This window comes from Streptomyces sp. SAS_281 (assembly GCF_052542855.1).
On record NZ_JBMNDO010000033.1, the window covers coordinates 1 to 54908 of the forward strand.

Annotated in this window: 56 protein-coding genes (1 of these 56 running past the window's edge); 25 read left to right on the top strand and 31 right to left on the bottom strand. The window is 72.3% G+C overall.

Annotation, left to right across the window (positions count from 1 at the left end; all coding sequences use genetic code 11):
- Window positions 1-46: 46 nt before the first annotated feature.
- The 5 genes from ACN6LM_RS15140 to ACN6LM_RS15160 all read right to left on the bottom strand — a co-directional run bounded on the left by ACN6LM_RS15140 (window position 47) and on the right by ACN6LM_RS15160 (window position 3891).
- Window positions 47-310 carry a hypothetical protein gene (locus ACN6LM_RS15140; protein WP_445065875.1) on the bottom strand — a complete coding sequence of 88 codons (264 nt, stop codon included), beginning with the start codon at window positions 308-310 and terminating at the stop codon, window positions 47-49.
- A 105-nt stretch (window positions 311-415) separates the two neighbouring features.
- Window positions 416-1279, bottom strand: coding sequence for a 1,4-dihydroxy-6-naphthoate synthase (locus ACN6LM_RS15145; RefSeq protein ID WP_445065876.1), 864 nt, complete (start codon window positions 1277-1279; stop codon window positions 416-418).
- Window positions 1254-1958: a futalosine hydrolase gene (locus tag ACN6LM_RS15150; protein ID WP_445065877.1), complete on the bottom strand. Its 705-nt coding sequence runs from the start codon at window positions 1956-1958 to the stop codon at window positions 1254-1256. Before ACN6LM_RS15150 ends, ACN6LM_RS15145 begins: the two co-directional genes overlap by 26 nt.
- Window position 1959: 1 nt before the next feature.
- Window positions 1960-2448, bottom strand: a complete 489-nt coding sequence (locus tag ACN6LM_RS15155) for a DUF2771 domain-containing protein (protein ID WP_445065878.1) — start codon at window positions 2446-2448, stop codon at window positions 1960-1962.
- A gap of 27 nt (window positions 2449-2475) precedes the next feature.
- Window positions 2476-3891, bottom strand: a complete 1416-nt coding sequence (locus tag ACN6LM_RS15160) for an MFS transporter (RefSeq protein ID WP_445065879.1) — start codon at window positions 3889-3891, stop codon at window positions 2476-2478.
- Between the two features lie 412 nt (window positions 3892-4303).
- Here ACN6LM_RS15160 and ACN6LM_RS15165 point away from each other — a divergent pair, with 412 nt between their 5' ends.
- The 3 genes from ACN6LM_RS15165 (at window position 4304) to ACN6LM_RS15175 (ending at window position 9663) form a co-directional block, all read left to right on the top strand.
- Window positions 4304-5227, top strand: a complete 924-nt coding sequence (locus tag ACN6LM_RS15165; RefSeq protein WP_445065880.1) for a DUF3027 domain-containing protein — start codon at window positions 4304-4306, stop codon at window positions 5225-5227.
- A 302-nt stretch (window positions 5228-5529) separates the two neighbouring features.
- On the top strand, window positions 5530-8715 hold the full coding sequence (locus tag ACN6LM_RS15170; protein ID WP_445065881.1) for a sacsin N-terminal ATP-binding-like domain-containing protein: 3186 nt from the start codon (window positions 5530-5532) through the stop codon (window positions 8713-8715).
- A 207-nt stretch (window positions 8716-8922) separates the two neighbouring features.
- Window positions 8923-9663 (top strand): calcium-binding protein, encoded by a 741-nt coding sequence (locus tag ACN6LM_RS15175; protein WP_445065882.1) that lies wholly within the window; start codon window positions 8923-8925, stop codon window positions 9661-9663.
- 19 nt (window positions 9664-9682) lie between these two features.
- Here the strand turns inward: ACN6LM_RS15175 and ACN6LM_RS15180 are convergent, their stop codons facing one another.
- Both ACN6LM_RS15180 and ACN6LM_RS15185 read right to left on the bottom strand, forming a co-directional pair.
- On the bottom strand, window positions 9683-12076 hold the full coding sequence (locus tag ACN6LM_RS15180) for a cation-translocating P-type ATPase (protein WP_445065883.1): 2394 nt from the start codon (window positions 12074-12076) through the stop codon (window positions 9683-9685).
- Between the two features lie 98 nt (window positions 12077-12174).
- On the bottom strand, window positions 12175-12441 hold the full coding sequence (locus ACN6LM_RS15185; RefSeq protein WP_445065884.1) for a DUF2530 domain-containing protein: 267 nt from the start codon (window positions 12439-12441) through the stop codon (window positions 12175-12177).
- 187 nt (window positions 12442-12628) lie between these two features.
- Here ACN6LM_RS15185 and ACN6LM_RS15190 point away from each other — a divergent pair, with 187 nt between their 5' ends.
- A complete protein-coding gene (locus ACN6LM_RS15190) occupies window positions 12629-14083 on the top strand; it encodes an NCS2 family permease (protein WP_445065885.1) in 1455 nt (484 codons plus the stop codon).
- Between the two features lie 27 nt (window positions 14084-14110).
- Here the strand turns inward: ACN6LM_RS15190 and ACN6LM_RS15195 are convergent, their stop codons facing one another.
- Window positions 14111-14335 carry a hypothetical protein gene (locus ACN6LM_RS15195; RefSeq protein ID WP_203600613.1) on the bottom strand — a complete coding sequence of 75 codons (225 nt, stop codon included), beginning with the start codon at window positions 14333-14335 and terminating at the stop codon, window positions 14111-14113.
- A gap of 188 nt (window positions 14336-14523) precedes the next feature.
- On the opposite strand from ACN6LM_RS15195, the gene ACN6LM_RS15200 reads away from it, so the two are divergent.
- On the top strand, window positions 14524-14964 hold the full coding sequence (locus tag ACN6LM_RS15200; protein ID WP_018101514.1) for a MarR family winged helix-turn-helix transcriptional regulator: 441 nt from the start codon (window positions 14524-14526) through the stop codon (window positions 14962-14964).
- 59 nt (window positions 14965-15023) lie between these two features.
- Complete coding sequence (locus ACN6LM_RS15205) at window positions 15024-16358, top strand: MFS transporter (protein WP_445065886.1); 1335 nt, start codon at window positions 15024-15026, stop codon at window positions 16356-16358.
- A 194-nt stretch (window positions 16359-16552) separates the two neighbouring features.
- On the opposite strand, the gene ACN6LM_RS15210 is transcribed toward ACN6LM_RS15205, so the two are convergent.
- Window positions 16553-17548 (bottom strand): aldo/keto reductase, encoded by a 996-nt coding sequence (locus tag ACN6LM_RS15210; RefSeq protein ID WP_445065887.1) that lies wholly within the window; start codon window positions 17546-17548, stop codon window positions 16553-16555.
- 60 nt (window positions 17549-17608) lie between these two features.
- Window positions 17609-18577, bottom strand: a complete 969-nt coding sequence (gene pip / locus ACN6LM_RS15215) for a prolyl aminopeptidase (protein WP_445065888.1) — start codon at window positions 18575-18577, stop codon at window positions 17609-17611.
- 64 nt (window positions 18578-18641) lie between these two features.
- Between pip and ACN6LM_RS15220 the strand changes: the two genes are divergently transcribed.
- Complete coding sequence (locus ACN6LM_RS15220) at window positions 18642-19133, top strand: hypothetical protein (RefSeq protein ID WP_445065889.1); 492 nt, start codon at window positions 18642-18644, stop codon at window positions 19131-19133.
- A 7-nt stretch (window positions 19134-19140) separates the two neighbouring features.
- Here ACN6LM_RS15220 and ACN6LM_RS15225 read toward each other — a convergent pair whose 3' ends face one another.
- Window positions 19141-20610: a collagen-binding domain-containing protein gene (locus ACN6LM_RS15225; protein WP_445065890.1), complete on the bottom strand. Its 1470-nt coding sequence runs from the start codon at window positions 20608-20610 to the stop codon at window positions 19141-19143.
- A 185-nt stretch (window positions 20611-20795) separates the two neighbouring features.
- On the opposite strand from ACN6LM_RS15225, the gene ACN6LM_RS15230 reads away from it, so the two are divergent.
- The 6 genes from ACN6LM_RS15230 (at window position 20796) to ACN6LM_RS15255 (ending at window position 25071) form a co-directional block, all read left to right on the top strand.
- Window positions 20796-21506 carry a hypothetical protein gene (locus ACN6LM_RS15230; protein WP_445065891.1) on the top strand — a complete coding sequence of 237 codons (711 nt, stop codon included), beginning with the start codon at window positions 20796-20798 and terminating at the stop codon, window positions 21504-21506.
- On the top strand, window positions 21503-22177 hold the full coding sequence (locus ACN6LM_RS15235) for a DUF4166 domain-containing protein (protein WP_445065892.1): 675 nt from the start codon (window positions 21503-21505) through the stop codon (window positions 22175-22177). Before ACN6LM_RS15230 ends, ACN6LM_RS15235 begins: the two co-directional genes overlap by 4 nt.
- A complete protein-coding gene (locus tag ACN6LM_RS15240) occupies window positions 22174-22890 on the top strand; it encodes a TetR/AcrR family transcriptional regulator (RefSeq protein WP_445065893.1) in 717 nt (238 codons plus the stop codon). Before ACN6LM_RS15235 ends, ACN6LM_RS15240 begins: the two co-directional genes overlap by 4 nt.
- The gene (locus ACN6LM_RS15245) at window positions 22887-23876 is read left to right on the top strand and encodes an endonuclease/exonuclease/phosphatase family protein (RefSeq protein ID WP_445065894.1); all 990 of its coding nucleotides are present in this window, start codon (window positions 22887-22889) and stop codon (window positions 23874-23876) included. The genes ACN6LM_RS15240 and ACN6LM_RS15245 overlap by 4 nt, the downstream gene beginning before the upstream one ends.
- Window positions 23877-24191: 315 nt before the next feature.
- The gene (locus ACN6LM_RS15250) at window positions 24192-24353 is read left to right on the top strand and encodes a hypothetical protein (protein ID WP_445065895.1); all 162 of its coding nucleotides are present in this window, start codon (window positions 24192-24194) and stop codon (window positions 24351-24353) included.
- Between the two features lie 346 nt (window positions 24354-24699).
- Window positions 24700-25071, top strand: coding sequence for a hypothetical protein (locus tag ACN6LM_RS15255; protein ID WP_445065896.1), 372 nt, complete (start codon window positions 24700-24702; stop codon window positions 25069-25071).
- Between the two features lie 446 nt (window positions 25072-25517).
- Here ACN6LM_RS15255 and ACN6LM_RS15260 read toward each other — a convergent pair whose 3' ends face one another.
- Window positions 25518-26171: a DNA-binding response regulator gene (locus tag ACN6LM_RS15260; protein WP_445065897.1), complete on the bottom strand. Its 654-nt coding sequence runs from the start codon at window positions 26169-26171 to the stop codon at window positions 25518-25520.
- 66 nt (window positions 26172-26237) lie between these two features.
- Between ACN6LM_RS15260 and ACN6LM_RS15265 the strand changes: the two genes are divergently transcribed.
- Window positions 26238-27080: an oxidoreductase gene (locus ACN6LM_RS15265; protein WP_445065898.1), complete on the top strand. Its 843-nt coding sequence runs from the start codon at window positions 26238-26240 to the stop codon at window positions 27078-27080.
- A gap of 124 nt (window positions 27081-27204) precedes the next feature.
- Window positions 27205-27999, top strand: a complete 795-nt coding sequence (locus ACN6LM_RS15270) for a hypothetical protein (protein WP_445065899.1) — start codon at window positions 27205-27207, stop codon at window positions 27997-27999.
- A gap of 3 nt (window positions 28000-28002) precedes the next feature.
- Here the strand turns inward: ACN6LM_RS15270 and ACN6LM_RS15275 are convergent, their stop codons facing one another.
- The 3 genes from ACN6LM_RS15275 to catA form a co-directional block, all read right to left on the bottom strand.
- Window positions 28003-28674 (bottom strand): hypothetical protein, encoded by a 672-nt coding sequence (locus ACN6LM_RS15275; protein WP_445065900.1) that lies wholly within the window; start codon window positions 28672-28674, stop codon window positions 28003-28005.
- Entirely contained in the window at window positions 28671-29909 is a 1239-nt protein-coding gene (locus ACN6LM_RS15280) for an AAA family ATPase (RefSeq protein ID WP_445065901.1), read from the bottom strand. The genes ACN6LM_RS15275 and ACN6LM_RS15280 overlap by 4 nt, the downstream gene beginning before the upstream one ends.
- Before the next feature lie 185 nt (window positions 29910-30094).
- The gene (catA, locus tag ACN6LM_RS15285; protein ID WP_445065902.1) at window positions 30095-30751 is read right to left on the bottom strand and encodes a type A chloramphenicol O-acetyltransferase; all 657 of its coding nucleotides are present in this window, start codon (window positions 30749-30751) and stop codon (window positions 30095-30097) included.
- A gap of 94 nt (window positions 30752-30845) precedes the next feature.
- Between catA and ACN6LM_RS15290 the strand changes: the two genes are divergently transcribed.
- A complete protein-coding gene (locus tag ACN6LM_RS15290; RefSeq protein ID WP_445065903.1) occupies window positions 30846-31649 on the top strand; it encodes a carboxymuconolactone decarboxylase family protein in 804 nt (267 codons plus the stop codon).
- A 25-nt stretch (window positions 31650-31674) separates the two neighbouring features.
- Here ACN6LM_RS15290 and ACN6LM_RS15295 read toward each other — a convergent pair whose 3' ends face one another.
- From ACN6LM_RS15295 to ACN6LM_RS15310, 4 genes are all read right to left on the bottom strand, one after another.
- The gene (locus ACN6LM_RS15295) at window positions 31675-32532 is read right to left on the bottom strand and encodes an RNA polymerase sigma-70 factor (RefSeq protein WP_445065904.1); all 858 of its coding nucleotides are present in this window, start codon (window positions 32530-32532) and stop codon (window positions 31675-31677) included.
- Window positions 32529-33104, bottom strand: a complete 576-nt coding sequence (locus ACN6LM_RS15300; RefSeq protein ID WP_445065905.1) for a carboxymuconolactone decarboxylase family protein — start codon at window positions 33102-33104, stop codon at window positions 32529-32531. The genes ACN6LM_RS15295 and ACN6LM_RS15300 overlap by 4 nt, the downstream gene beginning before the upstream one ends.
- A 79-nt stretch (window positions 33105-33183) precedes the next feature.
- Entirely contained in the window at window positions 33184-33363 is a 180-nt protein-coding gene (locus ACN6LM_RS15305) for a DUF397 domain-containing protein (RefSeq protein WP_445065906.1), read from the bottom strand.
- Window positions 33360-34172, bottom strand: a complete 813-nt coding sequence (locus ACN6LM_RS15310; RefSeq protein WP_445065907.1) for a helix-turn-helix domain-containing protein — start codon at window positions 34170-34172, stop codon at window positions 33360-33362. The genes ACN6LM_RS15305 and ACN6LM_RS15310 overlap by 4 nt, the downstream gene beginning before the upstream one ends.
- Before the next feature lie 108 nt (window positions 34173-34280).
- On the opposite strand from ACN6LM_RS15310, the gene ACN6LM_RS15315 reads away from it, so the two are divergent.
- The 4 genes from ACN6LM_RS15315 (at window position 34281) to ACN6LM_RS15330 (ending at window position 37161) form a co-directional block, all read left to right on the top strand.
- Window positions 34281-34679, top strand: coding sequence for a hypothetical protein (locus ACN6LM_RS15315; protein WP_445065942.1), 399 nt, complete (start codon window positions 34281-34283; stop codon window positions 34677-34679).
- 111 nt (window positions 34680-34790) lie between these two features.
- Complete coding sequence (locus ACN6LM_RS15320; RefSeq protein WP_445065908.1) at window positions 34791-35753, top strand: hypothetical protein; 963 nt, start codon at window positions 34791-34793, stop codon at window positions 35751-35753.
- A 95-nt stretch (window positions 35754-35848) separates the two neighbouring features.
- Window positions 35849-36523, top strand: coding sequence for a TetR/AcrR family transcriptional regulator (locus tag ACN6LM_RS15325; RefSeq protein WP_445065909.1), 675 nt, complete (start codon window positions 35849-35851; stop codon window positions 36521-36523).
- Window positions 36524-36567: 44 nt separating this feature from the next.
- Window positions 36568-37161, top strand: coding sequence for a helix-turn-helix domain-containing protein (locus tag ACN6LM_RS15330; RefSeq protein ID WP_164402793.1), 594 nt, complete (start codon window positions 36568-36570; stop codon window positions 37159-37161).
- A gap of 55 nt (window positions 37162-37216) precedes the next feature.
- Here ACN6LM_RS15330 and ACN6LM_RS15335 read toward each other — a convergent pair whose 3' ends face one another.
- Entirely contained in the window at window positions 37217-37555 is a 339-nt protein-coding gene (locus ACN6LM_RS15335) for a hypothetical protein (protein ID WP_445065910.1), read from the bottom strand.
- A 149-nt stretch (window positions 37556-37704) separates the two neighbouring features.
- Entirely contained in the window at window positions 37705-38415 is a 711-nt protein-coding gene (locus tag ACN6LM_RS15340) for a GDSL-type esterase/lipase family protein (protein ID WP_445065911.1), read from the bottom strand.
- A gap of 58 nt (window positions 38416-38473) precedes the next feature.
- On the opposite strand from ACN6LM_RS15340, the gene ACN6LM_RS15345 reads away from it, so the two are divergent.
- From ACN6LM_RS15345 to ACN6LM_RS15355, 3 genes are all read left to right on the top strand, one after another.
- Window positions 38474-39460, top strand: a complete 987-nt coding sequence (locus tag ACN6LM_RS15345; RefSeq protein WP_445065912.1) for a WD40 repeat domain-containing protein — start codon at window positions 38474-38476, stop codon at window positions 39458-39460.
- 108 nt (window positions 39461-39568) lie between these two features.
- On the top strand, window positions 39569-40240 hold the full coding sequence (locus ACN6LM_RS15350) for a DUF6338 family protein (RefSeq protein ID WP_445065913.1): 672 nt from the start codon (window positions 39569-39571) through the stop codon (window positions 40238-40240).
- Window positions 40209-40403, top strand: coding sequence for a hypothetical protein (locus tag ACN6LM_RS15355; protein WP_445065914.1), 195 nt, complete (start codon window positions 40209-40211; stop codon window positions 40401-40403). The genes ACN6LM_RS15350 and ACN6LM_RS15355 overlap by 32 nt, the downstream gene beginning before the upstream one ends.
- Before the next feature lie 54 nt (window positions 40404-40457).
- Here ACN6LM_RS15355 and ACN6LM_RS15360 read toward each other — a convergent pair whose 3' ends face one another.
- Both ACN6LM_RS15360 and ACN6LM_RS15365 read right to left on the bottom strand, forming a co-directional pair.
- On the bottom strand, window positions 40458-45239 hold the full coding sequence (locus ACN6LM_RS15360; RefSeq protein ID WP_445065915.1) for a CHAT domain-containing protein: 4782 nt from the start codon (window positions 45237-45239) through the stop codon (window positions 40458-40460).
- Window positions 45240-45295: 56 nt separating this feature from the next.
- The gene (locus tag ACN6LM_RS15365) at window positions 45296-45691 is read right to left on the bottom strand and encodes a PPOX class F420-dependent oxidoreductase (protein ID WP_445065916.1); all 396 of its coding nucleotides are present in this window, start codon (window positions 45689-45691) and stop codon (window positions 45296-45298) included.
- Between the two features lie 82 nt (window positions 45692-45773).
- On the opposite strand from ACN6LM_RS15365, the gene ACN6LM_RS15370 reads away from it, so the two are divergent.
- On the top strand, window positions 45774-46268 hold the full coding sequence (locus tag ACN6LM_RS15370; protein ID WP_445065917.1) for a GNAT family N-acetyltransferase: 495 nt from the start codon (window positions 45774-45776) through the stop codon (window positions 46266-46268).
- A 181-nt stretch (window positions 46269-46449) separates the two neighbouring features.
- Here the strand turns inward: ACN6LM_RS15370 and ACN6LM_RS15375 are convergent, their stop codons facing one another.
- The 8 genes from ACN6LM_RS15375 to ACN6LM_RS15410 all read right to left on the bottom strand — a co-directional run bounded on the left by ACN6LM_RS15375 (window position 46450) and on the right by ACN6LM_RS15410 (window position 53801).
- On the bottom strand, window positions 46450-47076 hold the full coding sequence (locus ACN6LM_RS15375; protein ID WP_445065918.1) for a Uma2 family endonuclease: 627 nt from the start codon (window positions 47074-47076) through the stop codon (window positions 46450-46452).
- 150 nt (window positions 47077-47226) lie between these two features.
- Window positions 47227-48345, bottom strand: a complete 1119-nt coding sequence (gene serC / locus ACN6LM_RS15380; protein ID WP_445065919.1) for a phosphoserine transaminase — start codon at window positions 48343-48345, stop codon at window positions 47227-47229.
- A gap of 104 nt (window positions 48346-48449) precedes the next feature.
- Entirely contained in the window at window positions 48450-49700 is a 1251-nt protein-coding gene (locus ACN6LM_RS15385) for a cytochrome P450 family protein (RefSeq protein ID WP_445065920.1), read from the bottom strand.
- A complete protein-coding gene (locus tag ACN6LM_RS15390) occupies window positions 49697-50932 on the bottom strand; it encodes a cytochrome P450 (RefSeq protein ID WP_445065921.1) in 1236 nt (411 codons plus the stop codon). Before ACN6LM_RS15390 ends, ACN6LM_RS15385 begins: the two co-directional genes overlap by 4 nt.
- The gene (locus ACN6LM_RS15395; RefSeq protein ID WP_445065922.1) at window positions 50929-51576 is read right to left on the bottom strand and encodes a GTP-binding protein; all 648 of its coding nucleotides are present in this window, start codon (window positions 51574-51576) and stop codon (window positions 50929-50931) included. The genes ACN6LM_RS15390 and ACN6LM_RS15395 overlap by 4 nt, the downstream gene beginning before the upstream one ends.
- Complete coding sequence (locus ACN6LM_RS15400; RefSeq protein WP_161211670.1) at window positions 51557-51922, bottom strand: DUF742 domain-containing protein; 366 nt, start codon at window positions 51920-51922, stop codon at window positions 51557-51559. Before ACN6LM_RS15400 ends, ACN6LM_RS15395 begins: the two co-directional genes overlap by 20 nt.
- Window positions 51919-52356: a roadblock/LC7 domain-containing protein gene (locus ACN6LM_RS15405; protein ID WP_445065923.1), complete on the bottom strand. Its 438-nt coding sequence runs from the start codon at window positions 52354-52356 to the stop codon at window positions 51919-51921. Before ACN6LM_RS15405 ends, ACN6LM_RS15400 begins: the two co-directional genes overlap by 4 nt.
- On the bottom strand, window positions 52353-53801 hold the full coding sequence (locus tag ACN6LM_RS15410; protein ID WP_445065924.1) for a sensor histidine kinase: 1449 nt from the start codon (window positions 53799-53801) through the stop codon (window positions 52353-52355). Before ACN6LM_RS15410 ends, ACN6LM_RS15405 begins: the two co-directional genes overlap by 4 nt.
- A 339-nt stretch (window positions 53802-54140) precedes the next feature.
- On the opposite strand from ACN6LM_RS15410, the gene ACN6LM_RS15415 reads away from it, so the two are divergent.
- Window positions 54141-54908, top strand: partial view of an EamA family transporter gene (locus ACN6LM_RS15415; RefSeq protein ID WP_445065925.1) — the 5' portion only. It continues 225 nt past the right edge of the window; the window shows 768 of its 993 coding nt (coding positions 1-768); the start codon lies at window positions 54141-54143; its stop codon lies off the right edge, out of view.

Below are 54908 nucleotides of genomic sequence, written 5' to 3' on the forward strand. Positions count from 1 at the left end.
GGGGGGGGTACCCCCGGCCGGGGGCACCCACCTCCTTCTCTGCTGCCTAGTCGCTGGGCGCCATTGTCGGCATCCCCTCGGCCGGGACCCCCTCCTCGATCACCGCGAAGGACTCGTGGATCTCGCATTCCTCCGGCGTCCTGTCGGCGGGACCCGCGCACTCCGACGGGTCGATCGCGGGCTTGCTCCGGGCCGGCTGCCCGGTCTCCGAGGACGGCGACGCGTCGTCCGAAGCGGCCGAGCAGGCGGTCGAGCCCAGCAGAGTGAGCAGGACGACGGCCGCGGAGGCCGCGGCGGTGCGGGTACGCATGTGGAAACCCCCCAGGGTTGATTGCCGGCGTCGGACGCGCCGGCCGGTCAACCATGTCACCCCGCAGCGCGTCCGTGGCGTGCGGTACGTGAAGGAAGCGTGCGCTCAGACGAAAGACAGCGCGTCCGGCGCCAGCGGCGGGACCAGGCCCTCGGCCGCCGCGCGGGTCAGCAGGCCGCGGACCGCCGCGTAACCGTCCTCGCCCAGGTCCGCGGTGAACTCGTTCACGTACAGGCCGATGTGCTGGTCCGCGACGGACGGGTCCATCTCCTGGGCGTGGGCGAGGACGTACGGACGGGAGGTCTCCGGGTCGTCCCACGCCATCCGGACCGAGGCGCGGGCCGATTCGGCGAGCAGCTTCAGCCGGTCCGCGCCCAGCGAGCGCTTCGCGATGATGGCGCCGAGCGGGATCGGCAGGCCGGTGGTGTCCTCCCAGTGCCGGCCCATGTCGGCCAGGTTGTGCAGGCCGAAGTTCTGGTACGTGAAGCGCGCCTCGTGGATGACCAGACCGGCGTCGACCTTGCCGTCCCGGACCGCGGGCATGATCTCGTCGAACGGCATGACGACGATCTCGCCGACCCCGCCCGGCACCACGTCGGCGGCCCAGAGGCGGAAGAGGAGGTAAGCGGTCGAGCGCTCGCTCGGTACGGCGACGGTCTTCCCGGTCAGGTCGGTGCCCGCCTCGCGGGTGAGGACGAGCGGGCCGCAGCCCCGGCCCAGCGCGCCGCCGCACGGCAGCAGCGCGTACTCCTCCAGGACCCAGGGCAGCACCGCGTACGACACCTTGAGCACGTCCAGCTCGCCGCGCTCGGCCATGCCGTTGGTGATGTCGATGTCCGCGAACGTGACGTCCAGCGCCGGCGCGCCGGGGACCCTGCCGTGCGCCCAGGCGTCGAAGACGAACGTGTCGTTCGGGCAGGGCGAGAAGGCGATGCGCAGCGCGTCAGCCTGCGGTGTCGTCTCGGTCATGGCGGGTCCAGCCTTCCAGTACGGGTATGAGCTTGCCGAACGCCTCGGTCAGCGCGGTCAGCGCGTCGCCGATGCGCCAGGCGTCGCGGTCGCGCGGGCCGACGGTGTTCGACACGGCCCTGATCTCCAGGACCGGTGTGCCGGCCAGGTCCGCCGCCTCGGCGACCCCGAAGCCCTCCATGGCCTCGGCGACGGCGTGCGGGTGGGCGGCCAGCAGGGCGGCGGTGCGGTCCGCCGTGCCGGTGACGGTGGAGACGGTGAGGATGTCACCGGTCGCCGCCCCGGTCGCCCCGGCGGCGGCGCGGACGAGGGAGCGGGGCGGGAAGTGCGCGGCGCGGCCGAAGCCGAGCTCGGTCACGGGCACGAAGCCCGCGGAGGTCTCGGCGCCCAGGTCCGCCGCCACGATGCGGCGGGAGACGGCCAGCGAGCCGACCGGCGCGGCCGGCGCGAATCCGCCCCCGATGCCCGCTGAGATCACCAGGTCGTAGCGGTCCGCCGCCAGCGCGAACGCCGTGGACGCCGCCGCGGCGGCCGGGCCCGCGCCGCCCGCGAGCACGTCCAGGGGGCCGGCGCGGTGGATCTCCGCGCCGCGGATCCAGTGGGCCGCCGGCTCGGCCCCGTACGCACGCGTGACCGCGTCCCGTTCCACCGGGACCGCGGTCACGACGAGTACACGCACGTCAGTCGGTCTTCTCCAGCTTGAAGTGCCAGATGCCGATCACCTTCGCGCCCTTGGTCTCCACGATGCTGATCTGCGTGTTCTTCGGGGCCGGCGCGCCCGTCTGGCTCTGGCTGGAGAAGAAGGCGCTGCCCGAGATGGACCGGTAGGTCTTCTTGAACGGCTCCGGCTCGCCGCGCTGGCCCTCGATGAAGAGCGTCCAGCCGTTGTCCGCGACCTCCGGGTCGACCCCGAAGTGGACCGTGTCCGACATCGAGACCTTGACGGTCTTCTCCGCCTTCTTGTTGAGGCACTTCTCGGCCTCGGAGTTCTTGAGGGCGTCGCCGTCGTTGTAGCAGGCGGCCTCGGAGCTCACCGAGTTGTCGCCGACCGTCACGGTGGCGAGCGGCGTCGGCTTGTCGCAGGCGGAGAGGACGAGGAGTCCCGCGGACACGGCACCAAGAGCGACGCCGATTCGACGGCCCTTACCGGAGAAGAACGCAACGGTCATGGGCCGAAGGCTATCGGTCGCTCCCGCTCACGCCACGCGGGGGTGCGGCGAGCCGCGCCGCGCGGCGCCCAGCAGCCCCCGTACGGAGGCGGAGGCGCCCAGTGCCAGCAGCCCGGCGGCGACGGACATGCCCAGTACGCCGTTGAGGGGGAGGGCGATGCCGATCGCGCCGCCCGCCACCCAGGCCATCTGGAGCAGCGTCTCGGAGCGGGCGAACGCGGAGGTCCGCACCTCCTCCGGCACATCGCGCTGGATCATCGCGTCGAGCGACAGCTTCGACAGTGCCTGCGTCAGGCCCGCCGTCGCGGCGAGCGCGGCCACCATGACCGTCGAGAAGAAGACCGCCGCCAGGATCGCCACGCCCAGGGCCAGGCCCAGCACCGAGGCGATGATGATCTCCGGTCCGCGCGCCCGCAGCCAGGAGCCCACCGCCGTGCCCAGCGCGTTGCCCACGCCCGCCGCCACGCCGACGATGCCCAGGGAGATCGCGGCGCTCTGCCCGGCGAGCGGGTGCTCGCGCAGCAGGAACGCCAGGAAGAAGATCAGGAACCCGGAGAGCGCGCGGTGCGCCGCGTTGGCCTGGAGGCCGTGCAGCACGGACGGGCCGACCGACCGCAGCCCCGGCCGCCGCTCGCGGCCCTTGGCCTTGGCCCCGCCCTTGGTCCCCGCCTTGGTGGAGGGCGGCCGCGGCGCGTCCTCGCCGTGCGGCGGTACGAGCTGCGCCCGGCGCTCCCCCTTCGCCGAGTCGACCTTGGGCGGCAGCGTGAACGCCAGCATTCCACCGCCGACGAAGATCGCGCACGCGCCGTACAGCGGCCACTGCGGGCCGATCGTCTGGAGCCCCGCACCGACGGGCGCGGCGGCCCCGGTGGCCAGCAGCCCGGCGAGGGTCACCCGCGAGTTGGCCTTCACCAGCGAGAACTTCGGCGGCAGCAGCCGTGGCACGACGGCGCTGCGCACCACCCCGTACGCCTTCGAGCAGACCAGCACGCCGAGTGCCGCCGGGTACAGCTCCAGGCCGCCGGTGGCGACGGCGCCCGACATGGTCAGCGCCAGCACCGCCCGCGCCAGCATGGAACCCGCCATCGCGGCGCGGCGGCCGTGCGGCAGGTGGTCCAGCAGCGGGCCGATGACGGGGGCCAGCAGGATGAACGGCGCCATCGTCACCGCGAGGTACAGCGCGACCCGGCCGCGCGCCTGGTCCGTCGGTACGGAGAAGAACACGGTGGACGCGAGCGCGACGGTGATCATCACATCGCCCGCGCCGTTCACCGCGTGCAGCTCGATCAGCTTGCCGAGGCCGCTCTCACCGGCGCCGTGCGCGTGCGTCGCCCTGCGGATGCCCCGGGCGGTGCCGGTGAAGGGGACGCGCAGGGCATGACCGATCGACCGGCCCGCACTGCGGAGCGGGCCGGGACCGTCGTGCGACCTGGCAGAAGCCACTTGGTCATAGTGCCCCAGGACCGGGCCGGGCGAACCGGTCTCCCGGCGGGGCGCGGTCGGGACCGCCCCGTCGGGTCAGTGCCCGGCCGGGTCGCGGGGCGCGGCGCGAGGCGGGGAACGGCTGTGCGCGGAGGCCGGTCCGGGGTGCGGATACGGCGGCGTTTCGGACGGCAGGTGGGCGGGGAGCGGCGGAGAGGGTAGCGTGCGTAGCGCGCCACCGGCGGTTGTTCTCGGCCGCGCGCCTCTCGGCGATCCCGCAGAATGGATCGTGGAAGGCGTGCCCGAGCTCGGCTCAACGGGTGTGGACGTCGACGCGGCCCCCAGGTCCGCTCCGTCCGCGACCGTATGGCCGAAATCGATGGTCGATGTGTTGGCGCGCTCGTGAGACTGGCGTAGGAGAGAAGCGAGACCTGTGAGTGCTGCGACGACGCGAGGCCGTACGGCCCGTACCGCCCGTACCCCCGCTCCCGACCGTCTGTGCGCCGAGGCGGTAGACCTCGCCCGCGCGGCGGCTGAGGAGGCGGCCGCGCCGGGGGTCGTGGGTGAGCATGTGGCGGTGGTCTCCGAGGGGGACCGGGTCGTCACGCATTACTTCGAGTGCAAGGACCCCGGCTACCGGGGCTGGCGCTGGGCCGTGACGGTCGCCCGCGCCTCCCGCGCGAAGAACGTCACGCTGGACGAGACCGTGCTGCTGCCGGGCAGCGACGCGCTGCTCGCGCCGGAGTGGGTGCCGTGGAGCGAGCGGCTGCGGCCGGGCGACATGGGGCCGGGCGACCTGCTGCCGACCGAGGCGGACGACCTCCGGCTGGAGCCGGGGTACACCGGCGCGGACGAGGTCCCGCCGAACTCGGTGGTCGCCGCGGTCACCGGTGAGCTGGCCGACGTCGTCGACGTGGAGGACGCGGAGCTGACGACGCGCCCGAAGGCGCCGCTGCGCGGGTCGATCGCGGCGGTCGCGGAAGAGCTGGGCCTGCGGCGGGCGCGGGTGCTGTCCCGTTACGGGCTGCACGCGGCGGCGGACCGCTGGGACGAGGAGTTCGGCCCGAAGACGCCGATGGCGCAGGCCGCGCCGGCGTCGTGCGCGTCGTGCGCCTTCCTGATGCCGCTGGCGGGCTCGCTGCGGCAGGCGTTCGGGGTGTGCGCGAACGAGTTCGGCCCGGCGGACGGGCACGTGGTGTCGCTGTCGTACGGGTGCGGGGGGCACTCGGAGGCGGCGGTCATGCCGAAGCCGCCTGCGGCGGTGCCGCACCGGCTGGACACGGTGCGGGTGGACGAGTACCCGCTGCACGGTGAGGCTCCCGCCTCCGGGGGCTCGGAGGAGCCGGGGCCCGCGTAGCCGGGCGGGCGCCCGGGCCCACGCGGGCTCGGGTTGCTCCGGCGGACCGGTTCCGCCCTCGAACGCCGGACGGGCTTGAAGGGCCGGCCGGCCCCGATGGGGCCGGTGTCGGCCTTCGGATGCGGTGGGGCCCCTTGCGGACCCGTGCGCGGCCCGCGTGGATCCAGCCCGTCCGGCGATTGAGGACGGAACCCTTGGGGTGGGATCGCGCACCCCCGGGGGACGGCGAGTCGGAGGGCCCGGGCGGTACCCGGTAGCTTCGCGGGGTACGCGTTACCGGCACCGGCAGAGGGAGTACCCCCATGGGCATCAACGCGACGGAGGGCGACCCGTTCGGCACCGCCCGGCTGCGGCGTGGCGTGCTCGCCGCCTGGGGCGCGGGACCGGCCCGGTTCCGGGAGGACGCCAACGCCGAGGAGGACCTCGCGCTCGGCGGCTACCGCGACCGCCTCGTGGTCGAGCTGGCCCAGAACGCCGCCGACGCCGCCGCCCGCGCCGGAGTCCCCGGCCGCCTGAGGCTCACCCTCCGCCCCGCCACCGACGGCACCCCCGCCGTCCTCGCCGCGGCGAACACCGGCGCGCCCCTGGACGCCACCGGCGTCGAGTCGCTGTCCACGCTGCGCGCGTCCGCGAAGCGCGAGGGACACGAGGGCGCCGTGGGCCGGTTCGGCGTCGGGTTCGCCGCCGTGCTCGCGGTGAGCGACGAGCCGGCGGTCACCGGCCGGCACGGCGGCGTCCGCTGGTCCCTGGCGGAGGCCCGCGAACTCGCCCGGGAGGCCGCCGTCGGAAGCCCCGGCCTGGGCGACGAACTGCGCCGCCGCGACGGCCACGTACCGCTGCTGCGCCTCCCGCTGCCCGCCGAGGGCACCGCGCCCGACGGCTACGACACGGTCGTCGTGCTCCCCCTGCGGGACGGCGTCGCCGAGGACCTGGTCGAACGGCTGCTGGCCGCCGTGGACGACGCCCTGCTCCTCACACTCACCGGCCTGGAAGAGGTGGTCGTGGAGACCCCGGAGGGCGTACGCACCCTCCGCCGCTCCCAGCACGGCCCGTACACGCACATCGAGGACTCCGCGCACGGCACGCACCGCTGGCGCACCGCCGTCCACCAGGGCCCGGTCGAGCCCGCCCTGCTCGCCGACCGTCCGCTGGAGGAACGCCTCCGCCCGCACTGGTCGGTGACCTGGGCCGTCCCGGTGGACGCGGAAGGCGCCCCGGTCCACCCCCGTACCGCACCCGTCGTCCACGCGCCGACGCCCACCGACGAACCGCTCGGCCTGCCCGCGCTGCTCATCGCCTCGCTGCCGCTGGACACCACCCGCAGGCACCCCGCCCCCGGACCGCTCACCGATTTCCTGGTGCAGCGCGCCGCCGACGCGTACGCGGAGCTGCTCGGCGACTGGGAGCCGGTGTCCGTCGCGACGATCTCCCTGGTCCCGGGCCCGCTCGGACAGGGCGGACTGGACGGCGCCCTGCGCGGCGCGATCCTGGAGCGGCTGCCGCGCGTGGCGTTCCTGGAGCCCGCCGCCCCGCGCGACCCGGCCGCCGAGCCGGAGCGCTGGGAGGGCTGGGACGGGGACGAGGACGTCCGCAAGGAGACCGTCGGGCTGCGTCCCGTCGAGGCCGAGGTGGTGGAGGGGGCCGGAGCGCTGACGGTCGCCGTGCTGGCCGAGGTGCTGCCGTGCCTGCTCCCGGCGGGGCTGGAACGGCGCGTCGAGCTGCGCACGCTCGGCGTCGCCCGCGTCCCGCTGACCGAGGCGATCGACCGCCTGGCCGGCCTGGAACGCGAACCGGCCTGGTGGCGCCGGCTCTACGACAGCCTGGCCGGGGTGGACCCGGACCGGCTCTCGGGGCTTCCCGTGCCCCTGGCCGGCGCCACCCCGGACGCGCCCGCCCGCACCACCATCGGCCCCCGCCAGGTCCTGCTCCCCCTGCCGGACGCCCTGTCCGGCCCCGTTCTCGACCGCCTCGGCCGGCTCGGGCTCAAGGTCGCGCACCCGGACGCCGCGCACCCGCTCCTGGAGAAGCTGGGGGCCCTGCCCGCCACGCCGCGCGCCGTGCTGACGACCCCGCAGGTGCGGGCGGCCGTCGCCGGGTCGCTGGACGCGGGGGAGGTCTGGGACGAGGACGCGCTCGACGGCGACGAGCTGGTGGAGACCGTGCTCACGCTGGTCCGGGACGCCGCTCTGGAGCCCGGCGAGGAGCCCTGGCTCGGTGCGCTCGCACTGCCCGACGAGGACGGCGAGCTCGCCCCCGCCGGGGAACTCGTGCTGCCGGACAGCCCGTTCGCCGGAGTCATGCGCGAGGGCGAACTCGCGCTGTGCGACGCGGAGCTGGCCGAGCGCTGGGGCGAACAACCGCTCACCGCCTGCGGGGTGCTCGCCACCTTCGCGCTCGTTCGGGCCACCGATGTCGTCCTCGACCCGGACGAACTGGAGCCCAGGGACGGCGATTTCGCGGAGCCGGACGACGCCGGGCTGCTGGACGCCGTGGACGTGTGGTGCGAGGACATCCTCGACCAGCTCCCCGACAGCCCGGTGCCGCCGGTCGCCACCGAGCTCGTCGCCGTACGCGATCTGGACCTGGTGGACGACGACGCCTGGCCGCAGGTCCTCGCGATGCTCGCGCAGCCGCCGCTGCGGGACGCGCTCACCCAGCCGGTCCGGGTGCTGCTCCCGGACGGCACCACGGAGTCCGTCCGCCCGTACACCGCCTGGTGGCTGCGCGACCACCCGGTGCTCGACGGCCGCCGCCCGGCGGGCCTGCGCACCCACGGCGGCGACCCCCGGCTCGCGGGGCTGTACGACTCCGCCGACGCGACCGGCTTCGAGGACGCCGAGGTGCTGCGCGCCCTGGGCGTACGGACCTCGGTCGACGCCCTCCTGGACGAGCCGGGCGGGGCCGCCGAGCTCCTGGGCCGGCTCGCCGACGAGGACCGCCCGGTCACCGCCGTCCACCTGCACGCGCTGTACACGGCGCTGTCCGCGCTCGACCCGGAACAGGTCACGCTGCCGGACGAGTTGCGGGCGGTCGTGGACGGCGAGGTGCGGGTGGTCGAGGCGGCGGACGCGGTGATCGCGGACGCGCCGGACCTGCTGCCGCTCACCGGCGGGCTGCCGCTGCTGCCGGTCGCCCCGGCCCACGCGGCGGAGCTGGCCGAGCTGTTCCAGGTGCGGCGGCTCGGCGAGAGCGTGGAGGCCGGGGTCACGAGCGACGGCGAGGAGCACGAGGTGCCCGAGTCCGTGCGCGTCCTGCTGGGGCCCGCCACCCCGGACACGTACGTCGAACACGACGAACTCCGCGCGGGCGGCGTGGAGCTGGACTGGCGGCGCACCCCGGACGGCGTGGTGCACGCCGCGACGCTGGAGGGCGTCGCGGCGGGCCTGGCCTGGGCCTCCGGCCAGTGGCCCCGCCGCTTCGAGGTCGCGGCGCTCCTGGAGGACCCGTCCCGCACGCGGGAACTGGCCCGGGACCGCTGGTTCGACTGAGCGGTGGCTCCTGCCGCGGGCCGTACACCCGAGGCCCCCATACCCGTGGCCTATACAGCGATTTGGGCGATCTCCGCAGAATCTTCAAATCCTGCACAACCGTTCACATCGTTCACCCGTCTGGTCTGTTGAGTCGTCCCGACTCGACCGACCATCGGCCCGTACGGTCCGCGTGCGGACCGGGCCCTTTCCCGCGGGGAAACACACATGCGCATGCGCACAACCGCCGCCGTCGCCGTCGGCACCCTGGCCCTGACCGCCCTCGCCGTGCCGGCCGCCCAGGCCGACGGCGGTTACGGCGACACCGCCATCACCAAGGTCACGGTCAACGGCGGCAAGAACGTGGTCGTCGGCACCAGCCTGGTCAAGAAGTTCACCGTCTCCGTGACGGCGAAGGACGACTCCGGGATCGCGGGCGCCGACATCAGCGTGCACGGGCCGGGCTTCGGCTACATGTCCAGCAAGACCACGTGCTCCGGCAGCACCTGCTCGGCGACGTTCTCCGTCGACCCGAAGGTCGATCTCCCGTACTCCAACGACTACGCGGGGACCTGGTACGTGGACGCGTGGGTGGACGCCAACGACGGCGACTACATCTGGACCGAGAAGGCCCGCTCCTTCAAGTTCCAGCGGGCGTCGCGACAGACCGTCAACGCATCCCCCGAGCCGGTGAAGAAGGGCAACACCATCACCGTCACCGGCTGGCTCTCGCGTGCCAACTGGGACGACTTCAAGTACCACGGCTACACGAACCAGTCCGTGAAGCTGCAGTTCCGCAAGAAGGGCAGCAGCACCTACACCACGGTGAAGACCGTCAAGACGAACAGCAAGGGCGACGCGAAGACCACCGTCAAGGCGTCGGTCGACGGCTACTGGCGCTACAGCTTCGCCGGTACGTCCACCACCCCGGCCGCCACCGCCACGGGTGACTACGTCGACGTGAAGTAGTCCGGCCAGGGCCGCCGTTTCACCCTCCGAAGCGGCGGCCCACCAGCCGCCACGCGTACTCCAGCGCCACCGACGCCACCACCGCGATGCCCACCGCCGTCCACGGCATCTGGCTGCCCACCAGCTTCAGCGCGAAGAAGTCCTGGAGCCACGGCACCGCGAGCACCACCAGGAACGCCAGGCCCATCGCGGCCACCAGGCAGATCCGCCACCAGGTGTACGGGCGGGCGATGATCGCCAGGACCCACATCGAGACCAGGAACAGCGTGAGCGTGGCCGCGCTCGTCTCCGCGTCCAGCGCGCCCGTACCGGAGTAGTGGTGCCCGGCGATCAGGTACGTCACGAAGGTCGCGACGGCGGCGATGACGCCCGAGGGGATCGCGTACCGCATGACGCGGCGTACGAAGTGCGGCTGTGCGCGCTCCTTGTTCGGGGCGAGGGCCAGGAAGAACGCCGGGACGCCGATCGTCAGCGTCGACAGCAGGGTCAGGTGGCGGGGCAGGAACGGGTACTCGACCTGGAAGCAGACCACCAGGACGGCGAGCAGCACCGAGTACACGGTCTTCGTCAGGAACAGGGTGGCGACCCGGGTGATGTTGCCGATCACGCGGCGGCCCTCGGCGACCACGGACGGCAGGGTCGCGAAGCTGTTGTTCAGCAGCACGATCTGGGCGACCGCACGCGTCGCCTCGGAGCCCGAGCCCATGGAGACGCCGATGTCGGCGTCCTTCAGCGCGAGGACGTCGTTGACGCCGTCGCCGGTCATCGCGACCGTGTGGCCGCGCGACTGGAGGGCGGCGACCATCTCCCGTTTCTGCTGCGGGGTGACCCGGCCGAACACCGCGTTCTGCTCCATCGCGGTGGCCATCTCGTCCCTGTCCTCCGGCATCCGGCGCGCGTCCAGCGGGTGCTCCGCGCCCTCCATCCCGAGCTTCGCGGCCACCGCGCCGACCGAGACCGCGTTGTCGCCGGAGATCACCTTCGTGGCGACCCGCTGCTCGCCGAAGTACGCGAGGGTCCGCCCCGCGTCGGGCCGCAGCCGCTGTTCCAGTACGACGAGGGCGGCCGGCTCCGCCCCCTCGGCCGCGTCCGGCGCGTCCAGCTCGCCCCGCGCCCGGGCGAGCAGCAGCACCCGGAGGCCCTGTTCGTTGAGGTGCCCGATCTCCGCGAGCGCCGGGTCCTCCTCGGACAGCAGCACGTCGGGCGCGCCGAGCAGCCAGGCGGAGGAGGCGCCGCCGTCCTCGGTGAAGGAGGCGCCGCTGTACTTGCGGGCGGAGGAGAAGGGCAGCGTTCCGGTGGTCGTCCAGCCGCTGTCCGCCGGGGCCGGGTAGGCGTCGATGATGGCCTGGAGGCTGGCGTTCGGCCGGGGCTCGGACGCGCCGAAGGCCCCCAGGACGCGGCGCAGATACGGTTCTTCGGAGCCGCCCAGCGCGCGCAGCTCCGTGACGTCCATGCCGCCCTCGGTGAGCGTGCCGGTCTTGTCCAGGCAGACGACGTCGACGCGGGCCAGGCCCTCGATGGCGGGCAGCTCCTGCACCAGGCACTGCTTGCGGCCCAGGCGTACGACCCCGATCGCGAAGGCCACCGAGGTCAGCAGGACCAGGCCCTCCGGGATCATCGGGACGATCCCGCCGACGGTGCGGGCGACGGAGTCCTTGAAATTGTGCTCCTTGACCACCAGCTGGCTGATCACCAGGGCGGTCGCGGTCGGCACCATCATCCAGGTGATGTACTTCAGGATGGTCGAGATGCCGCTGCGCAGCTCCGACCGGACGAGCGTGAAGCGGGACGCCTCCTCGGCGAGCTGGGCGGCGTACGCCTCGCGTCCGACCTTCGTCGCGGTGAACGCGCCGCCGCCGGCGACCACGAAGCTGCCGGACATCACCGTGTCGCCGGTCTTCTTGAGGACCGGGTCCGCCTCACCGGTGAGCAGGGACTCGTCCACCTCCAGGCCGTCCGCCTCGGCGACCGTGCCGTCCACGACGACCTTGTCCCCGGGGCCCAGCTCGACCAGGTCGCCGAGGACGATCTCGGAGGTGTGGATCCCGGCGGCCTTCCCGTCGCGCCGGACGACGGGTTTCGACTCGCCGATGACCGCGAGGCTGTCCAGCGTCTTCTTGGCCCGCCACTCCTGGACGATGCCGATACCGGTGTTGGCGATGATCACGAAGCCGAACAGGCTGTCCTGGATCGGCGCGACGGCCAGCATGATCACCCAGAGCACGCCGATGATCAGGTTGAAGCGGGTGAAGACGTTGGCCCGGACGATCTCGGTCAGCGACCGCGAGGACCGCACCGGTACGTCGTTGACCTCGCCCCGCGATATGCGCTCGGCGACCTCGGTCGCCGTCAGCCCGCGTCCGGGAGCGCCGGCGCGCTGCTCCCCGGGAAGTTCGGATGCCCGCTGCGTCATGGTTCCGACGGTACGGGCGGATGGTCCGGGGCACCCGCCGGAGCGGACGAAGACCGTACCGGGGGAGGACGGGAATCGTCCCGTGGTCGTACGGGGGCTCAGTCGCCCTGGGCCGCCGCGGCGGCGGCCGCGCGCTTGAGGGCCGCGTCACGGCCCCGTACGTACCAGATGCCGATCAGGCCGAGGCCCGCGCCCGCCAGGCAGGTCCACACCCACCACAGGTGGCCGTGGTCGTCGTACCAGCCGTAGAAGGGGATCTGGACGAGGAAGAGGACGAACCAGAGGATGGTGCCGCCGGTGATGGTCGCGACGACCGGGCCCTCCAGGGGCTCCGGTGCCTCGTGCTTGGGTGTCCACTTCGCCATGCGGCCAGTGTATGCGGCGCGTATATAAACGCCGTCGGGCCAGTCGGCCCAAGGGTCTACGCGCGGAGATAGCGATCTTCGCCTTATGTATTCATACTGAATCTGCTTACGGCTGGCTCGAATTATTCGTGTGAAAGTCCAAAGCTGACCACTTTTGATCCCCTCTACGTACGTACTGAGGTCATACATGTCCCCCTCGGCCACCGCTAAGGTCGACGCCACGTCGCCTCCGCCCTCCCCGTCCTCGGGCGGCCTCGACGGCTTCTTCAAGATCTCCGAGCGGGGGTCGTCGGTAGCCCGCGAGATCCGTGGCGGATTCGCGACCTTCTTCGCGATGGCCTACATCATCGTGCTGAACCCGATCATCCTGGGCAGCGCGAAGGACATGTACGGCCACCAGCTCGACGGCGGCCAGCTGGTCACCGCGACCGTGCTCACCGCCGCGTTCTCCACGCTGCTCATGGGTGTCATCGGCAACGTGCCCATCGCGCTGGCCGCGGGCCTCGGCGTCAACACCGTCGTCGCCCTCCAGCTCGCCCCCCGGATGAGCTGGCCCGACGCCATGGGCATGGTGGTCCTCGCGGGCATCGTGGTCATGCTGCTGGTCGCGACCGGGCTGCGGGAACGCGTGATGAACGCCGTACCGGGCTCGCTGCGCAAGGGCATCGCGATCGGTATCGGCCTGTTCATCCTGCTCATCGGCCTGGTCGACTCGGGCTTCGTCTCCCGCATGCCGGACGCCGCGCACACCACCGTGCCGCTCCAGCTCGGCTCCGACGGCCACCTCAACGGCTGGCCGGTCCTGGTCTTCGTCCTGGGCGCGCTGCTCACCCTGATCCTGATCGTCCGCAAGGTGCCGGGCGCGATCCTGATCTCCATCGTGGCGATGACCGTCGTCGCGCTGATCATCGACGCGGCCGCGGACCTGCCGGGCGAGGCGTGGGGGCTGACCGTGCCCAAGTGGCCGGGCAACCCCGTGGCCACCCCGGACTTCGGTCTGCTGGGTCACTTCAGCCTGTTCGGCGGCTTCCACAAGGTCGGCGTCCTGACCGGCATCCTGTTCGTCTTCACCGTGCTGCTGTCCTGCTTCTTCGACGCGATGGGCACCATCCTCGGTGTCGGCGACGAGGCGAAGCTGACGGACGCCAAGGGCAACTTCCCGGGCATCAACCGGGTGCTCCTCGTGGACGGTGTCGCGGTCGCCGCCGGTGGCGCCACCTCCTCCTCCGCCTCGACCTGCTTCGTGGAGTCCACGGCGGGCGTCGGCGAGGGCGCGCGCACGGGCCTGGCCAGCATCGTCTCCGGGCTGCTGTTCACGGTGGCGCTGTTCCTCACGCCGCTGGCGACGATGGTCCCCTCGCAGGCGGCCACCCCCGCCCTGCTGGCGGTGGGCTTCCTGATCATCGCGGGCTCGGTGCGGGACATCGACTGGAGCGACTTCACGCTCGCGATCCCGGCGTTCCTCGCGATGGTCATGATGCCGTTCACGTACTCGATCACCAACGGCATCGGCATCGGCTTCATCGCGTTCAGCGTGCTGCGGCTGGCCACCGGCCGCGGCCGGGAGGTGCCGGCGGCGATGTACGCGGTGTCGGCGGTCTTCGTCTTCTACTACATGATGCCGGCGCTCGGCCTCACGTAAGGGCGGGGCGCGGGCCGGCCCCGGCGGTCAGTTGACCTCCTCGGCCGGCACGCCGTCCGCGGGGCAGAGCTTCTCCGGCCCGTAGAACTTCTCCGTCTCGTCGACGGCCGCCTGGAAGCGTTCGTCGAAGTCGTCGCGAATGAGCGTCCGGACCACATAGTCCTGGACGCTCATTCCGCGTTTTGCGGCGTGCTGCTTGAGCCGGTCGAGCAGCTCACCGTCTATGCGCAGGCTGAGCACTGTCGATCCCATGCCAAGCAGGGTTACGCCCCACCGGCCCGCCGCGCGAGAATTTCCGCCGTCGACTCACTCGTTCGGGTGATCGATTGGTAAACCTGCCCCCTCACGCCCCGTGCCGATCCGGACGGGCGGAGTGATCTCGCTCTCGCGCGTGTACCACAAGTGGTCTTTAGAGTAGGTAATGAGTTACGCTAACAAACATGCCTGACCTGATCCACGACAGCGACAGTGCCGCCGCCGTGAGCTCCCTCCGTTCCGCCGTCATGCTGCTCGGCCGGCGCCTGAAGCACCAGCGCGTCGACGAGTCGCTGAGCCCGACCGAGATGTCGGTGCTCGGGACGCTCGCCCGTTGTGGTTCCGCCACCCCGGGTGAGCTGGCCCGCAAGGAGCACGTACAGCCGCCGTCGATGACCCGCATCGTCGCGTTGCTGGAATCGAAGGGTCTGGTCAGGCTGGAACCGCACCCCGATGACCGTCGTCAGAAGATGGTCAGCCAGACCGAGCAGGCCGAGGCGATGCTCGCCGAGAGCCGCAAGAAGCGGAACGCCTGGCTGACCACGCTCGCCGAGGGCCTGGACGAGGACGAGTGGGAGACGCTGCGCAACGCGGCGCCCGTGCTGGAGAAGCTCGCCCACCTGTAGGAGACACGTCTCCGTCCCCGTCAGCCAGCAAGATGTCCACGCCGAGGAGGCGAACCCTTTTGAGTACGGGATCCGGAGCAGACTCCGCCCCCGCACCGACTTCCACCCACGAGAGCAAGACCGGCGGGACCTTCTCGTCGCTGAAGATCCGCAACTACCGCCTGTTCGCCACGGGCGCCGTGATCTCCAACACCGGTACCTGGATGTCCCGCATCACGCAGGACTGGCTCGTCCTGAGCCTCACCGGGTCCGCCGCCGCCGTGGGTATCACCACGGCGCTCCAGTTCCTCCCCATGCTGCTGTTCGGCCTGTACGGCGGCGTCATCGCCGACCGGCTGCCGAAGCGCAAGCTCCTGCTCGTCAGCCAGGCCGCCCTGGGCGCCTGCGGTGTCGTGCTCGCCGTGCTCACGCTCTCCGGCGTGGTCCAGGTGTGGCACGTCTATCTGATCGCGTTCCTGCTCGGCATGGTCACCGTGGTCGACAACCCGGCCCGGCAGGCGTTCGTGTCCGAGATGGTCGGCCCCGCGCAGCTGCGCAACGCGGTCAGCCTGAACTCGGCGAACTTCCAGTCGGCCCGGCTCATCGGTCCCGCCGTCGCGGGTGTGCTGATCACCACGGTCGGCAGCGGCTGGGCCTTCATGTTCAACGGCCTGTCGTTCCTCGCCCCGCTCGTCGGCCTGATGATGATGCGGACGAGTGAGCTCCACAAGTCCTTCGTCGTGCCGCGCGCCAAGGGGCAGCTCCGCGAGGGGCTGCGGTACGTCTCCGGGCGCCCCGAGCTGATCTGGCCGATCGTCCTGGTCGGCTTCGTCGGCACCTTCGGTTTCAACTTCCCGATCTGGCTGACGGCCTTCGCGGACGAGATCTTCCACGGCGGCGCCGGGATGTACTCGTTCTTCAACATCCTCATGGCCGCCGGTTCGCTGGCCGGTGCCCTGCTCGCCGCCCGCCGCCGCTCCTCGCGGCTGCGGATGCTGGTCGTAGCCGGTACGGCGTTCGGCCTGCTGGAGATCGTCGCGGCGCTCGCGCCGAACGTCTGGATCTTCGCGGTCCTGCTGGTGCCGATCGGCATGATCGGCCTGACGACCAACATCAGCGCCAACACGAGCGTCCAGATGGCGTCCGACCCTGCCATGCGCGGCCGTGTGATGAGCCTGTACATGATGGTCTTCGCCGGGGGTACGCCGGTGGGCGCCCCGATCGTCGGGTGGATCAGTGACGCGTACGGCCCCCGCACCGGCATGGTGGTCGGCGGCGCGCTGTCCCTCGCGGCGGCGGTCGGCATCGGCGTGATCCTGGCCCGCCTCGGCGGTCTGCGCCTCAAGGTGGACCTGCGCCCGGGACGCCCGCACGTCCGCTTCGTGCAGCGCGAGCAGCTGGCCGCGGCGGCGTAGCGGTTCACGTCCGTACGCGGACGACGCGGCCCCGCTCCCGGTTCTCCGGGGCGGGGCCGCGTCGCGTGTGCGCATGCCGGGCCGGTTACGCTCGTCGGGTGGACCCGAAGACCAGAAACCGCATCATGGCGGCCGTGCTCGTACTGATGTTCGCCGTCGTCGCCGTGGCGGCCGCCCTCGGCTGACAGGCGCCTCTACCAGGCGAAGTTCTCCGGCGACGGGCCCGGGCCCGGGAAGATCTCCTCCAGCGCGTCCAGCACCTCCGCCGACAGCTCCAGCTCCACCGCGCGCAGCGCCGAGTCGAGCTGCTCCCGCGTGCGCGGGCCGGAGATCGGGCCGGTGATCCCGGGCCGCGTCAGCAGCCAGGCGAGGCCCACCTCACCGGGCTCCAGACCGTGCTTGTCCAGCAGGTCCTCGTACGCCTGCACCTGCGCCCGCACCTTCGGGTCGGCCAGCGCGTCGCCGGAGCGGCCGGAGGTGGAGCGGGCGCCGCCGCCCTCGCGCTCCTTGCGGATGGCGCCGCTGAGCAGGCCGCCGTGCAGCGGCGACCACGGGATGACACCGAGGCCGTACTCCTGGGAGGCCGGGATGACCTCCATCTCGGCGCCGCGCTCCATCAGGTTGTAGATGCACTGCTCGCTGACCAGGCCGTAGCTGCCGCGCTGCCGGGCGCGCTCGTTGGCCTGGGCGATCTTGTAGCCGGAGAAGTTCGAGGAACCGGCATAGAGGATCTTGCCCTGCTGGATCAGTACGTCGATGGCCTGCCAGATCTCCTCGATCGGGGTGTCCCGGTCGACGTGGTGGAACTGGTACAGGTCGATGTGGTCCGTCTGGAGCCGCTTCAGGCTGGCGTCGACGGCCCGGCGGATGTTGACGGCCGACAGCTTGTCGTGGTTCGGCCACGCCTCGCCGTCGGGGCCCATGTTGCCGTAGACCTTGGTGGCGAGCACGACCTTGTCGCGACGGTCACCGCCCTTGGCGAACCAGGTGCCGAGGATCTCCTCGGTGCGGCCCTTGTTCTCGCCCCAGCCGTAGACGTTCGCGGTGTCGAAGAAGTTGACGCCCGCGTCCAGCGCGGCGTCCATGAGGTCGTGACTGTCGCTCTCGTTGGTCTGGGGGCCGAAGTTCATCGTCCCCAGGACGAGGCGGCTTACTTTGAGTCCGGTGCGTCCGAGCTGCGTGTACTTCATGACCACCAAGCCAACTCCTTCGAGCGCGCTCGAAGCAAGCGCGGATTTCGAGGACAGGCCCTACGCGCCCGCGAACCGGTCCAGCGCCGCGAGGACCGCCCGCCTCATCGCCGCCCCGCCCAGATGCCCCGCGTCCTCGAACACCGTCAGCTCCGCGTCCGGCCACGCCTTGGCCAGCTCCCACGCCGTGCCGGGAGGCCCGCCGAGGTCCCGCCGCCCGTGCAGCAGCACCCCGGGAATCCCGGCCAGCCGCTCCGCGTCGCGGATCAGCTGCCCCTCCTCCAGCCAGGCGCCGTGCGAGAAGTAGTGCGAGCAGATCCGCACCAGCGCCTCCCGCGCCCGGCCCGGCCGCCCGCTGTACGGGGGAGGCCCCGTGTGCGCCTCGCCCGAGAGCACCGCGTCCTCCCAGGCGCACCATTCCGCCGTCGCCGCCGCCCGCACCGCCGGGTCGGGGTCCACGGTGCGCCGGGCGTACGCGGCGAGCACGTCCGGGGTCGCGTCGCTCGCGACCTCGGGGACGTGGGCCCGGAAGCGGTCCCACGCCTCCGGGTGGAAGAGTCCGGCGCCCCGGTACAGCCAGTCGATCTCGGAGCGGCGGGTGGTGGTCACCGCCGGGATCACGATCTCGCTCACCCGCTCCGGGTGCCGCTGGGCGTACGCCAGGATCAGCGTGGATCCCCAGGAGCCCCCGTGCAGCAGCCAGCGGTCGATCCCGAGGTGTGCGCGGAGCCGTTCCATGTCGGCGATCAGGTGGTCCGTGGTGTTGTGCCGCAGGTCGACGGCCGGGTCGCTCGCGTGCGGGGTGGAGCGGCCGCAGTTGCGCTGGTCGAAGAGGACGACGCGGTAGCGCTCCGGGTCGAAGTACCGCCGGGGCCCCTCGGTGCAGCCGGAGCCGGGGCCGCCGTGGACGACGAGGGCGGGCTTGCCGGCCGGGTTGCCGCAGACCTCCCAGTACACGTGGTTGCCGTCGCCTACGTCGAGCATGCCGTGGTCATGGGGTTCGATCGGCGGGTACCTGTCGTCGGACATGACGCTGCGCCTCCCTGGTTCGGCGGCGTACACCTTAGGCATACGCGGTCGTAGCCTGGTCCGCGTGAACGCGACTCCCGAGGTACTCGCCGTACTGGACGACCTGCTCGCCGCCGCATCCCCCGACGACCGGGGCGCCCTGTGGCAGCTCGACCGGCGGGGGAGGGAGCTGGACGCGAACCTCGTGCGGCTGCCCCCGGGCGCGGAGGTCGGGGAGCACCAGGAGGACGTGCTCGACGTCCTCCTGGTGGTCCTGGCGGGCGGCGGCCGGCTGACCCCGGGCGACGGCGCGGAGCCCCTGGCCCTGACCCCGACCACGGCGACCTGGCTGCCCCGCACCTCGCGCCGCTCCCTGACGGCGGGCCCGGACGGCCTCGCCTACCTGACGGTCCACCGCCGCCGCCCCGGCCTGGCGCTGAAGCCGACGGTGTACGCGCGGGAGGGCGGCGAGGCGCCCTGCGCGCTGGACCGGGTGTGCCCGGAGTGCGGGCGGATGTCCCCGGAGTCGGCGCCGGTGTTCTGCAGCGCGTGCGGGGAGCGCTTCCCGGGGCGGTGAGGCCGCGTCAGTGCTTCGGCCTGCGCCTGCGGCCCGTCAGGAAGATTCCGGCCGTGGCCAGGGCGAAGGCGCCGGCCACCGCGTAGAGGGTCGAGGACGTGCCGGTGTCGGCGAGCCAGCCGCCGTGCGGCGGCCGGTGGTGGTGCCCGCCGCCGTGGCCCGGGTGCGCCGTGGGGTGGCTGTGCGTCGGGTGCGGGCCGGGGGCGGTGTCGATGGGCGTCGGCGTGGGGCTTTCCGTGGAGCCCGTCGGGCTCGGGGTGGGCGTGGGGCTTTCGGTGGAGCCCGTCGGGGACGGGGTGGGCGTGGGGCTTTCCGTGGAGCCCGTCGGGGACGGGGTGGGCGTGGGGCTCTCCGTGGAGCCCGTCGGGCTCGGGGAGGGGGAGGGTTCCGTGCCGTCGCAGTCGATGTCGGTGGCGAACGGGAACTCGTGGATCTCACCGGCGTTCACCGAGGAGCCGTCGGCGTTGAGCGGCCCGGCCGTCAGCTCCCGTACGACGATCGAGCCCTCGATGTTGGAGGCGTCGAGGTCCGTGAGGTGGGCGCGGGGCGCGTAGATCGTGCCCTCCAGCGAGTCGCCGTCGGCGATCGTGATGTCGGTGGCGTCGGGGAAGTTCCACAGCATGTACGGGGCCTGGTCGCCGGAGACGCCCGCGAGGTTCGGGATGTGCCAGACGTACGTGCCGTCCGTGCCGGTCGTGTCGACGTCGACCACGAACGGGGTGTCCGCGTTCGGCTGGTTGTCGAAGGTGATCTCGGACAGGTTGTTCAGCTGCTCGCCGGTCAGCCGGAGGACGTTCGTCTCGCCCTCGGTGAGGGTGATGTGCGCGCTCGTCCCGGCGGGGAAGCCCGTCTGGTCGGGCAGCGGGGTGCCGGAGGCGTCGCGCAGGACGACGTTGGTCTCGCAGGTGTCGATGGCGTCCGAGCGGTCGCGGAAGTCCGCGAAGAGGGCGTCGAGGTCCGGCAGGCCCGTGGTGTCGGTGACGGACTCGACCGGCTGGCGCACCGTCTGCTGCACGCGGGGCGTCGAGTCGTACCCGGCCCCCGCGGCGACGATGCGGGTGTTCACCTCGGCGCCGTTGGAGTCCTCGTCCAGGACCGATGAGCCGGTCGGGTCGCCGACCTTCACGTAGCCGTCGTTGAGGACCTGGAGCACGCCCTGCGGCGAGCTGGCCGCATGATCGATTCTGCCGCCGACGAGCAGGGCGGTCGGGTGGTCGTCGCCGGGCGCGGTGAACGTGCCGGGGGTGTGCAGCGCGACGTTGTACCCCGGCCCGTAGGTGAGGTTCCCGCCGATGGCCACGGAACCCTCGGTCTCCGTGCTGCCCAGGACGGCGTCGTCCTGGACGAGCACCCCGAAGCCGTTGTCCCCGGCCAGCGGGTTGCCGGAGTAGTCGGCCGAGGCGGGGGCGGTGGCGGCGGTGGCGGCGGCCAGGCACAGGAGGCAGGCCGTCGCGGCGAAGGCAGCGGTGCGTTTCATGCCCGGGAACGTAAGCCCGTGCGCCCGGCGGTCCCGGGGCGGCGAGGCCGTCGACCACCCGCTCGCCCGCCGAAGTCCCCCCACTGGCGGCCATCCGGTCCGCCACTTGAGCAGTCGCTCAAACTCCTCTACTGTCTGCTCCGTCGCCGTTTGAGCGACTGCTCAAAACACGGGGGTGGGGAAGCATGAGTGGCGGCCTGTACGTCGAGGCCCGGGTCAGGACCGACCTGGACCGCCTCTGGGAACGCAGCCAGGACCCGGCCCAGCACCAGCGCTGGGACCTGCGGTTCACGCGGATCGCGTACCTGCCGGGTGCGGAGGTGGAGCCGCAGCGCTTCACCTACGGCGTACGGGTGCTGCCCTGGCTCCTCGTCTCCGGCACGGGGATCTCCGCCGGCGAGCGCCACCGCCCCGACGGGACGCGGACGTCGGCCCTCCGGTTCGCCTGCGCGCATCCGCTGTCGTTCCTGACGGAGGGCCGGGGCTACTGGCGTTACGTGCCCTGCGCGGAGGGCGGCCTCCGCTTCCTCACGGGGTACGACTACGAGCCGCGCTGGGGCCGTCCGGGCCGGCTCGCGGACCGCCTCCTCTTCCGGCCGCTGATGGGCTGGGCGACCGCCTGGTCGTTCGACCGGCTGCGGCTGTGGTGCGAGCGCGGGACCACCCCGGAGCGGGCGCTGTGGCGGGGGCTGGGGGAGGTGGCGGCCCGGCTGCTCCTCGTGGCCGCGGCGGCCTGGGCCGCGCTGCCGGCCGCCGTGCCGGTGCTCGTCGCCGCCGTGCTGCTGCCGCCGCTGCCCGGTACCCCGGCGGCCCGCCGCTGTCTGCGCCGCCCGCCGGGGCGCGGTCCCTCCGCCGCCACCGCGCCCGCCCTCCTCGACCGCTTGGAGCGTCCGTGACCTCGATATTCCGGCAGGCCCTGGGGGCCGACTTCGACCGCCTCCACCCCCGCGTCCGGCGCCGCTTCTCGGTCGGCCTCGACAGCGGCGAGTCCTGTACGGGGCACGGGGTGATGGACCGCGTCTGGCACGGCGGCCCGTGGGTGCGGCCGTTCCTCGCGCTGGGCGGGACGCGCAACATCCTGCTCCCGCGCACCGGCCGCGACATCCCCTTCACCATCGAGAACGTGCCCTTCACGGACACCTTCGGCCGCGAGACGGTCACCTTCGTCAGGACGTTCGCCTTCCCGGACGGGCCCCGGCGCTTCGACGCGACGATGGTCCACAGCCCGGAACGCGGCTGTGTCGTGGACTACCTGGGCACGCACCAGCACCTCGCGACCGACCTCCACCTCTCGGTGGACCGCGAGGGCGCCCTCGTGATCCGCTCCGGCGAACACCGCTTCAGGGAGGGCCCGGTGGACGTCCGGGTGCCCGCGCTGATCGGGGGCGACGCGGTGGTCCGCGAGTCGTACGACGAGGCGACGGCCCGCTTCCGCATCCAGGTCCGCGTCACCAACCGCCGCTTCGGCCCCCTGTTCGGCTACGAGGGCTCGTTCACTGCGGAGTACGCACCGACGCACGGGATACGGCGGGACCTGCGGCCGGTACGCGAGGAGGTGCGGGCATGAGCGGGGCCGCTGCCGCGGAAAGCAACGGTTCCGGTTCCGGGGCGCGGCGGGGCAACGCCGGCCGCGCGTCCGCCGCCGGGGACACCCGCACCAAGCTCCTCACCGGCGCCCTCGCCACGCTCACCGAGCAGGGCATCGCGAAGACCTCCGCGCGGAGCATCGCCGCGACGGCCGGGGTCAACCAGGCGCTGGTCTTCTACCACTTCGGCACCGTCGACGACCTGCTCGCCGCCGCCTGCCGGTACGGCGCCGAGCAGCGCCTCGCCACCTACCGGGAACGCCTGGACGGGGTCCGCTCCCTGGGCGAACTCCTCGCCGTCGCCCGCGAGCTGAACGCCTCCGAGCGCGCGGGCGGCCACGTCGCCGTGCTGGGCCAGCTGCTCGCCGGGGGGCAGACGCAGCCGCGCCTCGCGGCGGCCACGGCGGCGGGCCTCACGCTGTGGACCGACGAGATCGAGCGGGTCCTCGCCCGTGTCCTGGCGGGCACACCGCTCGCCGAGTTCGTGGACGTGACGGGCCTGGCGAAGGCGGCGTCGGCGGCCTTCGTCGGCCTCGAACTGTACGAGGGCGTCGACCCGTCCGGCGCGGAACGGGCCCTGGCGTCCCTGGACCAGCTCGCGGCCCTGGCCGCCGCGCTGGAGGGCCTGGGCCCGGTGGCACAGCGCGCGGTACGGTCCCGGCTGCGCAGGTCGGGGCATCGGGGGCGGGCGTGAAGGTGCGGTGGAGGGCCGCCGCGAGGTGGCGCGTACGGGAGCGGGGCGCCGAGGCCCCCGGTCCCTGGCAGCGCGGCAAGGTCCTCGCCGCACTCGCCGCCCTGACCGCGCTCCTCCTCGTCGCCCCCGGCCTCGTCCCCAACACCCCCGGCCGCCTCGGCAGCCTGCTGGAATCGCTCCTGCCCTGGCTCGGCCTCGCCGTCGTACCGCTGCCGGCCCTCGCCGTGCTGCGCCGGTCCGCGCTCGCGCCGGCAGCCGTGGTGCTGCCGGTGGCGGCGTGGGCGTACGCGTTCGGCGGGCTGCTGCTCCCGGCGGCGGACCCGGGCCCGCGTGACCTCGTCGTGGTGCAGCACAACGTCAGCGACGTGAACGAGGACCCGGCGGGCACGGCCCGCGCGCTGGCGGCCCGGGGCGCCGACCTGATCGCGCTGGAGGAACTGGTCCCGGAGGCGTTGCCGGCGTACGAGAAGGAGCTGGCGGGGGCGTACCCGTTCCACGAGGTCCGGGGCACGGTCGGGATCTGGTCGCGGCACCCCCTCACCGGCACCCGGGCGGTGGACATCAGGCCGGAGGGCATCGCGGAGCCGTGGAGCCGGGGCCTGCGCACGGTGGCCCGCACCCCGCACGGCGAGGTCGCGGTGTACGTGGCGCACCTGCCGTCCTTCCGGCTCGGCGCGGGCGGCCTCGGCACCGCCCGCCGCGACGAGAGCGCCCGGCTGCTGGGCCGGGCGCTCGACGCGGAGACCACGGGCCCGGTGATCGTGCTCGGCGACCTCAACGCCACGGTGGACGACCGGGGGATCGCCCCCCTGACGTCCCGGCTCAACGTATCGCGGCGCGGATTCGCGTTCAGCTTCCCGGCGTCCTTCCCGCTGGCCAGGATCGACCAGGTGCTGGCGAGGGAGGCGACGGTGGGCCGGGTCCGCACACTTCCGGCGACGGGCAGCGACCACCTGCCGGTGACGGCGCGGGTCACGCTGGACTGAGGGTGCCCGCGAAGCCGGGCGGCACGCCAACGGAGCGGAGAGGCCGCCGGTCTGACCATAGACGGCTGCACGATCAAGCCGACATCACGCATTCACAGTGGCGACCTACAAAGTAGCGCGCGCGAGGATACCCACATCGCGGCCATTTCATGCTTCCCGGCGCCGAGATTATTTCCCCTATGTAACTGAACTTTTGTTGATTCGCTGTCAGTTGTGGGACTGGGGGGCTTACCTTCAGGAGCGACGAACCGCATATCTGCGGAGTCTCGAAAGTGCCGTTTCCGGCACCCCGCCCGTCCAGAGAGGGGCACCACCATGTCCAAAGGCACCGTCATGCCGTCGCACACCCCTCGGCCGTTCCTCGAACTGCGCTGCGGCGGACTGCACCTGACCATTCAGCACGTCCCCGGATGGCTGGTGGCAGCCCTCGCCACGGCCACGGGAAGCGGGCTCGCGGCGTGGATCACGTCGCGGTGAGGTCAAGGGGGTTGCCGAGTCATGCCGGCAGACGCCAAGCGTCCGGTTCTCGATCTGCCGAGTTGAAACGTCGAACACCTCCCTCAACAGCACAGGATCCTGTCCGCTGCACGCCCCGATCTCGCGCCGGCCCGTCACCCGATCAGTGGCCACACACCGGAAGCGCTCAATGCAACGCATGGCCCCGCGCCCCCTCCGGCTCGTCGTCCTGGCGCCCGAGTGCACCCCGTGCGAATATCGGGGCAAAATTCGTGATGCAGGAAAAATACTATTGAGCATTTCCATGGCGGGGCACAGCGGTAACGGATACCCTTGACTCTTCACGGGAAACAGGGGGTGGGGCATTTTGGGAAACGACAGGGACGGAGATAGTGGCGAGGAAATCGGCGGGAATCTAGAGGGGATCCTTCTTCTCGTTTGGCTGATAGTGGGGGTTACCGTCGGGGCGGCCCTGTCGCTGAAATACGTGCAATCTATCGGCTACGGGCCGGAGGACACGCTGCCCTGGAGCAAGGGTGTCGTCATGCTTTTGTGTTTTGCTGGCCCGCCGACACTTTCCTTCTTCATCGGTGACAAACTGCATACAGAAATTCGCAGAGGGAAAACGACGTGGTCGACCTACTGGGTCACGTTGAGTACCTTGGCTGTGGCCGCATTCACCTTCGTGGGCATCAGTGATGTAGAGGATCTTTTTCAGGTTTGGGAAATGTTTGACTGAACGCCCAATCGAAGGAATATCCGCAGTGCCCGCCCCCGGGGCTCGAACCGGGAAACTCTTCGGATTGCGTACGGGACTCCCTCGCGGGGACCGGTACCGCGCACCTGTGCCGTTGGGTCAGCGGGCCCTGTCGTCGTCCTCGCACTCATCGGCGAACGTGGGGACGACATGGGGACCGCGCACCGCCCGTCCCCCCGAAACCGCCCCGAAGGTTGGTCACTGCGGGCGGGCATGTAGCCGTACGGCGGACGACCACCGCCACGCCACCGAAGCGGCGTCGGCTTCGCGCTGCCGCTCGGGGCTGGTGGTCTCGTCGGTCAGAACGGACGGGCGTACGCCGGAGGGCCCGCGTTTCGTAGACCGTGCCCGCGAGGGGGTTCCGGGGCTCATCGGTCATTCCCCCCGTAGGGACCGAGGGGGCTCCGGCGCGAGGGGCGCCTCGGGGGTCACCGCCCCCCGCCCCCCGGCAGCCCCAGCTTCCCCGCTCGCAGGCCCGCCTGGAAGCGGGACGCCGCCTGCAGCGTCACCATCAGGTCCGCCACCCGGCGGCGGTACGTGCGGAGGGAGAGGCCGAGGTGGCGGGCGGCCGAGTCGTCGGTGCGGCCCGTGCTCAGCGCCTCCAGGACCTGGCGGGAATCCGGGGTCAGCTGCGGGGCGTCCGTGGCGAGGTACGCGTCGTAGTCCGCCGACCGGTCCCACATCGCGTCGAACAGCGAGTGGACCCCGTCGATCATGTTCCTCGCGGTCGTCACGGAGTACTCGCGGCCGGTCGGCGCCTCGCGGCCCGCGAGGATCATGACCCGGCGGTCGATGATGATCGTCTCGTGCGGGAGCTCCGCGTCGGTGATGCGCACCTGGGCACCCGCGCCCAGCACCAGGCGCAGGTGTTCCCGCGTCGCCTCGTCCGCCAGGGCCGCCGGAGTGAGCAGCTTCCGGGTGGTGAAGCCGGGTCCCGGCGTGGTCCAGGTCTGCGGCCGGGGCCAGGTCGTCAGGGTGCGGGCGGCGCACAGGAACTCGGTGCGGGCGGATTCGAGGAGGTGTCCGGCGCGCGCCAGCAGCTCCGCGTCGCCGTGGACCGAGAAGATCTGTTCGTTCCGCATCCCGCAAGTCTGGCAGTAACCTGCCACGCGCTGGGCCGTCCCCGGGTCCCCGGGGAGCATGAAGCCATGACGACCACCACTTTCGCCCTCGGCGGCGACCTCTCCGTCAACCGTCTCGGCTTCGGCGCGATGCGCCTGCCCATGAGCACGTTCGGCGGCCCCGTCCGCTCCCCGGAGAACGGCATCGCGGTCCTGCGCCGGGCCGTCGAGCTGGGCGTGAACCACATCGACACCGCCGCGTTCTACGCCAGGGGCGACGTCCGCGCCAACGACCTGATCCGGGAGGCGCTGGCCCCCTACCCCGACGACCTGGTCATCGCGACGAAGGTCGGGCCCCTGCCCGGTCCGGACGGCATGCCCAGCGGTCAGGCCACCCCCGACCAGCTGCGCGCCCTGGTCGAGGCGGACCTGCGTACCCTCGGCGTCGACCGGCTGGATGTCGTCAACCTCCGGGTGGGCGGCATGAGCGGCCCCGGCGGCGAGTCCGTGGCCGAACGCTTCGCCGCCCTGGCCGCCCTCCGCGAGGAGGGCCTGATCCGCCACCTGGGCGTCAGCAACATCGACGCCGCCCAGCTCGCGGAGGCCCGCGCCATCGCCCCGGTGGTCTGCGTCCAGAACCCTTACGCGGACGATCTGGCCCTGCTCGCGGAGTGCGAGGCCGCCGGCATCGCGTACGTCCCGTTCTTCCTCCTCGGCGGTGGCCGCGACCCCCTGGACACGAGCCGCCTGGACAAGGTCGCGGCCCGCCTGGGCGCAACGGTCCCCCAGGTCCAGCTGGCCCGCCTCCTGGCCTCGTCCCCGGTCATGCTCGCCATCCCCGGCACGGGCGACCTCACGCACCTGGAGGAGAACATGGCAGCGGCGGGCATCGTGCTCAGCGAGGAGGACCTGGCGGAGCTGCGGGGCTGACGCCCGGGGCGGGCCGGATCCGGCCACCCGAAGGAGGTCGTCTCGACAGGTGGCGGCTCTCTGCCCGAGGGTGGGGGGGAGGGGGTTTGCCATGCGGGGGAAGTCGGCGGAGGCGGTTCGGTGGGTGGCGCCCTTTGTCGTGCTGGTCGAAGTGGGGCTTGTCTGGGGCGGGGTCTTCGGGGTCGGTGAGGCCGTCGTCGTGGGGCTTGCCGTCGAGGGGGTGCTCGGCGGGGTCGTGCTCGTCGAGGTCGTCCTCGCCGGGCGGGCCTATCGGGCGTCCCGGCGGGACGGGGCCGACGGGCAGGCCGCGTTGGAGCGGTCCCTCAGGGCCGTGCTGCCCGGGCCCCTCGCCAAGGTCGTCGGGATGGAGTTCGGGCTGTTCCGGGCGCTGTGGCGGTGGGTGCGGCGGAAGCCGGACGTGCCCGACGGGTGCGCGGTCCTGGCGTACGGGGGCGAGATCAGGCCCATCATGTGGGTGATGGTCTTCCTCGCGCCCCTGGAGATCGCGCTCGCCGAATTCCTCGTGCCCTGGGCCCCCGTGCGCATCGCCCTCCTCGTCCTCTCCGCGTACGGCGTGCTCTGGCTCATCGGATTCGTCGCGGCCCTGTCCGTCCGGCCGCACGTCGTCGGGGGCGGCCGGCTCGTCCTCCGCTTCGCGCACTTCGTGCAGATCACCGTCCCCCTCGACCTCATCGAGTCCGTGCGCACGAGCCGCCACAGCGGTTACCGCAGGGCCGTCCAGATCGACGACGGCGTGCTCGCGATGCCCATCGGCGACTCCACCACCCTCAGCGTCACCCTGCGCGAGCCGTACTCCGTCGCGCCCAAGCCGGGGCAGCCGCCGCAGGACGTCCGCGAGGTGCGGTTCGCCGTGGACGACCCCCGGGAGGCGATGCGGGTCCTCAACGCAATGGTCTAGGTGTCAGTTCCAGCTCGCGAGATCGCCGACGAAGTCCTCGTACGAGCGGTTGGTGCCGCGCGGGGAGGGAATCAGTCCGCGCTGCTGTGCCTCACGGGCCACCGCCGGCCCGTCGCTTTCCCGGAAGAGTGGCATACCAAGCCCTCGTTTCAGCTCCTCCTTGGCGTCCTTCACTCGCCCGGTGTCCTTGTCGAGTAGGTGAGTGGGGACCTTCCAACGGGGGTGTACATGAGGGAATGCCTCTGGGAAAAGCAGCAACCAGCCCTCGCTCTCCCAAGCAGCGAGTGCGAACGCGGTCCGGAAGCCGGGGCACTGGCGCGCGAGTTCGTCGGCCAGAGTCCTGCGGATCTGCCCGTAGTGGGCGTCGGTGAAGCCGTCCAGGTCCTCGTGGACGACGAAGCCGTGCAGTTCGGCCCGCTGCTGACGGGCTTTGGCCCGCGCCTTGCCGACCAGGACCTCCACGGCAGCAGTGAGTTTCGGGCCGGACTTCCGGCGCAGCCGTACCGGGTCGTTGATGCGGACGAGCTTGGCTGCGGCACCGATGTCGGGCCGGTGCGCGCGTATGAGTTCGGCCAGGATCGCGCAGTCGTTCCGGTCCTCACCGGCAAGTACGACGACGCCGCGTTCCTGCGCCCGGGTCGCTCGCCCGCCGCCGTGCCTCCGCTTCGGAGTCAAAGCTCACCTCCGGTGAGGTCTCCGCCAAGCACTCCGGAGAACCAGAGCTCTCCGAGTGGTTGTTCACCGGACTCGCGAACGATGTCTCTTACCTCGTCGACAGTGAGCGCGGGGATGATGGAGGCTCCATCGTCGAAACGGTCGCACACGACGAATTCGCCCGGATTCAGCCGGTTCACCAAGGCAGGGGAGTGGGTGGCGACGATGAACTGGGTTCGCTCGGCTGCTTCGCGCAGGCGCTGCACAACGAGTTCGAGTGCTTGCGGGTGCAGCCCGTGATCGATCTCTTCGATGCACGTGAATGCCGGGGGATTCGGGTCGTACAGCAGGGCGAGCAGCCCCAGAAGCCGGACCGTCCCGTAGGAGGCGTCGGCGAGCGGGGTGAGGCGGCGCAGGCCGCGCTCGCGAAGTACGACCGTCAGCTGGTCGGTCGCCCCGCCGACCTCCTCGAATTCGATGTTCTCCAGCTGTGGCAGCACCTCGCGGGCATCGGTGACCAGATTGTCCCAGGTCTCCTCACGGCTGCTCAGGTGGATCAGGAACCCGGCCAGATTCTCGGCGTGCGGCGAGAGGGTGCTGAAGTCCGCGCCACGTAGGCGCGTCGGTTGCCGCGCGGCGGCCACGTCCACGTCGAAGAGCCGAAAGGACGACAACCGATCGGCCACCCGGGTCACTTCGTCGCCACCGTCAGCGGGCCCGAGGCGTGGGAGCGTGGACAGTCCGCTGCTCAGCCTACGGATGCTGAAGTTGCCGCTGTCCTTGCTTTCGCCCGCTCGTACGTCGTGAATGCGGGCCTCCTCACCCTTGATGGTGATGCGTCGCCCACGGCCCTGCCTGCGCTTGAATGCGAAGCTCTCCTCGCGGGAAAGCGCGTAGTAGGGCGAATGCTCGCCTGGCACCTTCGAGCGCAGGGAGCGCCGGCGGATGGTCAGGTCGTATTCGTCCGGTGCGTTGCGGGTGGAGTTGGTCGTCCATGTCGCCTTGAGGTGGATGCGCATGGAGGTTGGCGGCCTGTTCCCTCCCCAGAAGGCCACCTCGTCGAAGCCGCCACGTGCGTCGAGCGCCGGCTGGAGGTCGGTACGGATGATGTCGGCCAGGAAGTCGAACACCTTCAGCACATTGGACTTGCCCGCCCCGTTCGGGCCCACCAATACGGTGAGCGGGCCGAGCGGCACGGTCACGTCGCGCAGGCTGCGGAAGTTCTCGACGTGCAGTTCGAGGAGACGGCCGGGCATGGGGGAACCTATCGAGTGGGTGCGACGGACGGCTCCCGCTCGCGAGAGGAATACGTCCGACCGCGAGCGGAACATCGTGGCTCAGAATATCCGGGCCGACTGTCATCGTCCGGCGTATGCCGGGGTGGCCCCTTCGCGCAGCGTGGCCCCCACCCGCCGCCGATCGGCCGTAACACCTGACGCCGCTATCCCACCCACCCCGCCGCGTCCGCCATCAGCGCCTCCACCTCATCGACCAGGCGCGCCGTGTGGAACCCGTCCGCCGCCGCGTGGTGCACCTGCACCGCCAGCGGGAGGAGGACGCGGTCGTCGCGCGACACGTACCGGCCGAGCGTGAAGATCGGCGCCAAGTGGTCGTAGCCTTCAAGGATGTTGAGGTTGAAGCCGGTGAAGGCGCGCCACGGCAGGCTCGACACGTCGAAGGAGTTCGGCGGGGGCGGGCCCTGCGGGAAGAACTCCGTCGCCCCCGCGTGCTCCGCCAGCAGCGGCGCCGCCGCGTCGTGGAACGCCCCGAAGTCCGCGTCGTACGCCGCCCACACGCACGCGAACGTCTCCCGCTCCGCGTTGAACACCGTGAACGCCGGATGCGCCACCGGCCACACCGCCGGGTCGCCCGAGTCCGTCAGGCACATCCGGAACTCCTCGTGCCGGTTCACCACCGTCGCCAGCGCCCACACCTGCGCCACGTACGACTTGCGCGGCGAGCGCCGCAGCGCGGCCGTGAACGCGGTGACGTCCACCTCCACCGTCATCGAGTACGTGCACGGCACGCGGCGCCGGTAATGTGCGAAGTGCTCCCGGCGCGGCCAGGTGTCCAGGTCCAGGGGGGTCGGAGCGTCCATCCGGGCATCATCGCAGTCACCGGCGCGCCCGCTCGAAGGGTTTTCGCGGCACTCGCTTGCGTTGGAGTGCACTCCAACTCCTACCGTCTCCGACATGACCAGCGAACAGCAGAACGACCGGTACGAGCGTGGTTACGCGGCCCTCAGCGAGGTCGCGAACGGAGCCCAGGACGCCGTCATCGACGGCCTCGCCGACATCGCCCCGCACATGGGCCGCTACATCGTGGAGTTCGGCTTCGGCGACATCTACACACGCCCCGGACTCACCCGCCGCCAGCGCCAGTTGAGCACCGTCGCCGCCCTTGCCGCCATGGGCAACGCCGCGCCTCAGCTCCGCTTCCACATCGGCGGCGCGCTCAACGTCGGCTGCACGCGTGAGGAGATCGTCGAGGTCCTGATCCACGTCACGGTGTACGCCGGTTTCCCCGCCGCCCTCAACGGCCTCACCGCCGCCCGCGAGGTCTTCGAGTCACGCCCCGACGAGCCCGCGTTCGTCCCCGCCGACTCCTCCGCCGACCAGGGCGGCGACCGCTTCGAACGCGGTCGGCAGGCCCTCGCCGACATCGACGGCCACGCCGGGCAGCAGGTCATCGACTCCCTCAAGGAGATCGCGCCCGACCTCGCCCGCTACGTGCTGGAATTCTCGTTCGGCGACGTGTACTCGCGTACGGGCCTCGACCTCCCGACCCGCGAACTCGTCACCGTGGCCCTGTGCACCGCCCTCGGCACGGTCGGCCCGCAGCTCCGCGTACACCTCCACGGCCTGCTCAACGTGGGCGGCACGCGGGAGGAGGCCGTGGAGGTCATCACGCAGATGGCCGGCTACGCCGGCTTCCCGGCCGCGCTGAACGGGCTCACGGCGGCGCGCGAGGTGTTCGCGGCGCGGGACGGCGCATAGCCCTGCGGGGGCAGCAGCGGAGGGCCTACGTGGCGAGCGGAACAGGCTCGTCCAGCCTCGTCAGCTTCCGCGGATTCCGCATCAGGTAGACCCGGCTGATCCGGCCCTCCTCCACCACGAGGCTCACCGCAGTGGCGAGCTCGCCGTCGATCTCGATGCGGCCCGCGGGGGCCCCGTTAAGCCACACGGCCGTCGCTGTCACCCCGGCCGCCCGCGCGAGGACCTGCGCCACGAGGTCGACCCCGTGGACCGGGGCCAGCGCGGCGGGCGCGAGTCCACCACCGTCGGCGATCAGGACCACGTCCGGCGCCATGATCTCGACCAGTGCCTCCAGCTCCCCGGTGCGCAGGGCGAGCAGGAACCGTTCCACCACGGCCTGCTGCTCCGACCGGCTCACCCGTACGCGCGGCCGCCGGGCCGCCACATGCTCGCGTGCCCGCCGCGCGGTCTGCCGGACGGCCGCCGCCGACTTCCCGAGGGCCCCGGCGATCTCGTCGTACGGCAGCTCGAACACCTCGCGCAGCACGAACACGGCCCGCTCGGTCGGCCCGAGCGTTTCGAGGACGGTCAGCATCGCGATCGAGATGTTCTCCGCGAGCTCCACGTCCTCGGCGACGTCGGGCGTGGTCAGCAACGGGTCCGGCAGCCACTCGCCCACGTAGTCCTCGCGACTGCGCGCCAGCGTCCGCAGCCGGTTGAGCGACTGCCGCGTCACTGTCCTGACGAGGTACGCCCGCGGGTCGCTCACCCGCGCCCGGTCCACCCCGGCCCACCGCAGCCAGGACTCCTGAAGCACGTCCTCCGCGTCGGCCGCCGAGCCGAGCATTTCGTAGGCGACCGTGAAGAGCAGGCTGCGATGGGTGACGAACGGGTCCTGCGTCATGCCGTCGGCGCCCCGTCGGACGTCCCGCGAGCGGCCAACGGGACCTCGCAGGCATCGGAGTAGCCCTGCGAGGTGATCCCGTGCGCCGTGTTGCACCGGGCCGCCAGGTTCGCGAAGCCGATGAACACGGTGAGCTCGACCAGCGCGGCCGGGCCGAGCCGGTCGAGCAGACTCGCCGACAGCTCATCGGTGACGGTCGGGGGCGTGTTCGTCATGGCCTCCGCGTACTCCATGACCTCCCGCTCCAGCGGTGTGAACACCTCCGACTCCCGCCAGCGCGGGACCTGGCTCGCCTTGGCCAGGTCCAGACGCTGGTTCAGAGCGGCGAAGTAGTTGATGTCCAGGCACCAGCTGCAACCGATCTGCGCCGCGACCGCCATGTGCGCGAAGGTCTTGAGGCTCGCGTCGGCCGCGTCCCAGGTCGCCACCTGGGACGCGAACTGCTGGTTGGCGTCAGCGAGCGCGGGGTGGTTCCACAGCACCTCGTGGGGCTCCGGCACGGAGCCGAGCTGCTTGATCAGGTTCTCGCGGAGCCCGGTAGGAATCTCGGCCTTGGGAATGCGCAGCGCCATGGTGTTCTCCGTAGTCGTTCGGCTGTTTGACATGGAGACACCGCCCGGCCGCCGAATGTGACATCGGCGCGGGGCCGCGTTACGCGGCGGTGTGGCGGATGAACGTGTCCCAGGCGCCGGGGGAGACGGCGAGCGCGGGGACGGTGATGTCCTTGGAGTCGCGGACGTGGACGGTGTGGGGGCAGGTCGCGACTTCGACGCAGTTGCCGCCGTTCTGGCCGCTGTAGCTGCTCTTGAACCAATTGAGGTCAGTGCTCATAGTCCTTCTGCTGTCCGCTTGATTAGCTCGCGCGACTCTTCGGGCCCGTGAGCGTGAGTCCGCAGCATTCCATAGGTGGCGAACAAGTCTCCCAGTTGGGGGTGCTCGCTCACAAGGAAGTTTCTTCCCTGGACCTCCAGGTACGCCAAGCGACGCCTGTCGTCCGTCTCCAGGAGGACGAACGACCCGCTCAGCCCGACGTGCGTCTCCCGGTGGGGCGACATCACCTGGATGTGTACATTCCGTAACTCGCTTACATCGAGCAGGTGTTGCAGCTGTGCCCGGTGCACGTCCCGTCCTCCGATGGGGCGAGTGAGCGCGCTCATTTCCAGGACGAAGCTGATGTCCGCTGGCGGCCTGCGCGTCAGCAGGGCCTGGCGTGCCAGGCGCCCTGCGACCAGATTGTCGATCTCGTCCTCGTCGAGCGGCGGACACGTTGACCGGTACAAGGCGTACGCGTGCGCCTCGGTCTGGAGCAGCCCGGGCATGACGCTCTGCTCGTACTCACATCTCGCCACGGCCTTGGCCTCTTCCTCGGCGAACGGCGCGAACCAGGACGCGAGGTGGCTGAACTGAAGCTTCAACGCAGCAGTGATCAAAGCACCGTTCGCACCCGTAGACGAGTCCGCCTTGGGGACGAAGTTCCCCTTCGGCGGTCTGTGCCCCCTCTCCACCATGGCCACTTGTGACTTGGAGAAGCCGATCCTGAGCCCCAGCGCCTCCTGGGACAGTGCGGCCTGCTCGCGGTAGTGCCGTAACAGCGCGCCGAACATCGCAGCGTTGCCGCCGCCGGTATTGCCGGAGTGCACAGCCCCACCTCCAAGTGCACAACAGTGCACAGACGCCTTGTGTCCCTGGTCACGGTAAGTGCGGGCGCCGACGCTTACCGTATGGAACCGAAAAATTCACCGAACCCGGTGCCCTCCTGGATCCCCGCCAGCGGCCACGCCCTGCGGCACGCGGGCATTCACTTCGACGCGGTCCGGATCTCCGGCGTGCTCGGCGAGCAAGTCTCGTACGAGCTCATGCAGTTCACGGACTTCCAGGCCGGTCCGATCATCCGCTCGTGGATCGGGATGCGGAGCGTGTACTTCCTCGTCCCGCCCGGCACGGCGCGTGCCTACCGCTGGCCGGCGGGCGTGGACGCACTTGTGCGCAAGGGCTCGGACTTCGTGGGCGTGCCCGCGCTTCGCGGGCTGACGTACCCGCTGGACTGGCGTTCGGAGCCGACGGCCGACGATCCGTTCGTGGATACAGCACTTCTGTTCGAGCTGCTAACCAAGGTGGTGTCGGACGGGATTTCTGCTGTACGTTGATCGCGTCGTTACGCTCCGTGTGCGACCGTGCACACGGGGCGGCCCTCGGGGGTGCTCCCAACACCTGGTCCGAGGGCCTTCACCCACAGATGGATCAGAGGTCCACCGAAGATGCTTTGGCATGCTATCTCGCCCTCCCGCGCCTATGTGAAGGCCGCGCATGATGTCGTGCGTCATTCGAATCTGAGCAGTGACGCAAAGGTTCTGATCATGTATGTGCAGGGTTTGCCCGAGTCTCGTGCGAGCGAGGCGCTGAGCGATCACGCGAAGAGGATCGGCATCAAGGGCCGGGCGTACCAGAAGGCCAAGTCCCAGCTGAAGGAAGCCGGTTACGTCCATGAGTGGCGATGGCAGGGCCAGGGCGGGCTGTGGATGACTGATCAGCTGTTCTCCAACGTGCCGCTCACGGACGAGGAGGCGCGGACGCTCAGGACGGCGAACGCGCAGGCCGAACCGACTGATCGGTCACGGGCGGGCGGTCAAGCGGGCACTCGGTCGGTCGGGTCTTCCCAACCAGAGGTTGAAGAAGAACATGAGGAGAACAACCCCCACCCACCCACCGAAGCGCCTGCGGCCGAGGCGGCTGCGGTCGCAGTGGCCGGGCCGGTCGCGGCGACAGACCCGGAAGTCGCCCAGGCCGAGCGCGTGTTGCTCTCGCTGCGGCACACGAGCCCGCAACTGCACCTCGGCGTACGCGAGGCGCGCAGCCTGTCCGAGACGGCGGCGGACTGGTTGCGGCGGGGCGTGAAGGCGGCGGATCTGCGGCAGGCGTTGGTGAACACCCTCCCGGCGGAAGGCGTACGGTCGGCCTACGGCTTCGTACGCCACCGCCTCGTGCACAAGCTGCCGGAGGCACCCGCGCCCGTCGCGCCGGTGGCGACGGTCAGGCCGCACGTGACGTGCGAGGGGGACGGGCCGGAGCATGTGTTCCGACCCAGGGCGGACGAGACGCTGTGCGGCCCGTGCGCCCGGCAGGCGGCCGAGGAAGCGCACTTCGCGAAGTGGCCGCAGCGACAGGGACCCTGGCGCGAACGGGTGGCGGCGATCCTGCAAGCGGAGGCGGCGGCGCCGTGAAGCGCACGTCCGTTCGTGGTGTGGCGGTCTTTGCCGTGGATGCGGCAAGGCGTGGACAGTGGTGGCCGGGGGCCGGTACGGACTGAGGAGGACCCGTGGTGAATACCGTGGTGCGGCTTTGGGACGGCGTGCGAGCGGTGCGCGACCCCGCGCGGGTGCGTGCGCAACTCATGGAGGCGGGGCGGACGTTGTTCGCCGTGTACGGCTACGCCCACACGTCCGTCGAGGACCTGTGCGCGGAGGCGCAGGTGGAGGTGCGGGACTTCCACCGCGAGTTCGCGTCGCGCGAGGCGCTGCTCACCGACCTGTACGACGAGGTCGCGATGACCGGGATGCAGGCGGCGCAGGCGGAGCTGGCGGCGGAGGGCATGGACACCTGCCCGACCGAGGAGCGCGTCCGCAGGCTCTTCGACGCGTACGTCCGTGCCGTCACGCGGGACCCGCGGGCGGCCCGGGTGGCCTTCGTGGAGGTGCTGGGCGTGAGCCGGGCGATGGAGGAGCACCTCACGATGTGGCGCTCGGTGTGGGTGGAGTTCCTGACGGCGGAGTCCGAGCGGGCCCGGACGCGGGGACACGGGGTGGACGGTGATCTCGCCGTGGTGGTGAAGGTGCTGACGCGGTCGGTGGACGAACTGCTCGCCCACCACGGGCGGCGGCCGCGCCAGGTGCCGCCGGCGTGGCTGACCAGTGAGTTCACGCGGCTGTCGATGGCGATGATCGGTCCGGCGCATCCGGACGCTCCCGGGGCCGCCGGTGGTGCCACCGTTTGACAAGACGCGTTGCCGGGTCGGCAAATGGAACCATGGCAGACCCGATGGGTGACGATGACCTGGCCGCCGTCCTGACCGGCGTCGGCCCCCGCCTGCGCGCGTTGCGCACCGAGCGCGGGACGACGCTGACACAGCTGAGCGAGACGACGGGCATCTCGCTCAGCACGCTCTCCCGCCTGGAGTCGGGCGGCCGCAAACCGACCCTTGAGCTCCTGCTCCCGCTGGCGAAGGCGTACGGCGTCCAGCTGGACGAACTCGTCGGCGCGCCGGACACGGGGGATCCGAGGGTCACCTTCCGCCCCTTCAAACGCCACGGGATGACCTTCGTCCCGCTGACCCGGCATCTCGGCGGTGTGAACGCGTACAAGCAGGTCATGCCGGGTGCGACGGGCCCGGCCGGCCCGGTCGAGCAACGCGTCCACGAGGGCTACGAGTGGCTGTATGTCCTCTCGGGCCGTCTCCGCCTGGTCCTGGGCGACCACGACCTGGTGCTCACGGCGGGCGAGGCGGCCGAGTTCGACACCCACACGCCGCACTGGTGGGGGGCGGCCGGGCCGGAACCGGTGGAGTTCCTGAGCCTGTTCGGACCGCAGGGTGAGCGGATGCACGTACGGGCGAAGCCCTCCGGGCGCGAGTGAGGGGCGCGCCTGGTCCGGTCTTCGAGGACCAGGGCTGGGAGGACTGCGCGCGGGGTCACGTCCAGGCGACGGCCACGACGACCGCCCCGGCGGTGAGCGTGCCGACGCCGTAGAAGGCCCATGCCTGCTTGTTCCGCATGCCGATCAGCGCGACCGCCGCCACCAGGACGTCCAGGGCGAGCTTCACCCACATCTTCGCGTCGATCACCGGCAGGTCCAGGGCGTGCCGGGTCCAGATCAGCCCCGCGCCGGTGACCAGCTGGACGACGGCACTGGCTGCCATGTAACCGGCGGTCACCGGGTCCTTGCCCCGCAGCTGGTAGAAGAGCCCACCCATGATCGCGGCGAAGCCGAAGAGGTGGAAGACGAGGAAGACGTACCGGAGAGCGTCCATGGCGATGGCCCTTGATCCTTCTGAGCTCACGGGACGACGCGAAGAACCCGAGGGGACGCGGCCGGCCCTGAACGATGTCTTTCTCATCTGAGACGAAACAACGGACCGACTTGTGAGGCCACGGAGGCCCTGGTGCGGGGAGATGTGGGTCACACGAAGGCGGGGCCCGCTGAAGCGGCCGCCCCGGCGTACCGGCCGCCCACCCCCCACGCCTCGTGCAGCGCGTCCGCGAAGGCCGCGGCCAGGTGGTGTTCGCCCGTGGGGCCGGGGTGCGTGCCGTCGTACGTGTCGGTGTGGATGTCGTACGTCGCGGGGTGGGAGGCCAGGAGGAGCGGGGACGACGGGGTGGACAGGTTGGCCGCCGTCTTCGCCAGGAGCTCGTTGAAGCGGGCGCACTCCGCCGCGAACGGGGCGTCCGTCTCGGCGCGTATGTTCGGGATCACCGGGAGCAGGACCACGCGGACGCGCGGGTTCGCCTCGCGGGCCGCGGTCAGGAACGCGGCGGCGTTCTCCGCCGTCTGCGCGCTGTCCGTGTAGAAGCCGAGGTCTATCAGGCCGAGAGAGACCAGCAGGACGTCCGGGCGGTGCGCGGCCACCGCGTCCCCGATCAGCGGGGCCATGTGGAGCCAGCCCTCGCCCCAGCCCGCGAGGTGGCGGCGCGCGGCCGGCGGGAAGTCGTCGGCCGCGTACGCGGAGGACGAGGCCGTGCCCGTACCGGCGTCGTAGAGGGCCGTGCGCGGGCCCACCAGCTCGTGCGGGCCGTCCGGTGCCGCCTCCAGGTGCTGCCACATGCGGTAGCGCCACGTGAAGTCGCCGGCGCGCCCGATGGTCATGGAATCGCCGACACACATGAAACGCATGGCGTCATCATGGCGGATCCGGGCTACGCGCCGGTAGGTGACGATGGACACTTGTGCCATGCGTTCGTACCGACTGACCTCCTCCCTCGGCGCCGCCGTGCTCCTCGCCCTCGCCGCGGCCCCCGCGCTCGCCGACGACGGGGCCGACCGGAGCTTCACGATCGAGGACCCCCGGATCACCGAGTCCAGCGGCCTCGCCGCGAGCCGCCTCCACCCGGGGATCTACTGGACGCACAACGACAGCGACGACGGCCCGTACGTCTTCGCGGTCGACTCGCGGACCGGGAAGACCGTCGCGACGATCACCATGAAGGGCGTCGGGCAGCCCCGCGACGTCGAGGCCATCTCGATCGGGCCGGACGGGAACGTCTACGTCGGCGACATCGGCGACAACCTCAACGGCAGCTGGGACCACGTCTGGATCTACCGCTTCCCCGAACCGAAGACCCTGAAGGACGCCACCGTCCGGGCCACCCAGTTCGACGTGAAGTACGCCGACGGGCCGCGCAACGCGGAGGCGCTGATGGTCCACCCCAGGACCGGGCGCGTCTACATCGCCTCCAAGAACGAGGACGGCGGCGGCCTGTACGAGGGCCCCGCGAAGCTCAGCACCGGCGGCGACAACGTCTTCAAGCGGGTCGGCGAGGTCCCCTGGGTGACGGACGGCGCCTTCTCGCCGGACGGCAAGGAACTCGTCCTGCGCTCCTACTTCAGCGCCCGCGGCTACACCTTCGCGAACGGGCGCCTCGGCAAGGACTACGACGTGGAGTCGCCGCTGCTCCCGCAGTCCGAGTCCGTGACGTACACGGCGGACGGCTCCGCCCTCATGTACGGCTCCGAGGGTGAGCGGAGCAGTGTCGTGCGGGTGGACCTGAAGGCGAGCGGGGACGGAGGCGGCGGCGCCACGCACCGGGCCGGGGGGACGAAGGACACGGACGACGGCGGGGACGGGGTGCCGGTGAAGGGCACGACGCTGACCGGTGTCGCCGTGCTCGCCGGGATCGGGCTGCTGCTCCTCCTGGGGCGGCGGCGCCGCAAGGGGTGAGGGCGCCGGATCCCCTGACGCGGGGGCGTCCGGTGCGTCATCCTGGGGCGGCGGGGTTCGGGCACGTACACGCCACGGGGGTGCGGCACCACGATGGTCCCTGGAACGGTGCAGCAACTGACCATCCTGCTGATCCTCGTGCTGCCCGGCGTCTTCCACCAGGCCGTCCGGGAGCGCCTGCGCGGACCGCTCGCCGCCGAGCAGGAGCCGCAGAACCGCCTCGTACGCGCGATCGCCGCCGGTGCCCTGCTCGACACGCTGTACGTGGTGGCCGCCGGGCCCTGGCTGCTGCGGCTGCTCCTGGGCGACGGCGAGGGACCCCTCGCGGGTGTGGCCCGGCAGCCCCGGCAGGCGGGTCTCGCCGCGCTGCTGCTGATCGTCGTCGTACCGGCCGCGCTCGCCTGGGCGGAGGCGGCCTGGCGGCGGCGGGACGCACGGGCGCGGTACGAGCCGACGCCGACCGCATGGGACGCGCTGTTCCGGGGGCGGGACTCCTGCTTCGTACGCGTACGGCTCAAGAGCGGGCTGTGGGTGGGCGGTTGGCTGGGGACCCGGTCCGCCGCCTCGGCGTATCCGCACAGCGGGGACCTCTATCTGGAGGCCCAGTACCGGATGGCGCCGGACGGCAGCTTCGTGGGCCGGGTGCCCGGCACCGGGGGCGTGTACGTACGCGCGGAGGAGATCGACGTACTGGAGGTGCTGCTGCCGCCCGAGCGGCGGCGGCCGGTGGTGAGAGGGGCGGACGAGGGTGAGCGAACGGGAACCGGAGCCGGGCAGTGACGACGAACTCGCGGAGTGGGCGGTGGAGTTCCGCTCCACCAAGACGTACCGGCCCACCCGCCTCATGGCCGAGCCGGACGAGCTGCCGCAGGGGCCCTCGGGCTCGGTGATGAGCGGACCGGCGGAGCAGGGCGGCGAGCAGGGGGAGCCGGACGAGGACTGAGCGTTCTTGCAGCCCCGTGTCCTTGCAGCCCGTTGTTCTCACGGCCCGGGGTTCTCACGGCCCCGTGTGGATGTGCGCCGCCCAGAGGTGCGGGGCGGCCGTGTAGCGGTCGCGCAGGGCCCGGACCGGGCCGTGCAGGGCGGCGGCCGGGTCGATGGGGCGGCCGCCGGAGACGTCCTGCGCGAGGGCCGCGTAGAACGCCTCGGTCACCCGGGTCGCCAGCGTGTCCGCGATGGGCCACAGCGTGCCGATCACATGGGGATACCCGGCGAGCTGGAAGGCCGCCGCCAGCTGGACCGCCTCGTCGGAGAGCCGGGTGCCGCCCCGGGACGCGGAGCACGCGGACAGCACGGCGAGCTCCGGGGCCGCCGGGCGGCGGACGGCCACGTCGGAGACGGTGAGGCGGCCGTCGTGGAGGACGAGGCCGCTCCGGGACGGGGCCAGCAGCTCGCTGACCCCGTGGCAGCTGAAGTGGACCCACGGGTGCGCTTCGAGCGCCCCGCCGACCGCGTCCACGGTCGCCTCGCGCCCGGCCAGCAGCCGCCCGCCCGGGAACAGCTCCGCCAGCACCTCCGCCTCCCGTGCGACCCCGGGCAGCGGCGAGGCCCCCGGCGTCTCGGCCAGGGCCACCACCAGCGGCGCGGGCCTGCCGCCCCGGGGACCGGTGAGCCCGGTGCGGGCGCGGGCCAGGGCGCGCAAGGTCGGGGTGTACGAGGAGACGGCCCGGTCCATGACCCAGGTGCCCGAGTCCGGCCCGCCGCGCCCGGCGGCGTGCAGGGGCAGGAAGGACAGCAGGCCGGTCGGGCACCACCACAGCCGGGGCCAGGGCTTCCCGGCGGCCGGTGCGGTGTCGAGGCCGAGGCGGCCGAGCACGGGCTCCGCGACCGTGTCCCAGAGCCGGCCGAGCGTGCCGGACAGGGTGCGCATCATGGCGACGGCCTCGTCCTTGCCGCGCGCGCCGTACGCCGTGTCGACGCCGTCGATGTACTCCGCGGCCCACCCGGCGACGGTGTTCCGGGTGAGGCCGGGCAGCGGGACCACGTCGATTCCGGCGGAGGTCACGACCAGGGCGTCGCAGCGGTAGGTGCTGACGTTGACGACCACGACCGGGCCGCCCTCGGCCGCCGAGAGCAGCTCCGGGACGGAGGGCGGGCGCAGAAAGTCCGCGAGGCCCGGCAGTCCCCGCACCTCCGTGAGGAGCCGGTCCCAGCGGCGGGCCAGGGCGTGGCGGGCCTCGGCGCTCTCCCCGGCCCCGGGCGGCCCGTCCGGGGCCGGGGAGAACGCGGCCGGGGCGCTCAACTCGTCGCGGACGCGCTCGAATTCCGCCGCGCGGACCGGGTCGGTGGCGTGCAGCCGTGACACGTCGGCGCGGTTCTCCAGGCCCTGGCCCAGCAGCACGCCCCGGCCCTGTTCGAGCAGGGCGAGCGCGCGTTCCGGGTCGCCCGCTTCGATGGCCAGCGCGGCGGCGTCGCTCGCCAGCCCGTCGGTGCCGCCGAGGCGGGCCTCCTGATCGACGCGGGCGAGGCCGCGCGGGGCGATGCCGGGCAGCAGCCCCACGGCGTACGCGTAACCCTCCAGGGCCTCGGCGCGGTCGCCCGTCCGCAGCGCGGCCAGGCCCCAGACGCGGCCGGCCTCGACCCGGGCCACGCGGTGCGCGACCGGGTTGCGGGCGGCGTCGCGGGCGAGGCGCAGGGTCTCCGCCAGGTCGACGTGCTCGCCGAGGGCGTGGCGGCTGACCTGCGCCATGGCCAGCAGGACCGCGGAGAGGGCGTGGCTCGGGTCGTCCTCGGCCAGGCCGGGGAGGGAGGCGCGGGCGGCTTCGGCGGCCCGCGCCCATGCCTCCCGGACCACGGGTCCTGACGGGTCGTCGGCGAGAGCGACGCGCGCGTGGCAGGCCATCGTGAGCTTCTGGAGCGCGAAGAATCGTGAGGGGTGGTCCTCGCCGAGCCGCTCCAGGGTGGACTCCAGCAGCCGGCGGGCCTCGTCGGCGGTGTCGGTGTCGCCGTTCGCCCGGGCGAGGTCGGTCAGCAGGTCCGCGAGGTTCATCGCGGCCCACTCGCCGCCCTCCCGGTCGCCGTTCTCCGCGGCCATCGCCTCGCGCAGCAGCGAGATGGCCTCCGCGGCGCCCGTGGTGTCGCCGGTGAGCTCGCCCCAGTGGCGCAGCGCCTCGGCGAGGTTGTTCAGGTGGAGCGTGCGCTCCATGGCCGCGGGCGGGCTCCGGTCGAGGGCCCGCCGCAGCACCGTCACGGCCTCCGCCATCCAGGCCCGGTTCCCGGTGCGCCGGCCCCGGTCCATGAGCGCGCCGCCCAGGTTGGTGAGCGCCATGGCGGTCCGGGCGGGAGAAGCGCAGGACACCGCCTCGCGCAGCGTCTCGACGGCGGCGTCCAGCAGGGCTTCGTCGCCGGTGTGGCGGGCCATCAGCCACTGGATGCCCCCCAGGCCGAGCAGGATCGAGCCGCGCGCCTCGGCCGTCGCCGGGCTCAGCGCGCGCAGGGCGGCCCGGAACTGGAACACCGACTCTTCGGCCCGGCGCGGTTCGCGGGTGCGGCGGTGGAGCGCGTAGAGGCTGTTCGCGAGGCCGAGCAGGGCCACCGGGTCGGGCGGGCCCGGGGCCATCACCAGTGCTTCGCGGTGCCAGTGGACGGACTCCTCCAGAAGGCCGTCGGGGTCGGCGGCGATCCGGGCGAAGTTGCGCAGGGCGTCACCGAGCGCGGTGCGGCAGGCGGACCCGCCGTAGGTGTCCTCGTCGGAGACGGCGACCGCCCGGCGCAGCACCTCGACGCCCTCCCGCAGCGCGGCGGTGTCCGAGCAGAACTCGGCGCGGGCGAGCAGGGCCTCGCCGAAGCAGAGGAGCTGGTGGGCGTGGAGCATGTCCTCCGGTGCGGACCGGGCGATGGCCTCGCGGTGGGACGCCACCGCCTCGGCGATCAGCTCGGGGCGGCCGGAGCGCAGTGCGGCCTTCACCTGCGCGAGACCGATGTTCGACCGGAACACGGAGTGCTCGGTGCGCGTGAGCGGGGCGTGTGCCAGCTCCTCGCGGAGGAGGCGCACCACTTCCTCGTACAGCTCGACGCCGGTCGTCTCGTCGGCCCGTGCGGTGAGGACGTTCGCGAGCTCCGCGTGGCATTCCCAGTACGCCGGGCTGCCGGGCGGGAACAGCGCGAGCGCCCCGCGCATCGCTTCGGCGCCCGCCCGCCACACCCGCTCGTCCTGCCCCGCGCGGTGGGCCAGCGCCGCGCCGAGGGCGAAGCGGGTGGTGGCCTCGAAGCCGTCCTCGGGGGAGGGCAGCGCCAGCGCCTCGCGGAAGGCGTCGACGGCCTCGTCCACCTCGGCCGGGTCGCTGGACAGGTGCAGGCAGCGCCCGAGCGCGGCCAGGACCCGGGCGCGCTCGGGGGAGCGGGGCGGCAGGTCCCCGGCGAGGGCGCGGATCAGGGCGGCCGGGGCGCGCAGGTCGGCCGGGTCGCTCTCCGGCACGGTGGTCCGGGTGTGCCGGAACGCCCGTTTGGTCACCAGGTCGGCCAGGTCGAGGGCGTGCAGGACGCGCCGGGCCAGATCGCCGGGCGGCAGGCCCGCCATCCCGGGCAGGGCGTGGGCGACGGCGTCCGCCAGATCGCGCGGGTTGCCCGACGCGCCGAACCGGGCGTCCAGGACCCGGGAGAGGACCCAGTGCGCCTGGGCGCGGACGGGGTGCCCGTCCGGTGCGCCGGCCAGGGCCTCCCGGGCGACCGTGTACGCGTCCTCCAGGGTTTGCGGGTCGCCGGTGCTGACGGCGTGACCGCCCATGAGGAGGCCGAGGTTGGTGAGGTACACGGTGCGTTCGTAGGGGCTGTGCGCGGCATCGGCGGCCTCGCGGCAGACGGCGATGCCCTCCTCGTACGCCGTGCGGTCCTGCGGGGAGCCCTGGACGAGGGCGACGCCCAGGTCGGAGAGGAACGAGGCGCGGGAGGGCAGCGGGGCGTCGGGCTCGGCGAGGGCGTCGCGCAGCCGGGTGACGCCCTCGTGGCGGAGCGCGGGGTCGTCCAGGATTCTGGCCGCCGCGCACAGGGCCGAGCCGAGGGTGGCGCCGAGCTGCGCGCGGCTCGGGCTGTTCCAGGTGATGAGCTCCGCCGCCTTCCGCAGCGCGGCGACCGCTTCCCGGACCGCGTCCGGGTCGCCGGTCGCCTCGGCCCGGTGCCGGAGGACGTGGCCCAGGTTGCCGTGCCGGCGGGCCTGCTCGTCGCGGGGGCCCGGGGCGCAGAGGACGGCGGCGCGGGACGCCTCGTCGGCGGCGGCGAGCGCCTGCGGTCCGGCGCCCGCCTGTGTTGCGTAGAGGAGGACGAGCCCCAGGTCGGACAGGTAGCCGCCCTGTTCGAGGCTGCCCTCGCCCGCGGTGGCGGCGGCGTGGCGCAGCAGGGTCTCGGCGAGCGGCAGGGCGCCCGGGGCGCGGCCCTGCTGGAACAGCACGGTGATCCCGACCGCCGCCTGGTACGCGAAGCCGGGCTCGGTGGCGGCGCCGTCCGGTCCGCCGGCCAGCGTCGCGAAGAGGGGGTGCAGACCGGACGGCAGCTGCCCCGGCGCCAGGCCGTCCAGCTCGGCGAACCAGAGGACGGCGGCGCCGAGGGCCACCGGGTCGGCCCCGTGGAGGGCGAGGAAGTACGACCATTCGGCGTGGCCGAGGGCGAGGGCCCCGAGGGCCCACACGCTGCCGTCGGGCAGGTCGGTACCGGCCCGCACTCCGTCGGCCGCTGCCCGGGCCTCGGTGCCGAGGAACCACTCCAGGGCGCGATGGTCGGTCGCGGCGCGGGCGGCCATGTCGAGGAGGAGGCGCGCCGCGCTCTCGGCGGTCCCCGGTGTCATCGCCCCCCCGTCGGCCGGCAGCTCCTCCAACCTACCGACCGGGGGCGGGACTTGACTCAGGAATCCATGGGCCGGATCTCGTAGTGCAGGGTCCGGTCCCGTTTCAGCCGGTGGGTCAGCGGGACCAGGACCCCCTGCGTCGCCGGGTACTTGCGGGACAGCATCCGCGAGGCGTGCGTGTTCTCCTTCGAGCCCGCCGGGAGGAGGCGCGCGTGGGCCTCGACCTGCGGGCCCGTGGGCCTGCCGCGCACGGTGCACGGGCCGATCCGCACCACCGGGTGGTTGCGCATGCGTTCCACCTTCCACGCCGAGGAGAACGTCCGGATGTACGCGTGGTCGCCCTCGACCGCGATGTGCACCGGGGTGTCGGCGTGCGTCCCGTCCTGCCGCCGCGTGCTCAGCAGGACGGTGTACTGCTTCACGAAGGGCTTGAGCTCCGGGACCGTGTCCATACCTCCATGGTCCGCCCGTACGCCTCCGCGCTCATCCGGGCGGCGGGCGCCCCGCAGGCGTTTCGCGTAGGGTCCCCGGACCATGAGCCCCCGCACCCCCGAGCCCTTCGCCACGCCCCGCCTGACGGCTCTGCCCCTGCGGGTGGAGTACGCGGACGAGATGGCCGCCGTCCTGGCCGACCCGGCCCTGCACACCTTCACCGGAGGCGCCCCGGAGAGCCCGGATGCCCTGCGGGAGCGGTACGCGCGGCAGACGGCCGGCTCGCCGGACCCGGGCGAGCTGTGGTGGAACTGGGTGCTGCGGGCCGGTGACGGTCTCGTGGGGTACGTGCAGGCCACCGTGCGCGGCGACCGCGCCGAGATCGCGTGGGTGGTGGGCGTCCCGTGGCAGGGGAAGGGGTACGCCCGCGAGGCGGCCGGGGGCCTGGTCGCGCATCTCCGCGATGCAGGTGTCACGACCGCCGTCGCCCACATCCACCCCGAGCACACGGCGTCCGCCGCCGTGGCCGCCGGGGCGGGCCTGACGCGGACGGGGGAGTGGGAGGACGGCGAGGAGCGGTGGGGGCTGGGCGTCTAGGGCGTGTTTCGAAAGTAGCGCCGTCCGCCCGGAGGGCGGGTCCGGCGGCGTCCGGTGCGTGCGATCGCAAGGCGGAGGGTCGCCCCGATACTGGGTGTATCGGGGTGATCCCGACAACGCGGCGAGCGTGCGTGCCAGGCGTCGCCGGACAGGCGGGACTTTCGAAACACGCCTTAGGGCCTCAGGCGTCCGGCGTACGGGGCTTCGGCCGGCCCGCCCGGATCAGTTCGGCGACATCGAGGCTCACCTCGGCGCCGATCGATGCGGGCAGCGGCGCCTGCTGGCCGGGGGCGTACACCTCGTGGCGGTCGTACGAGCTGCCCAGCGGTTCCGTGAGGACGTGGACGCGGTCGTGCTTCCGGTCGAGGATCACGTAGACGGGGATCTTCGCCTCGGCGTACGCGGTGACCTTGTGCCGCAAGTCGCCGGCGTAGTTGCTGGAGGTGACCTCCAGGACGAGGCGGAAGACGGCCGGGTCGTAGCTGTTGTTCTTGATCAGGTGTTCATCGAAGTCCGCGTCGACCAGGGCGAGATCGGGGATCGCGAAGTCCTCGGGGCCGCCCGGCAGCCACAGGCCGATGCCTTGGAGGACTGCCGTCTCCCCGTCGTCGAGTCCGGCCGTGATGAAGGGACGCATGAGCTTGGTCAGAGCGCGGGCGTGCGGGCCGTCCGGGGGTGGAGCCACGGTGATGATGCCTCCGATGATCTCGACGCGATGGCCGGGATTCTGCTCGGCGAGCCGGTTGGCCGTGACGAGCAGGGGCTCCGGTCCATCGTCACAGGGGTGCTCGACTGCTGCTGCAGACACTGCGGGCCTCCTGGAATGGCTGGTGTCGAGACCATCATCGTAGGGCTGAACGGCTTCAGACCGTGTTGCTGGCATATGCCACACGGTCGGGTGACGCAGAAACGGCCCCGCACACCTCGCGGTGCGCAGGGCCGTTCCGGGGCGTGCGGGCTACAGCTTCTCGATCACGTAGTCGATGCAGGCCGTCAGGGCCTGGACGTCCGCCGGGTCGATCGCCGGGAACATCGCCACGCGGAGCTGGTTGCGGCCCAGCTTGCGGTACGGCTCGGTGTCCACGATGCCGTTGGCGCGGAGGGCCTTGGCGATCGCGGAGGCGTCGATCTCGTCCGCGAAGTCGATCGTGCCGATGACCTGGGAGCGCTTGGCCGGATCGGTGACGAACGGGGTCGCGTACTTGGACTCCTCGGCCCAGCCGTACAGGTGGCCGGAGGAGGCGGCCGTGCGGCCGGTCGTGAAGTCCAGGCCGCCCTGGGTGTTCATCCACGTCAGCTGCTCGTTCAGCAGGAAGAGCGTGGCGAGCGCCGGGGTGTTGTACGTCTGGTTCTTCAGCGAGTTGTCGATCGCCGTGGGCAGCGAGAAGAACTCCGGGATGTGCCGGCCCGAGGCGTGGACACGGGCCGCGCGCTCCAGGGCGGCCGGCGAGAAGACGCCGATCCAGAGGCCGCCGTCGGAGGCGAAGGACTTCTGCGGGGCGAAGTAGTAGACGTCCGTCTCGGCGATGTCGACCGGGAGGCCGCCCGCGCCGGAGGTGGCGTCCACCAGGACGAGCGCGCCCTCGTCGGCGCCCGCGACGCGCTTGATGGGCGCGGCGACACCGGTGGAGGTCTCGTTGTGCGTGAAGGCGTAGACGTCGACGCCCGCCTCGGCCTGCGGGTCCGGGTGGGTGCCCGGGTCGGAGGCGATGACGGTCGGGTCGGCCAGCCACGGGGCCAGCTTGGCGGCCTTCGCGAACTTCGAGGAGAACTCACCGAAGTTGAGGTGCTGGGACTTCGACTCGATCAGACCGTGCGTCGCGATGTCCCAGAAGGCGGTGGAGCCGCCGTTGCCCAGGATCACCTCGTAGCCCTCGGGGAGGGAGAAGAGGTCGCGTACGCCCTCGCGCACCGCGCCGACCAGGTTCTTCACCGGGGCCTGGCGGTGGGACGTACCGAGCAGAGACGTGCCGGTGGCGGCCAGCGCGTCGAGCGCCTCGGTCCGCACCTTGGAGGGACCGGCGCCGAAGCGCCCGTCTGCGGGCTTGATGTCAGCGGGAATCTGGATGTCGGCCACGAGTCGGAGCGTAACGCCTCGGTGCGGAGGCCACGCACCCTGTCCGTCGGATGAGACAGGGTTTCCGACTCGTGGTCGTCGGAGGAACATCCGTGCGCACGGTGTCAGCGCAGCGTGACCGGGAGTTCGTACAGGTCGTTCTGCGTGACGATCGGCTTGTTGCGCAGCTCGGACGCCGGGACGGCGAGGGACAGCTCCGGGAAGCGGGCGTACAGCGCGGGCAGCGCCACCGACGCCTCCAGGCGGGACAGCGCGGCGCCCGGGCAGACGTGCGGGCCGTGCCCGAAGGAGATGTGGCGGTTCGGGGAGCGGGTCACGTCGAACTCCGTGGCCGATGCCCCCCACTGGCCCTCGTCGTGCGCGATGGCCGCGAACGAGGTCATGACACCCTCGCCCTTCGGCAGCACCCGGTCGCCCACCTCGATGTCCTCCGAGGCGAACCGGATCAGGATGTGCGAGGTCGGCGCCGACCAGCGCAGCGTCTCCTCGATGACCCCGTCCCAGCCCACCTCCCCGGCCAGCACCGCCCGTCGCTGCTCGGGGTGGGTCTCCAGGGCCACCACCGCGTTCACGATGAGGCTGATCGTCGTCTCGTGGCCCGCCGCGATGATCAGCTTCAGGGTGTTGAGGATCTCGTCGTCGGTGAGGTGGTCCCCGTCCTCGGACGCCAGGAGCAGCGCCCCGGTCAGGTCGTCGCCTGGGGCCTTCTTCTTCTCGTCCAGGATGCGCGAGAACAGGGTGTGGATGTCCGCCATCATCTGCGGCACCTCGGCGCGGGGCGTCATGTTGGAGAAGAACTTGTCGAACAGTTCCTTCATCCGGGGCAGGTCCGCCGAGTCGATGCCCATGAGCTCGCTGATCACGTTCATCGGCAGCGGGTAGGCGAACTCCGCCTTCAGGTCCACCGTCTCGCCCGCCGCGTGCTCCTCCAGGCGGTCCAGGAGCACCTTCGTCCGTGCCTCGATGCCCTCGCGCAGCCGCTCCACCCGGCGCACGGTGAGCGCCTGCGCGACCAGGCCGCGCAGGCGGCGGTGTTCGGCGCCGTCGGCGGTGAGCATGGTGCGGCCCGGGTTGACGAGGCCGATGAGCGGCCAGTCGAGCGGGATCTCGCCGCGCTGCCAGGCGCCCCACACGTTGATGTCCTTGACCAGGCGGCTGTCGGTGAGCAGCGCCTTCGCCTCGGCGTAGTGCGTGACGGTGTAGACGGGCACCCCGCCCGGCAGCTCGACCCGGGCCAGCGGCCCCGCCGCGTGCAGCCGCGCGCTCTCGCCCGCGAGGTCGGTGACGAAGGGGTCGAGGACGATGCGGTCCTGCCCGTCTTCCGCGTGGGCCGGTTCGGTGGTGGGCGCGGTCATCTGAGGCCTCCGAGAGCGGGGGTGGGCGTGAAGGTCACGGGCAGGTCGGTCAGGCCGCGCAGCCAGGGTGAAGGGCGCCGGGTGAGCCGGTCGGCGGGGACGGCGAGGTCGACGTCGGGCAGCCGGTCGAGGATGACCTCGATGGCCGTACGGGCGATGACCTCGGCGGTCTCCTGCGCCGGGAACGGGCAGCGGTGCTCGCCGTGGCTGAAGGAGAAGAACGCGTTGTTGCCGCCGGTGAGCGTGGAGCCGTCCGTGCGGACCTGGGGATCGGCGTTGGCCCCGGCGAGGGAGAGGACGAGCAGGTCCCCGGCCTTGATGTGGCGGCCGCCGAGGTGCACGTCGCGGGCGGCCCAGCGGCCGGCGATGTTCTGGCTGGGGGTGTCCTCCCACAGGACCTCGTTCATGGCCTCGGCGACGCTGTGCCGGCCGCCGGAGAGGGAGGCGGCGAAGCGGTCGTCGGTGAGCATCAGCCGCAGCGAGTTGCCGATCCAGTCGGCGGTCGGCTGGTGCCCGGCCGCCATCATCACCATGAGGTCCCGGGCCACGTCCTCGTCCGTGAACCCGGCGGTGTTGGCGAGCATCCGCGAGGCGACGTCGTCCCCGGGCTCGGCGCGCCGGCCGGCGAGCAGCGCGTACATGGAGCCGGCGATGTGCTTCTGGCCGGCGAGCGCGGTGGGCCCGCCGTTGATCATGTCGTTCATCGCGGTGACGAGGGCGGGGCCCTCGTCGTCGGAGAAGCCGTACAGCTTCGCCAGTACGCGTACGGGGAGGAGCATCGCGTACTCGGCGATCAGATCCGTCGCGCCGGCCGCGCAGAACGCGTCGATCAGTTCGTCCGCGAACTCCTCGGTGCTCTTCCTGAGCTCGAAGGGGTCCGTCGCCTCCAGCGCCTCGCAGATCACGGCCGCCCGGCGGCTGTGGCGCTCGCCGACGGTGTAGAGGATGGACGGCTGGGTCCGGCTGATCATCGGCATCAGCGGCCAGTCCTCGGGGATCGCGTCCCACTGGTTCCACAGCTGGGAGTCGCGGGTGAAGAGGGCCGGGTCCCCGGTGACCTGGTGCAGCTCGCGGTAGCCGAGCACGAGCCAGGCCGGGACGTCACCGGGCAGCGTGATCGGGGCGACCGGTCCGTGGTCGCGCCGCAGCTCCCGGTAGAGCGCCGCCGGTTCGCCCTGGAAGCGGGGTCCGTACAGCGGCACGGCACCGGCCGCGTGGGGGCACTCGGTCACGGGGTGGGCTCCGGGGTCAGGGCGGGGGTGCCTTCGGCGGGGGCGGGGGTGTCCTCCGTACGGGCCGCCGAGAGCCGGTGCAGGTGCTTGACCAGGGTGATCAGCACGTACTTGCTGGAGGACCGGTCGCGCGCGTCGCACTCGACGAGCGGGACGTCCGGGGAGATGTCGAGCGCCTCCCGGATCTGCTGCTCGGTGTGGAGCGGGCCGCCGAAGTCGTTGCAGGCCACGATGAACGGCGTGCCGTGGTGCTCCAGCCGGTCGATGGCGTACCAGGAGTCGGCCAGGCGCCGGGTGTCGACCAGGACGACGGCGCCCAGGGTGCCGGAGAACAGCCGGTCCCACAGGAACCAGAAGCGCTCCTGGCCGGGCGCGCCGAACAGGTAGAGCACCGAGCGTTCGTCCAGGCTGATCCGGCCGAAGTCGAAGGCGACCGTGGTGGACGTCTTGGACCCGACGCCGTCGAGGTGGTCGACCGCCTCGCCCGCGCGGGTCATCGTCTCCTCCGTGTTGAGCGGACGGATCTCGCTCACGGATCGGACCATGGTGGTCTTGCCGACCCCGAAGCCGCCGACCACGACTATCTTCAGTCCGTTGTCGGCCGTCGCTCTCAGGGCGGCGCGGTCAGAGGTTGCGGAGTCCAACGAGCACCTGTTCCAGGATGTCGGGGGCGGGAAGCCGGTCCGATACGCGTGCGGTACGCGGGTGGCGGGCGCTGATCCGGCCGGTGTCGAGCAGATCGCAGAGCAGGATGCGCACGATGCTGACGGGCAGGTCGAGATCGGCGGCGATCTCCACGACCGCGGTGGGCCGTTCGCACATCCGCAGGATCGCCACGTGCTCCGACTGCATGCCGGGGGCCGGCTCGCACTCGGCGACGACCAGCGTGACGAGGTCGAAGGCGGCGGAGTCGGACCGGGTGCGGCCGCCCGTGAGGGTGTACAGCCGGTCCGGCGCGTCGTCCCTGCCGGGCCGGGGGCGGGGGGTCATACGGCCGTGCCCCGGGCGGCGGCGACCGCGTCGGCGGGTTCGCGCGGCGGGGCGACCAGGTGCTCGCCCAGCTGCTCGACCAGCTCGCTCATGTTGTGGCCGACGAGGCCCACGTCCGCGCTCTCGGTGGCGACGACCGCGAGGTGGGGGCCGGCGCCCGCCTCCACGATGAACAGGACGCCGCCGTAGAACTCGGCCATGGCGGAGCGGACCCCGCCGTTGCCGTTGCCGAACTCCACGGACGCGCCGTGGGACAGGCTCTGGATGCCGGCGGAGATCGCGGCGAGCTGGTCGGCCCGGTCGACGGAGAGCTCGGGGGTGCGGCACAGCTTGAGGCCGTCCCTCGACAGCACGAGGGCGTGCCGAACGCCGGGGGTCCGTTCGAGGAGCCCTTCCAGCAGCCAGTTGAGCTTCTCGTCGGTGGTCGCGGTCATCGGGAGCTGTCCTCCGGGGGTGGGGAGTCGGGCCGTACGGCGTTGCGGAAGCTGCTGAAGCGGGCCGCCCGGGCCTTCGGGTCGGGGGTGGCGTCCGCCGCGTCGGCGTCCGGTGCCGGCGCGGCGGTGGCCCGGGCCCTGGCCTCGGCGGCGGCCAGGGTGCGCCCGCGCGAACGCTTGGGCAGGCCGCTCTCGCCGAACTTCGGAAGATTGCCGGTGGTGTCCGAGGCGGAGTCGGAGCGCATGGGCTCCGGGGCCGCGGGGTCCGTCCCCAGGGTGTGGACGGGCTCGGGCTCGGCGGGCGCGGACGCGGCGGCGGACGCCGACGAGGCCGGCGGGGCGGTCCGGACGGCGGTGGTGCGGGTGACGATCTCCTGCGGGAGCATCATCAGCGCGCCCGTGCCGCCGCGCGCGGACGGGCGGAACGAGACGGTCAGCCCGTGCTTGCGGGCCAGCCGGCCGACGACGGCGAGCCCGAGGCGGGTGCCGGTCAGGCCGGTGAGGCCGGTGTCGTCGGCGGCGACCGCGCGCTCCGCCCGGCGCAGCTGCACGTCGCTCATGACGAGGCCGCTGTCCTCGACGGTGACGACGATCCCGGCCGGGACCTCCTCCACGTACACATGGACCTCGGCGGTGGGCGGCGAGAAGTTCGCCGCGTTGTCGAGGAGCTCGGCCAGGGCGTGCATGACGCCCTCGGCGGCGTGGCCGGTGACGGCGACGTCGCTGGTGGAGTGGAGCCGGACGCGCTGGTAGCCGCTGATCCGGCCCATCGCGCCGCGCAGCACGGACTCCATGACGATGGGCTTGGCCCAGCGCCGCCCGGAGCGGGCGCCGGTGAGCACGGCGATGGAGTCGGCGAGGCGGCCGGCCTGGGCGGTGCGGTGGTCCAGGTGGAGCAGGTCGGTGAGGACGTCCTCCGCGGTGTGCCGGTGCTCCATCTCGCGGAGGTCGGCGAGCATGCTCGTGGCCAGGGCCTGCATCCGGCCGGCCGCGTTGGCGCAGGCGGTGAGGGCCGCGGAGCGCTCGGTCTCGGCGCGCGAGGCGCGGGCCTTGAGCCGGGTGTTCTCGGCGGTGAGGCGGGCGGCGGCTGCCTCGGCCTCCTCCTTGGCCTTCGCCGTCCCGGTGGCGGCGGCGGCCTTGACGCGGGCGTTCTCCGCGGTGAACCGCTGGGCCTCGGCGGCGGAGGCCGAGACCAGACGGGAGACCTCCGCCGTGAACCGGCTGCTTTCGGCGGCGTGCGTCTCGCGGAGCCGGCGCACCGTGGCCCGGGCATGGACGGCGGTGGTGACGGCGGCCACGAGCAGCACGGCGGCCCCGCCGGAGCCCCAGGCCACCGCGGTCCTGGCCGATTCGGGAGCGGCGAAGGTCGCCCACACGCTCAGGGCTGCGGTGAGGGCCGCCGTGACCGTGAAGGCCAGTGCGGTCGGCCGGGTGGAGGGGCGCAAAACGGAGTCCTCGGGGGCGGACGGCGGCGGACGGGGCGGTTCGGACGAGCGTGGCACCAGAGACAGGCGGGACGACTGGAACGGCCGATTCATAGGTAAGTCACCGTCACTATATGAGAATTGGGGAACCAGTTGGGAAGAACTTGTGGTGACCCTTGTTCTGTTTTTGTTTTCAACTTGTCAATTTCTGACCGTCTACCGAGAGCCCGCCCTTGCGGGGGAAGTGCGCGGGGTTCGTACGGTGGGTGGGGGGCTGCGTCGAGAGAGTGCAGTACCGTATATGCGGCAGTGCAATGCAGTGCACTGTCGATCGTCAGGACTCAGAAGGACAGGCCCCGGGTGAACGACCAGACCACCGCCGCAGAACCGGCCGCAGTTGCCGCCGTCGCCGTGCCGGAAGCGGTCGCCTCGCCGGGTCTCGGCGAGAGGGGGCGGGGCGGGGGGCGGCGGGCCGCGCTCGCCCCGGTCGCGCTGGTCGTCGCGGGCGGGCTGTCCGTGCAGTTCGGCGCCGCCGTCGCGGTGCTGCTGATGCCCCGGGCCGGGGCGCTGGGGGTCGTCACGCTGCGGCTGGCCGCCGCCGCGCTCGTCCTGCTCGTCGTCTGCCGGCCGAAACTGCGCGGCCACTCGCGCGCCGACTGGGGCACCGTGGTCGCCTTCGGCATCGCCATGGGCGCCATGAACACGCTGTTCTACCAGGCCGTCGACCGCATCCCGCTCGGCGCCGCCGTCACCCTCGAAGTGCTCGGCCCGCTGGCCCTGTCCGTGATCGCCTCGCGCCGCCTGGTCAACCTCGTCTGGGCGGGCCTCGCCCTCGGCGGCGTCGCCCTGCTCAGTGGGATGGTTCCCCTGTTCGAGGGGGGCCGAGGACTTGGGGAAGGCTTCGACCGGCTCGACCCGGCGGGCGCCGCCTACGCGCTGGGTGCCGGGGCGATGTGGGCGGCGTACATCGTCTTCAGCGCCCGCACCGGCCGCCGCTTCCCGCAGGCCGACGGCCTCGCCCTGGCCATGGTGGTCGCCGCCCTCCTCTCGCTCCCCCTCGGCATCATGGACGCGGGCTCCAAGCTCCTCGTGCCCACGACGCTCGGGCTGGGCGCGGCCGTCGCGGTG

What these genes read in the sequence shown, in the direction of transcription:
- ACN6LM_RS15335 (WP_445065910.1), bottom strand. Translation starts at nt 37,555, where the DNA reads ATGGACGCTCTCCGGTACGTCTTCCTCGTCTTCCACCTCTTCGGCTTC.
- ACN6LM_RS15365 (WP_445065916.1), bottom strand. Translation starts at nt 45,691, where the DNA reads ATGGACACGGTCCCGGAGCTCAAGCCCTTCGTGAAGCAGTACACCGTC.
- ACN6LM_RS15405 (WP_445065923.1), bottom strand. Translation starts at nt 52,356, where the DNA reads ATGACCGCGACCACCGACGAGAAGCTCAACTGGCTGCTGGAAGGGCTC.
- ACN6LM_RS15170 (WP_445065881.1), top strand. Translation starts at nt 5,530, where the DNA reads ATGGGCATCAACGCGACGGAGGGCGACCCGTTCGGCACCGCCCGGCTG.
- ACN6LM_RS15295 (WP_445065904.1), bottom strand. Translation starts at nt 32,532, where the DNA reads ATGACGCAGGACCCGTTCGTCACCCATCGCAGCCTGCTCTTCACGGTC.
- ACN6LM_RS15225 (WP_445065890.1), bottom strand. Translation starts at nt 20,610, where the DNA reads ATGAAACGCACCGCTGCCTTCGCCGCGACGGCCTGCCTCCTGTGCCTG.
- ACN6LM_RS15250 (WP_445065895.1), top strand. Translation starts at nt 24,192, where the DNA reads ATGTCCAAAGGCACCGTCATGCCGTCGCACACCCCTCGGCCGTTCCTC.
- ACN6LM_RS15155 (WP_445065878.1), bottom strand. Translation starts at nt 2,448, where the DNA reads ATGACCGTTGCGTTCTTCTCCGGTAAGGGCCGTCGAATCGGCGTCGCT.
- pip (WP_445065888.1), bottom strand. Translation starts at nt 18,577, where the DNA reads ATGTCCGACGACAGGTACCCGCCGATCGAACCCCATGACCACGGCATG.
- ACN6LM_RS15305 (WP_445065906.1), bottom strand. Translation starts at nt 33,363, where the DNA reads ATGAGCACTGACCTCAATTGGTTCAAGAGCAGCTACAGCGGCCAGAAC.
- ACN6LM_RS15290 (WP_445065903.1), top strand. Translation starts at nt 30,846, where the DNA reads ATGACCAGCGAACAGCAGAACGACCGGTACGAGCGTGGTTACGCGGCC.
- ACN6LM_RS15180 (WP_445065883.1), bottom strand. Translation starts at nt 12,076, where the DNA reads ATGACGCAGCGGGCATCCGAACTTCCCGGGGAGCAGCGCGCCGGCGCT.
- ACN6LM_RS15240 (WP_445065893.1), top strand. Translation starts at nt 22,174, where the DNA reads ATGAGCGGGGCCGCTGCCGCGGAAAGCAACGGTTCCGGTTCCGGGGCG.
- ACN6LM_RS15190 (WP_445065885.1), top strand. Translation starts at nt 12,629, where the DNA reads ATGTCCCCCTCGGCCACCGCTAAGGTCGACGCCACGTCGCCTCCGCCC.
- ACN6LM_RS15210 (WP_445065887.1), bottom strand. Translation starts at nt 17,548, where the DNA reads ATGAAGTACACGCAGCTCGGACGCACCGGACTCAAAGTAAGCCGCCTC.
- ACN6LM_RS15195 (WP_203600613.1), bottom strand. Translation starts at nt 14,335, where the DNA reads ATGGGATCGACAGTGCTCAGCCTGCGCATAGACGGTGAGCTGCTCGAC.
- ACN6LM_RS15260 (WP_445065897.1), bottom strand. Translation starts at nt 26,171, where the DNA reads ATGCGGAACGAACAGATCTTCTCGGTCCACGGCGACGCGGAGCTGCTG.
- ACN6LM_RS15370 (WP_445065917.1), top strand. Translation starts at nt 45,774, where the DNA reads ATGAGCCCCCGCACCCCCGAGCCCTTCGCCACGCCCCGCCTGACGGCT.
- ACN6LM_RS15145 (WP_445065876.1), bottom strand. Translation starts at nt 1,279, where the DNA reads ATGACCGAGACGACACCGCAGGCTGACGCGCTGCGCATCGCCTTCTCG.
- ACN6LM_RS15345 (WP_445065912.1), top strand. Translation starts at nt 38,474, where the DNA reads ATGCGTTCGTACCGACTGACCTCCTCCCTCGGCGCCGCCGTGCTCCTC.
- ACN6LM_RS15300 (WP_445065905.1), bottom strand. Translation starts at nt 33,104, where the DNA reads ATGGCGCTGCGCATTCCCAAGGCCGAGATTCCTACCGGGCTCCGCGAG.
- ACN6LM_RS15340 (WP_445065911.1), bottom strand. Translation starts at nt 38,415, where the DNA reads ATGCGTTTCATGTGTGTCGGCGATTCCATGACCATCGGGCGCGCCGGC.
- ACN6LM_RS15330 (WP_164402793.1), top strand. Translation starts at nt 36,568, where the DNA reads ATGGGTGACGATGACCTGGCCGCCGTCCTGACCGGCGTCGGCCCCCGC.
- ACN6LM_RS15140 (WP_445065875.1), bottom strand. Translation starts at nt 310, where the DNA reads ATGCGTACCCGCACCGCCGCGGCCTCCGCGGCCGTCGTCCTGCTCACT.
- catA (WP_445065902.1), bottom strand. Translation starts at nt 30,751, where the DNA reads ATGGACGCTCCGACCCCCCTGGACCTGGACACCTGGCCGCGCCGGGAG.
- ACN6LM_RS15185 (WP_445065884.1), bottom strand. Translation starts at nt 12,441, where the DNA reads ATGGCGAAGTGGACACCCAAGCACGAGGCACCGGAGCCCCTGGAGGGC.
- ACN6LM_RS15230 (WP_445065891.1), top strand. Translation starts at nt 20,796, where the DNA reads ATGAGTGGCGGCCTGTACGTCGAGGCCCGGGTCAGGACCGACCTGGAC.
- ACN6LM_RS15200 (WP_018101514.1), top strand. Translation starts at nt 14,524, where the DNA reads ATGCCTGACCTGATCCACGACAGCGACAGTGCCGCCGCCGTGAGCTCC.
- ACN6LM_RS15320 (WP_445065908.1), top strand. Translation starts at nt 34,791, where the DNA reads ATGCTTTGGCATGCTATCTCGCCCTCCCGCGCCTATGTGAAGGCCGCG.
- ACN6LM_RS15265 (WP_445065898.1), top strand. Translation starts at nt 26,238, where the DNA reads ATGACGACCACCACTTTCGCCCTCGGCGGCGACCTCTCCGTCAACCGT.
- ACN6LM_RS15400 (WP_161211670.1), bottom strand. Translation starts at nt 51,922, where the DNA reads ATGACCCCCCGCCCCCGGCCCGGCAGGGACGACGCGCCGGACCGGCTG.
- ACN6LM_RS15175 (WP_445065882.1), top strand. Translation starts at nt 8,923, where the DNA reads ATGCGCATGCGCACAACCGCCGCCGTCGCCGTCGGCACCCTGGCCCTG.
- ACN6LM_RS15385 (WP_445065920.1), bottom strand. Translation starts at nt 49,700, where the DNA reads ATGACCGCGCCCACCACCGAACCGGCCCACGCGGAAGACGGGCAGGAC.
- ACN6LM_RS15280 (WP_445065901.1), bottom strand. Translation starts at nt 29,909, where the DNA reads ATGCCCGGCCGTCTCCTCGAACTGCACGTCGAGAACTTCCGCAGCCTG.
- ACN6LM_RS15360 (WP_445065915.1), bottom strand. Translation starts at nt 45,239, where the DNA reads ATGACACCGGGGACCGCCGAGAGCGCGGCGCGCCTCCTCCTCGACATG.